General features: G+C 69.4%; 52 protein-coding genes and 1 pseudogene (1 of these 53 running past the window's edge). 21 read left to right on the top strand and 32 right to left on the bottom strand.

Translation table 11 applies throughout. The features are described 5' to 3' along the window. Together H5411_RS30690 and H5411_RS30685 are read left to right on the top strand one after the other, a co-directional pair. Positions 1-98 carry the 3' end of a hypothetical protein gene (locus tag H5411_RS30690; protein ID WP_183125857.1) on the top strand. The gene continues 100 nt to the left of window position 1, outside the view, so the window shows 98 of its 198 coding nt (coding positions 101-198); its start codon lies beyond the left edge, outside the window; it ends in the stop codon at positions 96-98. 1074 nt (positions 99-1172) lie between these two features. Continuing rightward, positions 1173-2183, top strand: coding sequence for an esterase-like activity of phytase family protein (locus tag H5411_RS30685; protein ID WP_246369451.1), 1011 nt, complete (start codon positions 1173-1175; stop codon positions 2181-2183). 62 nt (positions 2184-2245) lie between these two features. On the opposite strand, the gene H5411_RS30680 is transcribed toward H5411_RS30685, so the two are convergent. The 3 genes from H5411_RS30680 to H5411_RS30670 form a co-directional block, all read right to left on the bottom strand. Beyond that, positions 2246-3517, bottom strand: coding sequence for an aminotransferase family protein (locus H5411_RS30680; RefSeq protein ID WP_183125855.1), 1272 nt, complete (start codon positions 3515-3517; stop codon positions 2246-2248). A gap of 69 nt (positions 3518-3586) precedes the next feature. Further along, a complete protein-coding gene (locus tag H5411_RS30675) occupies positions 3587-3862 on the bottom strand; it encodes a hypothetical protein (protein ID WP_183125854.1) in 276 nt (91 codons plus the stop codon). Between the two features lie 13 nt (positions 3863-3875). Further along, positions 3876-5204 (bottom strand): MFS transporter, encoded by a 1329-nt coding sequence (locus H5411_RS30670; RefSeq protein ID WP_183125853.1) that lies wholly within the window; start codon positions 5202-5204, stop codon positions 3876-3878. 246 nt (positions 5205-5450) lie between these two features. Here H5411_RS30670 and H5411_RS30665 point away from each other — a divergent pair, with 246 nt between their 5' ends. Then, entirely contained in the window at positions 5451-6131 is a 681-nt protein-coding gene (locus H5411_RS30665) for a GntR family transcriptional regulator (RefSeq protein ID WP_183125852.1), read from the top strand. A gap of 43 nt (positions 6132-6174) precedes the next feature. On the opposite strand, the gene H5411_RS30660 is transcribed toward H5411_RS30665, so the two are convergent. Next, entirely contained in the window at positions 6175-6609 is a 435-nt protein-coding gene (locus H5411_RS30660; protein WP_183125851.1) for an EVE domain-containing protein, read from the bottom strand. Between the two features lie 116 nt (positions 6610-6725). Next, complete coding sequence (locus H5411_RS30655; RefSeq protein WP_183125864.1) at positions 6726-7094, bottom strand: VOC family protein; 369 nt, start codon at positions 7092-7094, stop codon at positions 6726-6728. A gap of 63 nt (positions 7095-7157) precedes the next feature. On the opposite strand from H5411_RS30655, the gene H5411_RS30650 reads away from it, so the two are divergent. Then, complete coding sequence (locus tag H5411_RS30650) at positions 7158-7607, top strand: MarR family winged helix-turn-helix transcriptional regulator (protein ID WP_183125850.1); 450 nt, start codon at positions 7158-7160, stop codon at positions 7605-7607. A 1-nt stretch (position 7608) separates the two neighbouring features. On the opposite strand, the gene H5411_RS30645 is transcribed toward H5411_RS30650, so the two are convergent. Beyond that, positions 7609-9255, bottom strand: coding sequence for a thiamine pyrophosphate-binding protein (locus H5411_RS30645; protein ID WP_183125849.1), 1647 nt, complete (start codon positions 9253-9255; stop codon positions 7609-7611). Positions 9256-9438: 183 nt separating this feature from the next. Here H5411_RS30645 and H5411_RS30640 point away from each other — a divergent pair, with 183 nt between their 5' ends. After that, positions 9439-10806: a WS/DGAT/MGAT family O-acyltransferase gene (locus tag H5411_RS30640; RefSeq protein WP_183125848.1), complete on the top strand. Its 1368-nt coding sequence runs from the start codon at positions 9439-9441 to the stop codon at positions 10804-10806. A 267-nt stretch (positions 10807-11073) separates the two neighbouring features. Here H5411_RS30640 and H5411_RS30635 read toward each other — a convergent pair whose 3' ends face one another. Genes H5411_RS30635 through H5411_RS30625 form a run of 3 tightly spaced genes read right to left on the bottom strand, consistent with a single transcriptional unit; the run spans position 11074 to position 13926 of the window. Continuing rightward, a complete protein-coding gene (locus H5411_RS30635; protein ID WP_183125847.1) occupies positions 11074-11559 on the bottom strand; it encodes a MaoC family dehydratase in 486 nt (161 codons plus the stop codon). A 55-nt stretch (positions 11560-11614) separates the two neighbouring features. Then, positions 11615-12997, bottom strand: coding sequence for an amidase (locus tag H5411_RS30630; RefSeq protein WP_183125846.1), 1383 nt, complete (start codon positions 12995-12997; stop codon positions 11615-11617). Next, a complete protein-coding gene (locus tag H5411_RS30625) occupies positions 12979-13926 on the bottom strand; it encodes a D-2-hydroxyacid dehydrogenase (RefSeq protein ID WP_220817721.1) in 948 nt (315 codons plus the stop codon). The genes H5411_RS30630 and H5411_RS30625 overlap by 19 nt, the downstream gene beginning before the upstream one ends. A gap of 163 nt (positions 13927-14089) precedes the next feature. Between H5411_RS30625 and H5411_RS30620 the strand changes: the two genes are divergently transcribed. From H5411_RS30620 to H5411_RS30610, 3 genes are read left to right on the top strand one after another with little or no spacing between them, the layout of a single operon-like run. Further along, on the top strand, positions 14090-14830 hold the full coding sequence (locus H5411_RS30620; protein WP_101437905.1) for a maleate cis-trans isomerase family protein: 741 nt from the start codon (positions 14090-14092) through the stop codon (positions 14828-14830). Between the two features lie 46 nt (positions 14831-14876). Further along, complete coding sequence (locus H5411_RS30615) at positions 14877-15602, top strand: maleate cis-trans isomerase family protein (protein ID WP_101437904.1); 726 nt, start codon at positions 14877-14879, stop codon at positions 15600-15602. 2 nt (positions 15603-15604) lie between these two features. Continuing rightward, a complete protein-coding gene (locus H5411_RS30610) occupies positions 15605-16291 on the top strand; it encodes a GntR family transcriptional regulator (protein WP_183125845.1) in 687 nt (228 codons plus the stop codon). Between the two features lie 1025 nt (positions 16292-17316). On the opposite strand, the gene H5411_RS30605 is transcribed toward H5411_RS30610, so the two are convergent. Beyond that, positions 17317-18090, bottom strand: coding sequence for an amidohydrolase family protein (locus tag H5411_RS30605; RefSeq protein WP_183125844.1), 774 nt, complete (start codon positions 18088-18090; stop codon positions 17317-17319). Positions 18091-18186: 96 nt separating this feature from the next. On the opposite strand from H5411_RS30605, the gene H5411_RS30600 reads away from it, so the two are divergent. After that, complete coding sequence (locus H5411_RS30600; RefSeq protein WP_183125843.1) at positions 18187-18549, top strand: MerR family transcriptional regulator; 363 nt, start codon at positions 18187-18189, stop codon at positions 18547-18549. Positions 18550-18554: 5 nt separating this feature from the next. On the opposite strand, the gene H5411_RS30595 is transcribed toward H5411_RS30600, so the two are convergent. The 4 genes from H5411_RS30595 to H5411_RS30580 form a co-directional block, all read right to left on the bottom strand. Next, complete coding sequence (locus H5411_RS30595; RefSeq protein ID WP_183125842.1) at positions 18555-19055, bottom strand: GNAT family N-acetyltransferase; 501 nt, start codon at positions 19053-19055, stop codon at positions 18555-18557. 53 nt (positions 19056-19108) lie between these two features. After that, the gene (locus H5411_RS30590) at positions 19109-19579 is read right to left on the bottom strand and encodes a DUF4262 domain-containing protein (protein ID WP_101437901.1); all 471 of its coding nucleotides are present in this window, start codon (positions 19577-19579) and stop codon (positions 19109-19111) included. Between the two features lie 71 nt (positions 19580-19650). After that, positions 19651-20706, bottom strand: coding sequence for a tartrate dehydrogenase (locus tag H5411_RS30585; protein WP_183125841.1), 1056 nt, complete (start codon positions 20704-20706; stop codon positions 19651-19653). Next, entirely contained in the window at positions 20703-22166 is a 1464-nt protein-coding gene (locus H5411_RS30580; protein ID WP_101437899.1) for an NAD-dependent succinate-semialdehyde dehydrogenase, read from the bottom strand. The genes H5411_RS30585 and H5411_RS30580 overlap by 4 nt, the downstream gene beginning before the upstream one ends. Positions 22167-22260: 94 nt before the next feature. On the opposite strand from H5411_RS30580, the gene H5411_RS30575 reads away from it, so the two are divergent. The 4 genes from H5411_RS30575 (at position 22261) to H5411_RS30560 (ending at position 27761) form a co-directional block, all read left to right on the top strand. Further along, positions 22261-23517 carry an aspartate aminotransferase family protein gene (locus H5411_RS30575; protein WP_183125840.1) on the top strand — a complete coding sequence of 419 codons (1257 nt, stop codon included), beginning with the start codon at positions 22261-22263 and terminating at the stop codon, positions 23515-23517. Between the two features lie 3 nt (positions 23518-23520). Further along, positions 23521-24021: a DUF3830 family protein gene (locus H5411_RS30570; protein WP_009082826.1), complete on the top strand. Its 501-nt coding sequence runs from the start codon at positions 23521-23523 to the stop codon at positions 24019-24021. A 786-nt stretch (positions 24022-24807) separates the two neighbouring features. Then, a complete protein-coding gene (locus tag H5411_RS30565) occupies positions 24808-26193 on the top strand; it encodes an FAD-binding oxidoreductase (RefSeq protein ID WP_183125839.1) in 1386 nt (461 codons plus the stop codon). 5 nt (positions 26194-26198) lie between these two features. Next, a complete protein-coding gene (locus H5411_RS30560) occupies positions 26199-27761 on the top strand; it encodes an acetolactate synthase large subunit (protein WP_183125838.1) in 1563 nt (520 codons plus the stop codon). 49 nt (positions 27762-27810) lie between these two features. On the opposite strand, the gene H5411_RS30555 is transcribed toward H5411_RS30560, so the two are convergent. From H5411_RS30555 to H5411_RS30535, 5 genes are all read right to left on the bottom strand, one after another. Next, on the bottom strand, positions 27811-29217 hold the full coding sequence (locus tag H5411_RS30555) for an MFS transporter (RefSeq protein ID WP_416333209.1): 1407 nt from the start codon (positions 29215-29217) through the stop codon (positions 27811-27813). A gap of 116 nt (positions 29218-29333) precedes the next feature. Continuing rightward, positions 29334-29789 carry a DUF3761 domain-containing protein gene (locus H5411_RS30550; protein ID WP_183125837.1) on the bottom strand — a complete coding sequence of 152 codons (456 nt, stop codon included), beginning with the start codon at positions 29787-29789 and terminating at the stop codon, positions 29334-29336. 474 nt (positions 29790-30263) lie between these two features. Further along, positions 30264-30713: an SRPBCC family protein gene (locus tag H5411_RS30545; protein WP_101437893.1), complete on the bottom strand. Its 450-nt coding sequence runs from the start codon at positions 30711-30713 to the stop codon at positions 30264-30266. Between the two features lie 75 nt (positions 30714-30788). Further along, entirely contained in the window at positions 30789-32960 is a 2172-nt protein-coding gene (locus H5411_RS30540) for a 3-hydroxyacyl-CoA dehydrogenase NAD-binding domain-containing protein (protein ID WP_101437892.1), read from the bottom strand. An 8-nt stretch (positions 32961-32968) separates the two neighbouring features. Then, positions 32969-34180, bottom strand: a complete 1212-nt coding sequence (locus tag H5411_RS30535) for an acetyl-CoA C-acetyltransferase (RefSeq protein WP_101437891.1) — start codon at positions 34178-34180, stop codon at positions 32969-32971. Positions 34181-34339: 159 nt separating this feature from the next. Between H5411_RS30535 and H5411_RS30530 the strand changes: the two genes are divergently transcribed. The 4 genes from H5411_RS30530 to H5411_RS30515 all read left to right on the top strand — a co-directional run bounded on the left by H5411_RS30530 (position 34340) and on the right by H5411_RS30515 (position 39405). Beyond that, positions 34340-35521, top strand: a complete 1182-nt coding sequence (locus H5411_RS30530; RefSeq protein WP_183125836.1) for a TetR/AcrR family transcriptional regulator — start codon at positions 34340-34342, stop codon at positions 35519-35521. Positions 35522-35575: 54 nt separating this feature from the next. Beyond that, positions 35576-36766 (top strand): low temperature requirement protein A, encoded by a 1191-nt coding sequence (locus tag H5411_RS30525; protein WP_183125835.1) that lies wholly within the window; start codon positions 35576-35578, stop codon positions 36764-36766. Between the two features lie 101 nt (positions 36767-36867). Further along, on the top strand, positions 36868-38163 hold the full coding sequence (locus H5411_RS30520) for an acyl-CoA dehydrogenase family protein (RefSeq protein ID WP_101437888.1): 1296 nt from the start codon (positions 36868-36870) through the stop codon (positions 38161-38163). Between the two features lie 27 nt (positions 38164-38190). Next, a complete protein-coding gene (locus H5411_RS30515) occupies positions 38191-39405 on the top strand; it encodes an acyl-CoA dehydrogenase family protein (RefSeq protein WP_183125834.1) in 1215 nt (404 codons plus the stop codon). A gap of 106 nt (positions 39406-39511) precedes the next feature. Here the strand turns inward: H5411_RS30515 and H5411_RS30510 are convergent, their stop codons facing one another. Continuing rightward, positions 39512-39928 (bottom strand): winged helix-turn-helix transcriptional regulator, encoded by a 417-nt coding sequence (locus H5411_RS30510; protein ID WP_183125833.1) that lies wholly within the window; start codon positions 39926-39928, stop codon positions 39512-39514. Between the two features lie 75 nt (positions 39929-40003). Here H5411_RS30510 and H5411_RS30505 point away from each other — a divergent pair, with 75 nt between their 5' ends. After that, complete coding sequence (locus H5411_RS30505; RefSeq protein WP_183125832.1) at positions 40004-40930, top strand: NADP-dependent oxidoreductase; 927 nt, start codon at positions 40004-40006, stop codon at positions 40928-40930. Between the two features lie 7 nt (positions 40931-40937). Here the strand turns inward: H5411_RS30505 and H5411_RS30500 are convergent, their stop codons facing one another. The 9 genes and pseudogenes from H5411_RS30500 to H5411_RS30460 all read right to left on the bottom strand — a co-directional run bounded on the left by H5411_RS30500 (position 40938) and on the right by H5411_RS30460 (position 50484). Beyond that, positions 40938-41885, bottom strand: coding sequence for an NADPH:quinone reductase (locus H5411_RS30500; protein WP_183125831.1), 948 nt, complete (start codon positions 41883-41885; stop codon positions 40938-40940). A 63-nt stretch (positions 41886-41948) separates the two neighbouring features. Beyond that, a complete protein-coding gene (locus H5411_RS30495; RefSeq protein WP_183125830.1) occupies positions 41949-43004 on the bottom strand; it encodes an alpha/beta fold hydrolase in 1056 nt (351 codons plus the stop codon). Between the two features lie 103 nt (positions 43005-43107). Then, a complete protein-coding gene (locus H5411_RS30490) occupies positions 43108-43974 on the bottom strand; it encodes an SDR family oxidoreductase (RefSeq protein ID WP_183125829.1) in 867 nt (288 codons plus the stop codon). A gap of 61 nt (positions 43975-44035) precedes the next feature. Beyond that, positions 44036-44230 (bottom strand): annotated as a pseudogene (locus tag H5411_RS30485) (GNAT family N-acetyltransferase); the annotation flags it as partial. Positions 44231-44465: 235 nt separating this feature from the next. After that, positions 44466-45623, bottom strand: a complete 1158-nt coding sequence (locus H5411_RS30480) for an acyl-CoA dehydrogenase family protein (protein WP_183125828.1) — start codon at positions 45621-45623, stop codon at positions 44466-44468. Beyond that, on the bottom strand, positions 45620-47605 hold the full coding sequence (locus H5411_RS30475; protein ID WP_183125827.1) for an acetyl/propionyl/methylcrotonyl-CoA carboxylase subunit alpha: 1986 nt from the start codon (positions 47603-47605) through the stop codon (positions 45620-45622). Before H5411_RS30475 ends, H5411_RS30480 begins: the two co-directional genes overlap by 4 nt. Positions 47606-47610: 5 nt before the next feature. Beyond that, on the bottom strand, positions 47611-49224 hold the full coding sequence (locus tag H5411_RS30470) for a carboxyl transferase domain-containing protein (RefSeq protein WP_183125826.1): 1614 nt from the start codon (positions 49222-49224) through the stop codon (positions 47611-47613). A gap of 119 nt (positions 49225-49343) precedes the next feature. After that, the gene (locus tag H5411_RS30465) at positions 49344-49841 is read right to left on the bottom strand and encodes a hypothetical protein (RefSeq protein WP_183125825.1); all 498 of its coding nucleotides are present in this window, start codon (positions 49839-49841) and stop codon (positions 49344-49346) included. Positions 49842-49893: 52 nt separating this feature from the next. After that, a complete protein-coding gene (locus H5411_RS30460; RefSeq protein ID WP_167442011.1) occupies positions 49894-50484 on the bottom strand; it encodes an SACE_7040 family transcriptional regulator in 591 nt (196 codons plus the stop codon). 195 nt (positions 50485-50679) lie between these two features. On the opposite strand from H5411_RS30460, the gene H5411_RS30455 reads away from it, so the two are divergent. After that, positions 50680-51450 (top strand): SGNH/GDSL hydrolase family protein, encoded by a 771-nt coding sequence (locus tag H5411_RS30455; protein WP_183125862.1) that lies wholly within the window; start codon positions 50680-50682, stop codon positions 51448-51450. 93 nt (positions 51451-51543) lie between these two features. On the opposite strand, the gene metX is transcribed toward H5411_RS30455, so the two are convergent. Beyond that, on the bottom strand, positions 51544-52671 hold the full coding sequence (gene metX / locus H5411_RS30450) for a homoserine O-acetyltransferase MetX (protein WP_101437876.1): 1128 nt from the start codon (positions 52669-52671) through the stop codon (positions 51544-51546). Next, positions 52668-53975, bottom strand: coding sequence for a bifunctional o-acetylhomoserine/o-acetylserine sulfhydrylase (locus H5411_RS30445; protein ID WP_101437875.1), 1308 nt, complete (start codon positions 53973-53975; stop codon positions 52668-52670). Before H5411_RS30445 ends, metX begins: the two co-directional genes overlap by 4 nt. Positions 53976-54146: 171 nt before the next feature. Between H5411_RS30445 and H5411_RS30440 the strand changes: the two genes are divergently transcribed. After that, positions 54147-54668, top strand: a complete 522-nt coding sequence (locus tag H5411_RS30440) for a hypothetical protein (protein WP_183125824.1) — start codon at positions 54147-54149, stop codon at positions 54666-54668. Here H5411_RS30440 and H5411_RS30435 read toward each other — a convergent pair. After that, complete coding sequence (locus tag H5411_RS30435) at positions 54622-55002, bottom strand: VOC family protein (protein WP_183125823.1); 381 nt, start codon at positions 55000-55002, stop codon at positions 54622-54624. The two genes, H5411_RS30440 and H5411_RS30435, sit on opposite strands and share 47 nt — an antisense overlap. 107 nt (positions 55003-55109) lie before the next feature. On the opposite strand from H5411_RS30435, the gene H5411_RS30430 reads away from it, so the two are divergent. Beyond that, positions 55110-56678, top strand: a complete 1569-nt coding sequence (locus H5411_RS30430; protein WP_183125822.1) for a PucR family transcriptional regulator — start codon at positions 55110-55112, stop codon at positions 56676-56678. Positions 56679-56849 lie beyond the last annotated feature (171 nt).

Here is a 56849-nt window from a genome sequence, read left to right as displayed (position 1 = left end):
ACAAATGGCGCTTCACGATCGTCCCCGGCGACACCGGGACCCCCGGAATGCCAGCGGCGGTCGTCAACGTGCCGGTGTGGCGGACCACCGCCCGGTGACTGCCGCTCTGCACCCGGTGACGCCGCCCGGCGTGGCGGAACCACAAGCCAGGTGACCGCCGCTCGGTGACTGCCATACGGTGACTGTCACCCGGCACTCGGTGACGCCGCCCGGCGTGGCGGAACCACAAGCCCGGTGACCGCCGCACGGTGACTGTCGCCCGGCGTGGGTGCCCGCCGCCTGGTGACCGCCGCCGGGTTTGGCGGAACTGCAAGCCCGACGACTGCCGCCCGGTGGCCGGTGACCGCCGTCGGGGTGGCGGACCGCCGCCCGGCGATAGGTGATCACCGCCCGGCGTGGCAGACCGCAAGCCCGACGACTCTCGCCCAACACCCGGTGACCGCCGCCCGGCGTGGCAGCCCGGTGGCCGATGACCGCCGCCCGGCGTAGTGGAACCACAAGCCCGACGACTGCCGCCCGGTGACCGGTGACCGCCGCCCGGCGTGACTGCCGCCGCCTGGTGACCGCCGCCGGGTTTGGCGCAACCGCAAGCCCGGCGACTGCCGCCCGGTGACCGGTGACCGCCGTCGGCGTGGCGGAACCGCAGCCCGCCGACCGCCGCCCGGCGTGGTCGAACCACAAGCCCGACGACTCTCCCCCAGCACCCGGCAACCGCCGCCCGGCGTGGCAGCCGGCCACCCGGGTGGCCGACGACCGCCGCCCGGCGCGATCGAACCACAAGCCCAACGACTCTCCCCCAGCACCCAGTGACCGCCGCCCGGCGTGGCAGCCTGGCACCCGGGTGGCCGCCGCTCAGTGATTGTCGCTCGGCGTCCGGGCGCTGTCGCCGGATGGCCGTTTGCCGTTGACAGCACGGTGATCGGCCCAGCGCGGAACCGCCGTGCCGGTCATCGGGACAACATCACCTGCTGTTTGTTGCTTACTGGCCACGCGTTGTGCTCCACTGTCGATCATCCACTGCTGTAAGTCCCGTGAAGCGGGACCGCCGCTTGTCAGCAGCGACCACCTCGGCACGGCCCTGCACCCGTGCCCGACGGACAGAAGGAGCGGCTCCTTTGCTTGCGCACCAGCGTGCCCTACCTCGGCGTGGAAAAATCCGGGTCACTGTCGCGTTGTCGGTCCTCGCACTCGCGGCCGGGGCCGGGGCGGCCCACGCGGCACCGACAGCTGCCCCGGCGGCAGCTACCCCCGCAGCAGCCATCCCGAAAGCCACGGCGTGGCCCGGCGGGTCGAAGGTCTCCATCGCCGATGACGCCGGGGTTTTCGGCAGCAACCTCAGCGGCGTGTCGTACGAATCGCCCACCGTGTTGTGGGCAGTAAAAAACGGCCCGAGCACCCTGTACCGGCTAGTCCCGGACGGAAGCAAATGGCGGCCCGACACCGCCAACGGCTGGTCCGAGGGCAAGGCCCTGCACTACCCCGACGGCAGCGGCGACCCGGACGCCGAAGGAGTCGTCGTCACCCCGGACGGGGTCTTCACCTCCACCGAGCGCGACAACGACAACGGCGACACGAGCAAGCCCGCCGTGCTCCGCTACGCCGTCTCCGGGTCGGGCAAGGCGCTGAACGCAACCGGGGAATGGGACCTCACGTCGGATCTGCCGTCGGTCGAGCCCAACAAGGGCCTCGAGGCCATCGCCTGGGTGCCCGACTCGGCGCTCACCGCGCACAAATTCCGGGACGAGCACACGAAAGCCGCCTACAACCCGGCGAGCTACCCGAACCATGGGACCGGCCTGTACTTCGTCGGCCTGGAGGCCAACGGCAAGGTCTACGCGTACGCGCTCGACCAGTCCGGGAGCAAGTACACGCGCGTCGCCACCATCGACAGCGGGTTCCCGGCGGTGATGGACCTCGAATACGAACCGGCGACCGGCCATCTGTGGGCCGAATGCGACAACACGTGCAAGGGCCGCACCACGACGCTCGACGTCAACGCGACGGGCGCGTTCGCGGTCACCGCGCAATACGACCGCCCGTCCGGGATGGCGAATTACAACAACGAGGGTTTCGCGATCGCGCCGCAGTCGACGTGCGCGAACGGGACCAAGCAGGTCGTGTGGTCCGACGACGACAACGACGACAACCACGCCCTGCGCACCGGGACGCTCGCCTGTAAGTAGTCCTTTGTAGACATACGACTGCGGCGGCGCCGGAAATCCCGGTGCCGCCGCAGTAAAAAACGTCAGTTCTTCAGCAACCGGTCCAGCGCCCGCGGAACGGCCGCGGCCAGCAGGTCCAGCTCCGCTTCCTCGGCCACCAGCGGCGGCGACACCGCCATTCCCTTGCCGAGCGAGCGCACGATCACGCCCTCCTCGAGCAGGAACTTGTGCAGCCGGCCGGGCGCACCCGGGTCCGCGGCAAGCAGGTCCGGCGCAAGTTCCACCGCGGCCAGGAACCCCAGCCCGGCCCGGACTTCCGCCACCGCCGGATGCCCGACGGCCCCGGAAAGCGCGTCCGCGAGCGGCTTCTCCAGCGCCTTGCCGCGCGGGATGATGTCGTCGCGCTCGTAGATGTCCAGCGTCGCGTTCGCCGCGGCGCAAGCGACCGGGTGCCCGGCGTACGTCGCGCCGTGGCGCAGGATCGGCGCGCCCGGGCGGCCGGTGAAGAACGGCTCCGCCACGTGCGGTGCCACCAGCAGCACGCCCAGCGGGATAGTCCCGCTCGTCACGCCCTTCGCTGTGGTCACCAAGTCCGGCTGCACCGACCACCGGTCGATGCCGTACCAGGTGCCGAGCCGGCCCCACGCGCAGATCACGCAGTCGGCGACGAACAGCACCTCGTGCTTGCGGCAGATCGCCGCCACTTCCTCGATGTACCCGTCCGGCGGCAGCAGCACGCCGCCCGCACCGATGACTGGTTCGCAGAAGAACGCGGCGACCCGCTCCGGCCCCACCCGGAGGATTTCCTCCTCCAGCGCCGCCGCGTTGTCGTACGGCACCTGCGAGAAATCCGCGGCCGGCGGACCCCAGCCCTCCGCGTTCGCCGGGATCCCGGCCGCGGCGGTCCCGAATCCGTGGGTGCCGTGGTAACCCTGGGTCCGGCTGATGACGTGGGTCTTGTCCGGGCGTCCAGTGTGGACGAAATAGGAGCGCGCGATCTTCACCGCGGTGTCCACCATGTCGCCGCCGCCCGAGCCGAGGAACACCTTCGACCCCGGCACCGGAGCCAGCTCGGACAGCCGCGACGCCAGCTTCAGCGCCGGTTCGTTCGCGACCCCGCCGAACAGGTTGTACGCGTCGAGCTTCTCCAGCTGCTCGGTGACCGCGCGGGTGATCTCGGGACGGCCGTGGCCGAGGTTCGAGTACCACAGCGACGCGGAGGCGTCGAAGTAGCGTCGGCCGGCGTCGTCCCACACATAGGACCCCTCGCCGCGGGTCACCACGAACCGGTTTCCGTCGACCGCGCCCATGTCCGCGAACGGGTGCCACAGCGGGTTCGGCTGCTGGTCCGGCATTGCTCCTCCTCGGGGTCGGCTCAACCGGCCGGCGCCGCGGGAAGCGGCGACCGGCCGCCGCCGCCCTTTCTACCCGCCCGGCCGGGGATCGGCGAACCGCGGCCCCTCGACGCGCGCCGTCGCGGAACTCCGCAGGCCGGCGTCCCGATGGCGATGTCCCCGGCCGGGCAGACCGGGCGCGTGCCGCCGCACCGGACGGCGGCACGCCAGCTCGCCCTGGTAGAGCTCGGCGGCGCGGACCAAATCGGCGTAGGCGTCGACGTGGATCCGGTTGATCGCGTCGTGCGCGTCCCGGGCGGCCGCTTCGAGCCACGCGCAGTAGTCCTTCCGGCTCTGGGTCCGCATCGCGCGCCCCCGCTCAGACGTTTTCGACTGTTGCCGCCGGTGCGTCCGCGGGCGCGGAACTGAGCGACGCGCCCTTCCGGTCCTTGACGAAGAAGCTCGTGACCAGGCCGATCACGGTCATCACGGCGAGGTAGCCGCCGACTGCGTAGACCGTTCCGGTGCTGGTCTGCAGTGCCTCGGCGATAGTCGGCGCGAACGCTCCGCCGAGCACTGCGCCGATCGCGTACGAGATCGCCGCGCCGCTGTAGCGGACCGTCGTCGGGTACATCTCCGCGTACAGCGCCGACTGCGGTCCGTAGGTCAACCCGAGCCCGACCGAGAACAGCACCAGCGCGAGCACGAGCATCCCGACGCTTCCCGTGTTGACCAGCTCGAAGAACGGGAACATCCAGACCAGCTGCAGCACGAACCCGATCTGATAGGTGCGCACTCGGCCGACGCGGTCGGCGAGCCAGCCACCGGCGAGCGTGCTCACCAGCCAGGCGACGGCGGAGATCATCACCGCGATGAGCACCGTCGACCGGTCCAGGTGCAGCGACTTGGTCGCGTACGACTGCACGTATCCGCCGGTGGTCATGTAGCCGACGGCGTTGTTGGCCGCGAACAGCAGTGCACCCGCGACGACCAGCTTCCAGTGGTGCCGGAACAACTGCACCAGCGGCATGCTCGACCGCGCCTTCTTCTCGCGGACCTCCTCGAACACCGGGCTTTCCGCGACCCGGGACCGGATCATCAGGCCGGCGACGATCAGCACCACGCTCAGCAGGAACGGGATCCGCCAGCCCCACGCGAGAAACTGCTCCGGCGTCGTCACCGCGGTGACCAGCGCGAGGACGCCATTGGCCAGCAGCAGCCCGATCGGCACGCCGATCTGCGGGAACGCGCCGTACAGCCCGCGCCGTTCCGCGGGAGCGTGCTCGACCGCGAGCAGGGCCGCGCCGCCCCATTCGCCGCCAGCCGACAGCCCCTGCACGATGCGCAGCAGCACCAGGATGATCGGTGCCCACACCCCGATCGACGCGGTGTTCGGCACCAGGCCGATCAGCACCGTCGAGATGCCCATCAGCAGCAGGGTGAGGATCAGCATCGCGCGCCTGCCCAGCCGGTCGCCGAGATGCCCGGCGATCACCGCGCCGATCGGGCGGAAGAAGAAACTGATGCCGACCGTCGCGAAGGACAGGATCAGCGCGTCCTTGCCGAGCACCGCGAAGTACTGCGTCGCGAAGACGAGACCGGCGCAGATCGCGTAGATGAAGAAGTCGAACCATTCGATGGTCGTGCCGACCATGGCCGCCAGCACGACACGGCGGTGCTCTCTGCTGATCCCGGTGGTGCGCGGCATTGCGCCTCCCTGCTGACGGTGCTCCCAGACTGGAGCAGATCGTATATAATCAGCCACCATTCCGACAAGCCTCACCACGGCGACTGAGCAGGAGCTTTGTCTACATCAGGCGAAACCACTGCGTGCGCGGCGATTTCAGTCAGCAGCCACGACGACTGGATAGTATATTATTTAGCGCCAGCAACCGACCGGTTACCGTGACCTGGACACCCCGCCCCGGCGGGTTGCGAAGGGGAGGCGTCAGGGATGTCCACAACGCACGAGCAGGCCGGCGGGCTCAGCAAGAGCCAGCACACGTATCAGGTGCTGAAATCCCGGATCACCGCCGGCGCGTACCCGGCCGGGCACCGGCTGGTGCTCGGTTCGCTGGCCAAGGAATTCGACGTGAGCACGGTTCCGGTGCGGGAAGCGGTGCGGCTGTTGCAGGCCGAGGGTCTGGTGCACTTCGAGCGCAACGTCGGCGCGACCGTCGCGGCGATCGACCCGGTCGGCTACGAGCACACGATGCAGATGCTCGCGATCGTGGAAAGCGCGGCCACCGCGCTCGCCGCGCCGCATCTGACGGCCGACGACCTCGCCGAGGCCGCTGAGCTCAACGACCGCCTGCGCGCCGGTCTCGACCAGCTCGAACCGGTCGAGTTCACCCGGCTCAACCACGAGTTCCACGAGGTGCTCTACACCCGCTGCCCCAACCCCAGCCTGGTCGACCTGGTCAACAAGGGCTGGGCCCAGCTCGCCGCGATCCGCGATTCGACGTTCTCGTTCGTGCCCGCCCGCGCGCTCGCCTCGGTCGCCGAACACGACCAGCTGCTGGACCTGATCCGCTCCGGTTCCGGAGCCGAATGGATCGAGCACTGCGCGCGGGCACACCGGTCCGCGACGCTGGACGCGTTCCTCAGCTGGCAAGCGGACACGCACCACAGCTGAGGCGAGACGGGCGCAGGTCCCCCGAGAGAGAACCGCGGCGCCGTCACGCGGTCATGTGCGTGAGGATCGTCGCGAAATCCTGCTGCGGAATGGCAAACAAGCCGCGGCGGAACGGCAAACCCCAATGCGCCGGGTCGGTGACGAAGGACAACTGGGCGACCAGCGGCTTGGCGTCCACTCGCGTGCAGGCGTGGAAGGAAGCCGCGAGCCGCCATGGTCGGAAGTCGTCACTGACGTAGGCCTGGTAAGGCTTTTCGCCGGTAATGGTGGCCCATGCGGTGAACTGCCGGACGGGTGCGCCTCCCCGCAAACTCGTGCGCGGCGAGTAGAAAATCATCTCGTCGCCTGGACTTGGCTGGCGAAGACGGGTGCCCGCACCGTGGTCCGCTTGCGTGAAGCCGCCCTCGATGGCCGCTTCGACGTGGTCCAGGCTGACGGTGTTGATCCAGAATCGCTGACCGGAGGGGACGTCGTTCATTTCGCCGTCAACTTCTCCACGAGACCGGTTGATATGCGACTTCCCGCCCCACTACGACCGACCTCGCTTCGCGCTGACCGAGTGCTCCGGTCGCTCCGAAATCCAGGCTGCTCGTCTCAGCCACGGTCGTGAAGGGTGACGTGGTAGCCGTCGGGGTCGGCGAAGGTGAACGTCCGGCCGAAGGGACCGTCGATCGGCGCGGAGACGATGGGGTGCCCGTCGGCGACGAGCGCGTCGTGAATGGCCTGGACGTCGGTGGCGAGCAGCCAGATCGCGGCGCCGATGCCCGGGCGGGCGGCGGAGGCGAGATCGGTGCCGGGCACGACCTCGCGGAGGGCGAACGCGATCGGCTTCGTTGCGAAGACGACGGCGTGCGGCGGTCCGGCCGGCGAGCGGACCAGGCCGAGGTAGCGCTCGTAGAACGCCTGTGAAGCTTCCAGGTCACGCGCCTGGAGCGAGAGGAAATCGGGGCCGATGGCGGGCACGGTGCTGCTCCTTTTCGTCATGTCAGGTTCCTGACATGATCGACTGTATGTCAGAATCCTGACATGAGTCAAGACCGCGGCGGTGTCGACCTGGACAAGTCACTGGGCTATCTGCTGAAAGAAACCTCGAGCGCGCTGCGGGCAGCCATGGAGGAAGTGCTGCGTCCGCTCGGGATGACGGTGACGCACTACTCCTGCCTGGAACTGCTGGCTCAGCGGCCAGGCCTGTCGAATTCCGAGCTCGCGCGGGGCGCGTTCGTGACCCGGCAATCGATGAACGTGCTGCTCCAAGCCCTGGAACGGGACGGTTACGTGACCAGGCCCGCGGAGGCGCCGGTCGGCAAGGCTCTTCCCACCCGGCTCACGCCTCGCGGACGGCGAAGCCTGGAGAAGGCGAGCGCCGCGGTGCGGGCCGTCGAGGTCAGGATGCTGTCCGGGCTGACCGAGGCCGAGCAGGCGGACGCGTTCCGGATCCTGCGGAGCATGGCCCGTTCCCTGCGGGACGGCGCCTAGCTCAGCCGCGCGATTTCCGGTACCACCGCGGCGAAGTGTTCAGCGGCGGCTTGAGCTTCGCCCGCACCACCAGCACGTTCGGCTCGTCCGATTCGACGAATTCGCTCAGCAGGCGGCGAAACGCGCGGCCGAAGCCGGACACCCGGTCCGCGTGCACGCCGAACGAACGGGCCAGTCCGACGAAATCCGGGCTGTCCCAGTCGACTCCGCGATGCGGCAGGCCCTCCTGGTCCTGGTCGAAGCGCAGCATGCCGTAGCCGCCGTCGTCCACAACCACGACCGTCACCGGCAGCTGCTCCTCGGCGAGCGTCGCCAAATCCCCTACTGCGTAAAGGAAACCGCCGTCACCGGTCACGCACAGGACGCGCCCGCCACCAGCAGCCTCGGCCGCCGCGCCCGCGCCGAGCGACGCCGGGAAGCCATAGCCGAGCGTGCCCCAGCCCATCGGATACGCCAGCCGCCGCGGCGCGCGGATCCGGTGGAAGCCGCCGATCCAGTACCCGGCGACGCACATGTCGGCGACGATCGTCCCGTCCGCCGGGAGCACTTCCTCCAAAGTGGACAGAAAGTCGGCGGCCTGCGGTTCCTCGTCGCGGATGCGCCCGCGCACCCGGCGGCCGATGCCGGCCAGCCGCGCGGCCAGTTCGTCCAGGCCGGGCCGCTGTTCCGGATGCAGGGATTCGACGACGCGGCGGGCGTCGCCGACCAGGGTGACGTCCGGCCGGTAGTTCTTCGCCGCGTCGCCCGCGTCGACGTTGACCGCGATCAGCTTCGGCGGCGCGGGCATCAGCCAGTTCTGCGTCATCAGGCCGTCGAAATCGGTGCCGATCGCGAGCACCACGTCGGCCTCGTCCCACAGCTGCCCGACCTCCGGCGCGTGCACCGGATTCGGGGCCAGGCAAGGATGATCGAGCGGAAGCAGGCCGCGCGCGCCGAACGTGGTGAGCACCGGCGCGGCCAGCCGTTCAGCGAGCTTCCCGATCGCTTCCCCCGCTTCGGAGCGCAACGCACCGCCGCCCGCCCAGATCAGCGGACGGCGCGCGGACGCCAGCAGTTCCGCCGCGCGAGGCAGGTCCGGCAGGTCGAGCACGCGTTCCGCGGGCGGCGCGGGCGGTTCGCGCGGCGGCGTGGTTTCGCGGAGGAAATCGGTCGGAATGCCCAAATACACCGGGCCGCTTTGCGGCATCAGCGCGAGCCGGGCGGCGCGGTGCAGCGTCGCGGCGATCTGGTCCGCGCGGTGCACGGTGAAGCCCGCCTTGGTCACCGGCGCGAACATCGCCTGCTGGTCGGAAGTTTCGTGCAGTACCCCGCGCACGACACCCGGACGGCGCAACGTCGACGGAATGTCCGTGGCGATCACGAGCACCGGAGCCGCGGACGCCATCGCTTCGCCGACCGCGCCGAGCGTGTTCGCCGCGCCGGGGCCGGTGGTCACGAGCGCGACGCCGAGTTTTCCCGTCCTGCGGGCATAACCGTCGGCGGCGTACCCCGCGGTCTGTTCGTGCCGGACGTTGACGAGCCGGATCCCGGTGTCCGCCAACGCCTCCCACAGCGGCAGGTTGTGGACGCCAGGCAGGCCGAACACCACCTCGGTCCCGAGAGCCGTGAGCGCGTCCCCCAGCTGCTGAGCTCCAGTCCGTCCTGCCACGACCGCGATGGTATCCGCCTCGCGTAAGCAGCTGCAGACACGTCACCGGACAGGGTTTGTCATCGCCGCGCGGGCCGGTTGTCCCCCACCTGGCCGCGCGATCTGAATCACCGCCTTTTTCGTGCGTACACTCCGGGTGCCGGGGACGCCGAGGTTCCCGGCGCGGCGGAAAGGGGTGGCGCAATGCCGTTGATGCCGGTGACCGACTCGATGTTCCTGATGGTCGAGACCCGCGAGCACCCGATGCACGTCGGCGGGCTTCAGCTGTTCCGCAAACCCGAGGGCGCGGGCGAGGACTATCTCCGCGACCTGCGCCGCTCGCTGCTGGAATCGGACAACATGCGCAGTGTGTTCCGGATGCGGCCGAGCCGTCCGGTGAACACCGTCGGGCACGTGCGCTGGTCGCGGGACACCGATCTCGAACTCGACTACCACTTCCGGCATTCCGCGCTGCCGCAGCCGGGCCGGATCCGCGAACTGCTCGAACTCACCTCGCGCTGGCACAGCACGCTGCTCGACCGGCACCGGCCGCTGTGGGAAACGCACCTCATCGAAGGACTGCGCGACGGCCGGTTCGCGGTGTACTCGAAGATCCACCACGCGCTGATGGACGGCGTTTCGGCGCTGCGGCATCTGCAGGGCACGCTGTCGGACGACCCGGCCGACCTGGACTGCCCGCCGCCGTGGGGTTCGCGCGAGAAGCCGGCCACGAACCGCAACGGCCGCGCCTCGGCGTCGCCGTTCGCCCTGGTGGGCAAGACGTTCGAGCAGGTCGCGGGGATCGCGCCGGCCGCGGCCAAGGTGGCGCGCGAGGCGTTCCGCGAGCATCGACTCACGCTGCCGATGCAGGCGCCGAAGACGATGCTGAACGTGCCGATCGGCGGCGCGCGCCGGTTCGCCGCGCAGTCCTGGCCGCTCGACCGGGTGCGCGAGGTCGCGACCGCCGCGGGCGTGTCCCGCAACGACGTCGTGCTCGCCATGTGCTCCGGCGCGCTGCGGGATTACCTGATCGAACAGAGCGCGCTGCCGGACGCGCCGCTGGTCGCGATGGTCCCGGTGTCGCTGCGCCGCCGCGACTCCGGCGACGCGACCGGCAACAACATCGGCGCGCTGCTGTGCAATTTGGCCACCGATCTGACCGACCCGGCGGCGCGGCTGGCCGCGATCTCCGAATCGATGTCGAACGGCAAGAAGCTGTTCTCGCAGCTGTCGCCGTTGCAGACGCTGCTGCTGTCCGGGATCAACGTGGCCCAGCTCGGCGCGTCGCCGATCCCCGGTTTCGTCGGCAACACGCGGCCGCCGTTCAACCTGGTGATCTCGAACGTCCCCGGACCGCGCAAGCAGATGTACTGGAACGGCGCGGCGCTCGACGGCATCTACCCGGCGTCGGTGCTCCTCGACGGGCAGGCCCTGAACATCACGCTGACCAGCAACGGAGACAATCTCGACTTCGGCGTCACCGGGTGCCGGCGCAGTGTGCCGCACCTGCAGCGGATCCTGACGCACCTGGACACGGCACTCGCCGAGCTGGAATTCGCGACTCGGGTGTAGCCGGTCGATCGAGGTCTTCCGGACTGGCCCCGCGGACGTTCTCCTGGCACGGTGCTCACCACCGGGTTGCGGGCACCGCAGTTTCCGCGCCACGAGTGTCCTTTGTGGACTCTCATCGCTGTTCTTCTGGCGGTCTGGCTGGGGCCTGGCGCTCGGGGTGCAGACCGCGGGCGCGCTGACTGGCGGCCATCGCTGGTCCCGGTGCTGATCGCGATGCTGGTCGCCGGGCTGGCGATGGAGCAGTTCAGCGTCGCGTGGTCCGGAAACTCACGACCCGGCAGGCCGCACCGGCCGTACCGACAGGAAGTTGACCGCGCTCGCGCTGAACACCAGCTCGTCGTCGCCGTTGAACAGTTCCATCCGGGTGCGCACGAGGCCGCGGTCGGGCTTCGACTTCGACAGCCGCGCTTCGGTCACGGTCGCCCGCATCCGCAGCCGGTCCCCCGGCCGCACCGGACGCGGCCAGCGCAGCTCGTCGACGCCCGGGCTGCCGAGGCTCGCGACCGATGACAGGTAGTGGTCGGCGAACATCCGCATCATCAGGCTGGAGGTGTGCCAGCCGCTCGCGACCAGGCCGCCGAACGGGCCCTCCTTCGCCGCCACCGGGTCGACGTGGAAGCTCTGCGGGTCGTACTTCTCCGCGAACTCGACGATCTCCGCCTCGCTGACGGTCGTGTCGCCGAACTCGTATACCGCTCCCTCGGGGTAGTCCTCGAACCAGCGGTCGTCGATGGGCGCGGTGAACTCGGTCATGCGTGCCAGCCTGCCACAGCCGGCCGCGCCGGAACCGCGCCGAGGTCCGCCGGGTTTACGGCGCGGCCCAGGGCCGGACCTCCTCCAGCAGCTTCGCCACCGCCAGCACCAGATCGTCCGAATGCCGAGGGCCGACGATCTGCAGGCCCACCGGAAGGCCCGTTTCGGTACGCCCGGCCGGGACGCTGATCGCCGGCTGCTGCGTCATGTTGAACGGGTAGGTGAACGGCGTCCACTCCGGCCATTCGGTCATCCCGCTGCCCGGCGGCACGTCGTGGCCCGCCTCGAACGGCGGGATCGGGACGGTCGGCGTGAGCAGCACGTCGTAGCGGGTGTGGAACTCGCCCATCAGGATGCCGAGCGCGGCGCGTTCCGCGGTGGCATCGAGGTAATCGCTCGCGGAATAGGTGCGCCCCTTTTCCCACACGCGGCGCAGGCCCGGATCGACTCGCTGTTCGCTGCCCGGCGGGAACGCTTCGAGCGACTTCGCCGCACCGGCCGACCACAGCACGTCGAAGGCGGGCTTCGGGTCGGCGAATCCGGGGTCGGCCTGCTCCACCTGCAGTCCGGCGTCGGCGAGCGATTGCACCGCCGAGGAGACGATCGCCGCGACTTCCGGGTCCACGTCGACGAAACCGAGCGTCGGCGAGAAGGCGGCGATCAGCCCGCGGACGTCGCGCCGCACTGCTTCGCGGTACGCGCTGATCGGCGGCTCGAGCCCGGTCGGGTCGCGGTGGTCCGGCAGCGCGAGGACGTCCAGCAGGAGCGCCGTGTCGTCCACGCTGCGCGCCATCGGCCCGGCGTGCGCGAGCGGGCCGAACGGGCTCGCCGGGAACAGCGGGACCCGGCCGTGCGTCGGCTTCATGCCGACGATTCCGCAGAACGACGCGGGAATCCGGATCGAGCCGCCGCCGTCGGTGCCGACGGACAGCTCGCCCATCGCCGCCGCGACCGCGGCCGCGCTGCCGCCGCTGGACCCGCCCGCCGTCATCCGCGGGTTCACCGGATTGCGCGTGATGCCCGAGAGCGCGCTGTCGGTGACGCCCTTCCACGCGATCTCCGGCGTGGTCGTCTTGCCCAGCACGACCATGCCCGCTTCACGCATCCGCGCCATCACCGGGCTGTCGACGTCCCACGGCTGGTCCGCCGGAATGCTCGTGGAACCACGCAGCGTCGGCCAGCCCTGGGTGAGGAAGATGTCCTTGATCGAGGCCGGGACGCCGTCGAGCGCGCCGATCGGATTCCCGTCGCGCCAGCGGGCCTCGGCCGCTTTCGCCTGGTCGAGCGCACGCTCGGCGTCGACGAGGCAGTACGCGTTGACCTCGCCGTCGCGGTCCTCGATGTTCTGCAGGGCGTTCTTCGTCGCTTCGACCGGCGACAGCTCGCCGGTGGCGTAGGCGGCGACGAGTTCGCTGGCGGTCAATTCCCGGTCGCCCATCCGGCGCCTCCCTGCGATTCGGACGGCACGTAGCCGAGCCGTTTGTCCACGACGTTCCACAGCGGTTCCCCGGCGAGCCAGCGCCGGAAATTGCCCGCGAACACCTCGACCAGCGTCCGCCGCCAGCCGTGGAAGTCACCCGACATGTGCGGGGACAGCAGCACGTCCGGCATGGTCCACAGTGGACTCTCGGCGGGCAGCGGCTCGGTTTCGAAGACGTCGAGCGCGGCGCCGGCGATCTCCCCCGCCTTCAGCGCCGCGATCAGATCGGAGGTGACCACCAGTTCGCCGCGGCCCACGTTCACGAACCGCGCGGACGGTTTCATCGCGGCGAACGCGGCGGCGTCGAACAGGCCCTTGGTCTGGTCGGTGAGCGGTGCGACCGCGACCACGTAGTCGAATTCGGGCAGATACCGCGTCAGCTCGGCGGATTCGTGCACGACGCCGAAATCCGGATCCCCCACCCGAGCCCGCCGGCCCGCCCCGGACACGCGCATCCCGGCCGCGCGCAGCATCCGCGCGATGGCCCTTCCGATCGGCCCGGTGCCCACCACCAGCGCTTCCCGCCCGGCGATCCGCTCGGTCTCGCGGTGCTTCCACGTGCCGGCGCGCTGCAGGTCGAGCGAGCGCGCGAAGTCCTTGGCGAACGACAGCACGACGCCGAGCACGTACTCCGCGATGGCGTCGTCGAACACCCCGCGCGAGTTCGTGAGCACGACGTCGCTGTCGCGCAGCCCCGGGAACAGCACCGGGTCGACGCCCGCGCTCGCGATGTGCAGCCACTGCAACCGGTCCGCAGCGTGCCAGGCCCCGGGGACCGCACCGGAAAGGAAATCGTAGACAAACAGGGCGTCAGCACCGGACAGCGCACCGGCGAGCCCGCGCTCGTCGGTGTAACGAACTACCGCCGCGTCTTCGATAGCGGCCATGTCCGGTGGTTGGTCTGCCCCGCAGAGCACTGCCAGTACGGGGGTTTCCGGGGCGATCACGATTGACACGGTAAAAGTGGCTCGTATGATTGTCAACAATCCGAGGACTACCCCCGGAGCACCGGACGGGGCATCTGCACAGGCGTATTCCGGAGGCTGAACCTTGGATCTGGACTTTCTCGCGTTCGAGGGCCCGCTAGCCCAGCGCGGCATCGGCGTGATCGCGCCGTTCGACCTCGCGCTCGAGCGCGAACTGTGGCGCTGGGTGCCGATGGAGGTGTCCCTGCATCTCGCCCGCACCCCCTACGAACCGGTCCCGGTCAGCATGGAGATGGCCCAGCTGGTGAGCGACAGCCGGCACCTCGCCACGGCCACGCGCGACGTGCTGCACGTGGAGCCCGAGGTGGTCGCGTACCTGTGCACGTCGGGCAGTTTCGTGAACGGCATCGACTACGAACGCTCCCTCACCAAGGCGATCTGCGAAGCGGGCGCGCCGGACGCGGTCACCACGTCCGGCGCCCTCGTCGAGGTGCTGCACCAGCTCGACCTGCACCGGGTCTCGGTGCTCACGCCGTACGACGCCGATCTCACCGGCAAACTCCACGACTTCCTCGCCGAGGTCGGCGTGGACACCGTGTCCAGCGACCATCTCGGGCTGGGCGGCGGCATCTGGAAGGTCAGCTACCGCACCATCGCCGAGCGGATCCTGGCCGCGGACCACCGCGAGGCCGAGGCGATCTTCGTCAGCTGCACCAACCTCCCCACGTTCGACCTGATCGAACCGCTGGAGAAGGCGCTCGGCAAACCCGTGCTGACCGCCAACCAGCTGACCATGTGGGCCTGCCTGCGCCGGATGCGGCTGCCCATCGTGGGTCCCGGCCAGTGGCTGCGGGAGGTCTCTTGACCCGTCCCGCTAATATTGTCGACAATTTGCGCATCCCGGAGGTTTCGTGACCACGATCGGCTTCATCTACCCCGACCACGCGGCCGAGGACGACTACCCGCTCGCGGAACAGCTTCTCGGCGGCTCTGACGGCGACATCGGCCTGCCGGTCGCGCACATCTACGGCACCGACCTGCACGCCGTGCCGGAACTGCTCGACCTCGGCAGCGAAGCCCGGCTCGCCGAAGGAGCCCGGCTGCTCGCGAAGCACCAGCCGGAAGCGGTGGTGTGGGCCTGCACGTCCGGCAGCTTCGTGTACGGCTGGGACGGCGCGCGCAACCAGGCCGACCAGCTCGCCAAGGTCGCCGGAGTGCCGGCTTCGAGCACGTCGTTCGCCTTCGTGAACGCAGCGAAAGCCCTTGGCGTGAAACGAGTCGCGGTGGCCGCGAGCTACCCCGACGACGTCGCGCGGCTGTTCGTGGACTTCCTCGCCGCGGGAGGCGTCGAGGTGCTCTCGATGTCGAGCGCGGACATCGACACGGCCGCCGAGGTAGGCCAGCTCGCGCCCGAGGCAGTAGTCGATCTGGCGGTGAGCCACGACCACCCGGACGCCGACGCGGTGCTGGTGCCCGACACCGCGATGCGCACGCTCGGCGAGATCACCGCGATCGAGGAGAAGCTCGGCAAGCCGGTGCTGACCGCCAACCAGGTGACCGTGTGGGAAGGCCTGCGACTGACCGGCACGACGCGGCTGGTGCGTTCGCTGGGCGCGTTGTTCCGGACGAGGGGCTGACCGTGGTCGCACTGCCTGACATAGAGCCGGTCAGCCGGGAATCGACCGCCGCCGTGATCGCCCGCCAGCTGCGCGACGCGATCATGACCGGCGCGCTGCCGCCCGGCACGCAGCTCGGCGAAACCGATCTGGCCGCCCGCTTCCAGGTCTCGCGAGGCCCGCTGCGCGAGGCGATGCAGCATCTCGTGTCCGAAGGCCTGCTGCGCAGCGAACGCCACCGAGGCCTGTTCGTAATCGACCTCGAACCGGCGGACGTGTTCGACATTTACCTCGCCCGCTCGGCCGTGGAAAGAGCTGCGCTGCTGTGCGCGTTCCGCGGTGATCGGGAGGCGGTGGCCGCGGCACTGGAACAGAACGTGGCCGATATGGCAGCCGCCGCCGACGACCCGGCCGCCCTGTCGGAGGCGGACCTGCGGTTCCACGAGGCGCTGATCAACGCGTCGGGCAGCAAACGGCTGGTGCGCATGGCCCGGACGCTGCTGATCGAGACGCGGATGTGCCTGACGCTGCTGCAGAGCACGTATCAGGGCGTGGAGGACCGGCTGGAGGAGCACACGCGGATCATCGAAGCCCTGCGCTCGGGTGACGAGGAGACTGCGCTGCACCTGCTGGACGCGCACATGGAGGACGCGATCAGCCGGTTGCTTCCGGGGCGGAGCTTGAGAAACGGGGCCGCGGCTGGGGAGTGACGGCTTGGCTTCCGCAGCCGCCGAGTGGCGCGGCAGGTTCCGAGTGGGAGTCGCGGTCGCGGTGTGGAGGATGGGGCGGGCCGCGCGCCGAGGCATGGCGAGTGAGGCACGGCTGTTACCTGTGCGGCGCTGAGTAGCGACGCCAGTCTCTCCACCGGACTCGCAGTCGCCTTGCCGAGCATCCCCGATCGCGCACCGACGACTGCCGAGCGAGGTCGGCGGCTTCTTAGCCACCGCGCCACCGAGCAGCGACGCCAGCCTCGCCACAGGACTGGGATCGCCACGCCGAGCACGGCAACCAACCCACCCCACGCGGCTCGCGCGCGGGCTTCGCCGCCAACCGCGTCCCCGGGCAGCGACGCCAGCCTCCTCGCCGGGCCTGCAATCGCCATGCCAAGCATGGCAACCAACCACCCGGCCCCATTCGCGCACCGACGACTGCCGAGCAGGCGGACGGCTCCTCAACCCCGCGCCACCGAGCAGCGACGCCAGCCTCCCCCGCAGGGCTAGCGATCCCATGCCGAGCAGGTGATCGAGCACCGTAGTCGGCTCGGGTGCCACGACCGCCGAGTGAAGCGGACGGCTCCTTCACCGCCGCTGCCGCGCGGGGGCACCAGCCCCTGCGGGGGCTCCGCGATCGTCTCCCGGCCGGGCCGCACGCCGACGCTCGCCGACTGACGCGGGTTGACCTCAGCGCAGGCGAGTGGTGAAGCTGGCCTCCTTACGGGTAAGGCGATTTCGGTGTGGAGCACGGCGATCGAACTGCCTGTCAAGGACGCGTCCAGGCTTTCTGGGTGAGGCGGTTCCCCTACCCGCCGAGCGGCGACGCCGACCTCCGCACCGGACTCGCGTTTGCGCTGCAAGGGCACTGGAGTCATTCTCCGGCCTAGCTGGCGGTTCGATGCCTGCCGGGCGAGGCGCGTGGCTTGTCGACCCCCGCGTCACCGAGCGACGCCGGACTCGTGAGCGCGCCGTGGGGCTCGGCAATCAGCCTCCTCTGCCCAGCTTGCGCTCGGATGCGAAGTTCACAGCCCCAGCACCTCCGCCAGCGTGCCGCCCAGGACGCGGGCTCGTAGTTCTCCGGGTGGGGTTACGCGTTCGATCGTCGTGCGGGACAGGAATGGGTCGCCGTAAGGGGCGTCTGAGCCGAACATGGTGCGGTCTGGGAGTTCGGCGATGGCCAGCCGGACCGCGAAGACGAGGCTGGCTGTGGACAGTTCCAGGTAGATGTTCGGCGTTTCGCGGGCCAGGTCGATCGCGGTGAGCCAGTGTGCGCCGCCCAGTTGGCTGATCACCAGCGGCACGGCCGGGTAGCCGCGGGCCAGTGCGGCCAGGGTGGACAGGTCTCCTTCGGTCGTCGGGGCGGAGCCGTGCACGACGACCGGGAGTCCATTGTGGTCGGTGGCGGCCCGCAGGACTGGCTCGATCCGCGCGGCCGCGCCTGGAGGCGGGGTCAGCTCGCCGATTCCGTGGAAAACCTGGGCGGCGTGGTCGACTTCGGTGGCGATCTGGTCCGCAGGAAGGTCCAGGCGGACTGAGCGGAAGCCCAGGAAACGGTCGGGGTGCGCGGCCAGGGCGGCCTCCAGTTCTTGCCAGGCGGACTCATAGCCGTCGTCGGACTGGCCGTTCAGTGCGGCGTCTAGCACGCTCATTTCCCGGCGGAACGAAGCCAGATCGGTGGCTCGTTCGGGATGCGGCCTGGTCGCGAACAGTACGGCGCGGTCAACGCCGGCTTCGTCCAGCAGGGCGAGGTGCTGGTGCACTGGGTCGTGGACGTGGCTGTGGGCATCGATGATCAACGCGAGCTCCCGGTCAGGTTGGGCGCGCGGAATGCGGCCGCCGGGCCCAGTGTTGAACGTTGACACCATGCCAAGGTCAAGCTGAGCGGAGGGGCGATGCGGATCGGGCAGCTGGCCGAGCGCACCGGGACCAGCGAACGGCTTCTGCGGTACTACGAACGCGTCGGGCTGCTGACCGCGGACCGGCTGCCCAACGGCTACCGCGACTACGCCCCGGCCGCCGAGCAGACGGTGCGGCAGATTCGCGCGTTGCTGGCGGCGGGACTGCCGACCAGCTTGATCAAGCACATGCTGCCGTGCGCCGAAGCGGATGGCTCGTTGCGGCCGTGCCCGGGAGTGCTGGGGGCGCTGCGCACTCAGCTCACCGAACTCGACCGCCGGGCGGAGGACATCGCGCAGGCGCGGCGGACGCTCCGCGCGGCGATCGCGGCGATCGCGGCGACGGAGCGCGCCAGCTGAACAGGTCAGCTCGGCAACGGTTCCAGCGCGATCCAGTACCGCCGCACCGGGCCGTGGCCGGTCTGGTGAAGTCCCTCCAGCACGCCGCCCGCGCGTTCGATCGTCTTGGCGGACGCCAGGTTTTCCTCCGCGCACACCAAGAGCACGCGAGACAGGTCCAGCCGCCGGGCCTCGGCCAGTATCTGGATCAGGGCCCAGGAAGCGAGACCACGGCCGCGCGCTGACGGACGGATGCCGAAGCCGAGATGTCCGGCGAATCGTACGTACTCGGCCGGCCCAGTGCGCAGGGCGATTCCGCCGAGTACCTGCCCGTCCTCGACTAGCCAGCGGTATACCGCACGGTCCCGCGGCAAAGAGGCGATCCAGGCGGCGAAACCAGTTGGGGAAACGACTTCGTCCGACGGGGAGAGGCCGAAGCCGTCCTCGTGCGAGCCCGGACCCCATTCGGTGTGTGCTTCCAGCCAGGCACGGTGCAGGCGGACGGTCGGGGCCAGCAGTTCGGGCATGACGAGACTCTACCGGCCAAAGGCACCGAAAAGCCCGGCGCAGCAAGGAAAACTCAGGCATGCCGCACCCCCAGCACGGGCTGTCCGCCGCGGCCGGAGTTGTACTGCGGCGACCACGGGAACCGGCCCGCGGAGTCGGCGTAGACCAGCTGCCTGGCTTCGATTCCCGCGCCATAGCAGCACACCGCGATGTGCAGGTGTGCCGCGGGCGCGCTGAGCTGGACGATCTCCAGCTTCGGCAACCGGGGCAGCAACCACTGTTCGCCGGGCACCGGCGGGCCGGTGTGCAGCGTCTGTTCGGCCGCGGCGTTGAGCAGCCGCGCCGCGTGATGCGGCAGCAATCCGGTGACGACCAGCTCCGGCAAGCCCTGCGCGGTCAGGCCCGCGGTGTACGCCCAGGACGGCCGGGAACCCGTTCCCAGCACGCCCTGGACGCACCAGCCGTTCTCCCTGATCTGGTCCAGCACCTCGATCAGGTACCGCTCTTCCTCCGGTCTTTCCGGTTCCTCGCACCTCTGGCACATCGGCGCCCTCCTCCCCTCGGGGACCCGTCGGCGGGTCGGGGAAGAGTCAACCGCGCGGCACCGACGAAAAATCAGCGGAGCGAAGCGGCCACCGCGGCGCCGAGCGCGGTTGTGGTAGAGGTTCCGCCGAGGTCGGGGGTGAGCGTTTCGCCCGCGGTCAGCACCTCGTCGACCGAGGCGCGGATCGCTTGTGCGGCAACGGTTTCCCCGAGGTGGTCGAGCAGCATCGCCCCGGCGAGGATCTGGGCGACCGGGTTCGCGATGCCCTGTCCGGCGATGTCCGGAGCACTCCCGTGGACCGCCTCGAACATCGACGGAAACTCACCTGATGGGTTGATGTTTCCCGACGGGGCCATGCCCAGTCCGCCGGTGATCGCGGCCGCGAGGTCGCTCAGGATGTCGCCGAACAGGTTCGACGCCACCACCACGTCGAGCCGGTCCGGGGCCTGCACCATCCGCGCGGCGAGAGCGTCCACATGGCACTGTTCCGCCCGGACGTCCGGGTACCGCGCCGCGACCTCGGCGAAAATCTCGTCCCAGTACGGCATCGAGTGGATCAGCCCGTTGGACTTCGTCGCCGACGTGACGTGCTTCGTCCGCGTGCGCGCGAGATCGAAGGCGTACCGGATGATCCGTTCCACCCCGACCCGCGTGAACACCGACTCCTGCAGCACGAACTCGTCCGGCCGCCCGGCGTTGTGCCGTCCGCCGATCGCCGAGTACTCGCCCTCGGAATTCTCCCGGACGATCACCATTTCCAGCTCGTCGGCCTTCCGCCCGGCCAGCACCGAAGTGGTCCCCGGGAGCAACCGGACCGGCCGCAGGTTGACGTACTGCTGGAACGCCCTCCGCAACGGGATCAGCAGGCCCCACAACGAAACATGGTCGGCGACGCCGGGGAAACCGACCGCGCCGAGCAGGATTCCGTCGAACCCCGACAGCTGCTCGACACCGTCCTCCGGCATCATCGCGCCGGTCTTCGCGTATCGCTCGCAGCTCCAGTCGAATTCGGTCCACTCCAAGGAGAAGCCGTACTTCTCCGCGGCCGCGTCGAGGACCCGGCGCGCCTCGATCGTGACGTCGACCCCGATGCCGTCGCCCGGGATGCTCGCAATCCGGTGTGTCACAGGTTCACCGCGATGTACTTGGTCTCCAGGAACTCGTCGATGCCGACCGTGCCGCCTTCGCGGCCGAGACCGGACTGCTTGACGCCGCCGAACGGAGCCGCCGGGTTGGACACGATGCCCTGGTTGAGGCCGATCATCCCGGCCTCCAAGCGTTCCGACACCCGCAGCGCGCGCTTCAGGTCGCTGGTGAACAGGTAGGACACCAGGCCGTATTCGGTGTCGTTGGCCTTCTCGACCGCCTCGTCCTCGGTGTCGAACGGCGTGATCGGCGCGACCGGGCCGAAGATTTCCTCGCTGGCCAGCCGGGCGTCGACCGGCACGTCGGTGAGCACCGTCGCTGGGTAGAAGTGTCCCGGTCCGTCGACCCGCGAGCCGCCGGTGAGCACCCGCGCGCCCTTGTCCGTGGCGTCCTTGACCAGTTCGGTCACCTTCTTCACCGCGGCCTCGTCGATGAGCGGACCGACCACGACGCCTTCGTCCGTGCCGCGGCCCATCGGCAGCGCCTGCATCCGCTCGGTGAGCCGGCGGGAGAACTCCTCGGCCACGCCGCGCTGCACGTAGAACCGGTTGGCCGCGGTGCACGCCTCGCCGATGTTGCGCATTTTGGCCTGCATCGCGCCCTCGACCGCGGCGTCCAGGTCCGCGTCGTCGAACACGACGAACGGCGCGTTGCCGCCCAGTTCCATCGACGTGCGCAGCACCTTCTCCGCGCACTGCTCCAGCAGCTTGCGCCCGACCGCGGTCGAACCGGTGAAGGACAGCTTGCGGGCGCGTCCGTCGCGGATCAGGGGCTCCATCACGCCGCCCGCGTCCTTGGTGGTGACGACGTTCAGCACGCCTTCGGGCAGCCCGGCGTCGGCGAGGATCTGGGTGAGCGCGAGCATCGAGAGCGGCGTCTGCGCGGCGGGCTTGATCACCATCGTGCAGCCGGCGGCGACGGCCGGGCCGATCTTGCGCGTGCCCATCGCCATCGGGAAGTTCCACGGCGTGATGAGCAGCGTCGGACCGACCGGCTGGCGCGTGATCAGGAACCGGCCGGAACCGTTCGGAGCCACCGCGTAGCCGCCGTCGATCCGCACGGCCTCCTCGGCGAACCACCGGAAGAACTCGGCGGCGTACGTGATTTCCCCGGCGGCCTCGGCCAGCGGCTTGCCCATTTCCAGGGTCATCAGCAGTGCCAGCTCGTCGCGGCGCTCGATGAGCTTGTCGTAGGCGCGGCGCAGGATCTCGCCGCGCTCCCGAGGGGCGACGGCGGCCCAGTCGGCCTGTGCCGCGCACGCCGCGTCGAGCGCCGCGAGACCGTCCTCCGGCCCGGCGTCCGCGACCTGGCACAGCACCTCGCCGGTGGAGGGGTCCTGCACGTCGAAGGTCTTCCCGCTGCGCGCGGAGACCCACTTGCCGCCGATGAAGAGTTCCTTGCCGACCGCGTCGACGACGCCGTTCTCGGTGATCCCGCTCATCCAGGTTGCTCCTGTTCCTGTTGTCCCGAACCCCATGCTATGGATATTGTCAACAATCGACAACCGTCTCCACCCGCATCCAGGAGGGCGCCGCATGGCCCAGCTTTCCCCGCTGCTCAAGCAGGCAACGCCCGTCGTCGTCGACCACGGTGAAGGGGTTTACCTCTACGACGTGGACGGGAAACGTCATCTCGACTTCACCGCGGGCATCGGGGTGACCAGCACCGGGCACTGTCACCCGCGCGTGGTCGAAGCCGCGCGCGAGCAGATCGGCAAACTCGTGCACGGCCAGTACACGACGGTGATGCACCAGCCGCTGCTCGAACTGACCCGCAAGCTCGGCGAAGTGCTGCCGTCCGGGCTCGATTCGCTCTTCTACGCCAACTCCGGCAGCGAGGCCGTGGAGGCAGCGCTGCGGCTGGCCCGGCAGGCGACGAAGCGGCCGAACGTCATCGTCTTCCAGGGAGGTTTCCACGGCCGCACGGTCGCCGCGGCGTCCATGACCACCTCCGGCACGCGGTTCAGCGCGGGCATCTCGCCGCTGATGTCCGGCGTGCACGTCGCGCCGTTCCCGTACGCCTACCACTACGGCTGGGACGAGGAGACGGCGACGAAATTCGCCCTGCGCGAGCTGGACTACCTGTTCCAGACCGTCTCCGCGCCGAGCGAGACGGCCGCGTTCTTCATCGAGCCGGTGCTCGGCGAGGGCGGCTACGTCCCGGCCAACACCGAGTTCATGGCCGGGCTGCGCGAGCGCGCCGACCGGCACGGGATCCTGCTGGTGCTCGACGAGGTGCAGGCCGGGTTCGGCCGCACCGGCAAGTTCTGGGGCCACGACCACTTCGACGTCCACCCGGACGTCGTGCTGATCGCGAAGGGCCTCGCCAGCGGCTTCCCGCTCTCCGGCATCGCCGCTTCGGAAGAGCTGATGGCGAAGGCGTACCCGGGTTCGCAGGGCGGCACGTACGGCGGCAACGCGGTGTCGTGCGCGGCGGCTATCGCGACGCTCGACGTCATCAAGGACGAAGGCTTGGTCGAGAACGCCGCGGAGCGCGGCCGTCAGCTGCTGGAGGGCGCGCGCCTCATCGCGGACAAGACGCCGGCTATCGGCGACGTACGCGGTCTCGGGCTTCTCGTGGGCACCGAGTTCACCACTGCGGACGGCGAACCCGACACGGCCACGGCGCAGGCCGCGCAGCAGGCAGCCGCGAAGAGCGGGTTGCTGTTGCTCACCTGTGGCGCGTACTCGAACGTCGTGCGCATGGTGCCGCCGCTGGTCGTCAACGCGGAACAGGTCGACGACGCGCTGCGCATCTGGGGCGACGTCGTCACTTCGGTTACGGGGAGCTGAGGCATGGCGCGCTACATCACCATCAGCCTCGACAAGCGCGGCGTCACCTGCCGCGCACGGCTGCTCGACGACGAAGCACCGCGCACCTGCAAGGCAGTGTGGGACGCACTGCCGCAGAGCGGTTCGGCCTACCACGCGAAGTACGCGCGCAACGAGGTCTACACGCTCGTGCCGCCCTTCGCGGAACCCAAGCCGGGCCGCGAGAATCCGACCATCACCCCGATCCCGGGCGATGTTGTCTACTTCGGATTCGAGGCGTGGGAAATCGGCAACCCGGCGTACGGCTACGACGAGGGCAGCGAGGCGCACAGCGACCAGGGTGCCACGGATCTCGCGATTTTCTACGGCCGCAACAACCTCCTGATCAACGGCGACGCGGGCTGGGTGCCCGGCAACGTGTTCGCGACGATCGAGGAAGGCCTGTCCGAGATGGCCGCGGCCGCGCAGGATCTGTGGCTGCGCGGCGTCGAAGGCGAAACGCTGTCGTTCGCGCGCGCGGACTGACGAGTCACCCGGCAAGGGCCGGTTCCTCCGCTGCGGAGGGACCGGCCTTTTTCGCAGTCCGATCGGGCGGGATTGTCCCGCCAGAGTGAAGCCGGGTTAACCCTCCGCGATCATGAACCATCCCCCGGATTCCCTGCCAGACAAGGGATCCCCGCCTGTTGATCACCCGGCGGTGTGAACCTCGCGAACTCACCAATCGTGGCTTCGCCTTCACCGGTTCGAGAGGCGACGCCGCCCGGTTGCCGCAGTGCGCTTCTGCTACCCAGGGTGATCGAAGCCGATGCCCGCTACGAACCGTGGCGAAGAGTCCACAGTGCACCCCCGGCACCAAACACGAAAGCCTTACATGTTTAACATGGGAAGATTCCCCGGCCGCCGATCCCTTGCCAGGACAGGGAAATCCGCGTTTTGACACCGTGAGCGGGCCGGTGGAAATCTGCGTTGGCTCCTCGCGAGAGCACCAAGAAAGAACAATCCGAACAAGGAGCCCCTCAATGCAGATGTTCACCCAGCACGCGCACCACGGCCACGACCTGATCTCGGGTCTGCTCGCGCACCTGGCGCACGTGCTCGGCTGGCTCGTCTGACCGGCACCGAGGATTAACCCAGGGGCCGGCCTGTTGGCGCGGGCCGGTCCCTGCTTGGGTTCTCTCTCCCTCCTGGCCACGCGCGCGGCGTGGCCTTTTTCGTGCCCGCGTGCGCTAACGTGAAAACTATTCATGGCCAGCTCCGCGGCAGAGCGGCTAGGCTGCGGCCACGACGTACGCGCGCGCACGAGGGAGTGGCATGAGCGAGATCGCAACACAGCTGGCAGGTGCCGTCGGAGCGGGGAACCTGTTGACCGGTGACGCGATTTCCGACGACTACGCGCACGACGAGGCGCTCAGCACGCCGGGCCAGAAACCGGCGTACGTCGCGAAGCCGGCCAGCGCCGAAGAGGTCTCCGCGCTGCTGAAGATCGCCGCGGCCGAGGGCATCCCGGTGACCGCGCGCGGGTCCGGCAGCGGGCTGTCCGCCGCGGCACGGCCGGTCGAGGGCGGGCTGGTCGTCTCGTTCGAGCGGATGAATTCGGTGCTCGAGATCGACACCGGCAACCACGTCGCCGTTGTCCAGCCGGGCGTCACGCTGGCCGAACTCGACGCGAAGACCGCCGAGCACGGCCTCACCTACCCGGTTTACCCCGGCGAGCTGAGCGCGAGCGTCGGCGGCACCGTCGGCACCAACGCCGGCGGGATGCGCGCGATCCGCTACGGCATCACCCGGGGCAACGTCTCCGGCCTGCAGGCGGTGCTCGCGACCGGCGAGATCATCCGCACCGGCGGCCGGATGTCGAAGATCTCCAGCGGCTACGACCTCACCCAGCTGATCATCGGCTCCGAGGGCACGCTCGCGCTGGTGACCGAGGTGACCGTGAAGCTGCAGCCTCGGCTGCCGCACGGCGCGACCGTGCTCGCCCCGTTCGACGACTTCGAGCAGGTCATGGCGGCGGTGCCGAAGATCGCCGCGAGCGGTCTCGCCCCGCAGATCCTCGAGTACATCGACAACATGACGATGGCCGCGATGGTCTACAACGACAAGCTCGAACTGGGCGTCCCGGCGGAAATCCGGGACCGGACCCAGGCGTATCTGGCCGTGGCGCTGGAAAACCGGGTGGCCGACCGGCTCGACGAGGACGTCGAAGCGCTCGGCGAACTGCTCACCGAACTCGGCGCGGTCGACGCGTACGTGCTCGAAGGCGGGGCCGCGCGCAAGCTGATCGAAGCCCGCGAAAAAGCCTTCTGGAACGCCAAAGCCGCGGGCGCGGACGACGTGATCGACGTGGTGGTGCCGAGGACCGCGATGCCGCCCTTCCTGGCCAAAGCACGCGAGCTGGCGATGGCGACCGGCGGCGGCGCGATCGGCTGCGGGCACGCCGGCGACGGCAACGTCCACCTGGCGATCTTCTGCAAGGACCCGGACACGCGCTCCCAGTTGCTGACCGACATCTTCGGCTACGCGTACGAACTGGGCGGCGCGATCTCCGGCGAGCACGGCCTCGGCCGCACCAAGACGAAGTACTACGAAAAGCTCGAAAACCCGGCGAAGCTCGATCTGCTGCGCCGGGTCAAGGACAGCTTCGACCCGGCCGGGATCCTGAACCCCGGCGTTCTGTTCGCGCGAACCGGAAAGTGAGCACAGTGACCACGCTCAACGGCGCCCAGTCCCTCATCCGCACGCTCGTCGACAGCGGGGTCGACGTGTGCTTCTCCAACCCCGGCACGTCGGAGATGCACTTCGTCGCCGCGCTCGATTCGGTGCCGGAGATGCGCGGCGTGCTCGCACTGTTCGAGGGCGTCGTGACCGGTGCTGCGGACGGGTACGCGCGGGTCGCCGGCAAGCCCGCCGCGACGCTGCTGCACCTCGGTCCGGGTCTGGGGAACGGCCTGGCGAACCTGCACAACGCGCGCCGCGCGCACACGCCGGTGGTCAACGTGATCGGCGACCACGCCACCTATCACAAGCAGTACGACGCCCCGCTGGAGTCGGACATCGACGCCGTCGCGGGCTCGCTCGAAGGCTGGGTGCGCCGGTCCGGGCACACGAAGGACGTCGGCGCGGACGCCGCGGCAGCGGTCGCGGCGGCGCAGGACGCGCCGGGCCGGGTCGCGACGCTGATCCTTCCCGCCGACGCGTCGTGGGGCGAGGGCGGCGAAACGTGCGCGCCGATTCCGCCGCGTGTGCCGCAGACGGTCGACGCGACGACCGTGCAGAAGATCGCGGACGTGCTGCGCAGCGGCGAGTCCGTGGCGTTGCTGATCGGCGGATCCGCTTGCCGTGAAGCCGGTTTGCGCGCGACCAGCCGGATCGTCGCCGCGACCGGGGTGAAGGCGTTCGCCGAAACGTTCCCGGCGCGGCTCGAACGCGGGGCCGGCCTGCCGAACATCGAACGGCTGGGGTATCTCGCCGAACAGGCCAAGTACCAGCTGGACGGGATCAAGCACCTGATCGTCGCGGGCACGAAGGCGCCGGTCTCGTTCTTCGCCTACCCCGGCATGCCGAGCGAGCTGACCCCGGAAGGCGCGGACGTCCACGTCCTCGCGACGGTCGGCCAGGACGTCCCGGCCGCGCTGGAAGCGGTCGCCGCCTTGGTCGCCGCGGACACCGAACCGGTCCTGCAGGGGCCCGGACGGCCGGAGCTGCCGAGCGGTCCGCTCACCGTGCAGAACTGGGTCGACGTGATCGGCGCGCTGCTGCCGGAGAACGCGATCATCGTGGACGAGGCGAACACGTCCGGGCTCATGCTCCCCGCCGCGACGGCAGGCGCGCCGCGGCACGACGTGCTGACCCTGACCGGCGGCGCGATCGGCTACGGGATGCCGGTGGCGGTCGGCGCGGCGATCGCGGCACCGAAGCGGCCGGTGATCAACCTCGAATCCGACGGCAGCGCGATGTACACGATCTCGGCGCTGTGGACGCAGGCGCGCGAGAACCTCGACGTGACCACGGTGGTGCTCAACAACAACGCGTACGCGATCCTGCGGATGGAGTTGCAGCGCGTCGGTGCGTCCGGGGACGGACCGCGAGCGAAGGACCTGCTGGACATCGGCCGTCCGGACCTGGACTTCGTGAAGATCGCCGAGGGCATGGGCGTTCCGGCGACCCGGGCGACGACCGCGGAGGAACTGGCCGAGCAGTTCCGGCGGGCAGTCGCCGAGCCGGGACCGCATTTGATCGACGCGGCTGTTCCGCCGCTGCTCTGACTCGTGAGTGGCAATCCCGGTTAGAACCGCGATTGCCACTCACGAAGCTCTAGACGCGGGCGAGGTCCGGGCTGGCGGCACGGAATCGCGGCACCGCCGCGGTCAACGCCAGCCCGGCCACCGCCGCGACCGCGGCGACCGCGAACGTCGCGCGGAAACCGGCGAGCGACGGCACGGTGAACGAGCCGACGGTGATCGTCAGATGGGCGAGCATCGTGGCCATCACCGCGCTGGAGGTCGAGGTGCCGACGGAACGCATGAGCGAGTTGAGCCCGTTCGCCGACGCCGTTTCGGTGACCGGCACCGCGCTCATGATCAGCGCGGGCATTGCCGCGTAAGCGATTCCGACGCCCGCCCCGATGATCACCGACGCGATGATCAGCTCGACCGCGTTGGCCATCAGGAAAATCGCGAAGAGGTACCCGACCGCGATCACGGTCGCCCCGGTCATGAGCGTGACGCGGGCGCCGTAGCGGTTGGTCAGCCGTGCGGACACCGGGGACAGCGCCATCATCACCAGCCCGTTCGGCGCGAGGCACAGCCCGGCTTGCACCATGCTGAGCCCGAGGCCGTAGCCGGTAACCGAAGGCGCCTGCAGCAACTGCGGGAACGACAACGACATCGCGTACATCGCGAAACCGACCAGGACCGACGCGAGGTTCGTGAACAGCACCGGCCGCCGCGCCGAAACGCGCAGATCGACCAGCGGATCGCGGCGGCGCAGCTGATGCCAGCCCCAGGCAGCGAGAACGACCACTGCCGTCGCGGCGAACCCGAGCGTCGCCGGGCTGCCCCAGCCCCACTCGCCGCCCTTGACGATCGGCAGCAACAGGCTGGTGAGGCCGACGATCAACCCGAGCGTGCCGAGGAAATCGAAGGGGGCGGGCGTGCGGACCGGCGATTCCGGAACGAACCGCAGGATCAGCAGCGCACAACCGAGCCCGAGCCCGGCCGCACCCCAGAACAGGACGTGCCAGTCCGCGTGCTCGGCCACGATCGCCGCGACCGGCAGGCCGATCGCGCCTCCGACGCCGAGCGTCGCGCTCATCAGCGAAATCGCGCCGCTGACACGTTCCGGCGGCAGTTCGTCGCGCATGATGCTGATCCCGAGCGGGATGACGCCCATCGCGCACCCTTGCAGCCCGCGACCGACGATCATCAGCGCGAGCGAGCTGGTAAGCGCCGAGACGATGGATCCGGCAATCAGCACCGTCAGGCTCACCAGCAGCACGCGGCGCTTGCCGTAAAGATCGCCGAGCCGCCCGGCGACCGGGGTGCACACCGCCGCCGCGAGCAGCGTGACGGTGACGACCCACGACGCGTCCGTCGGCATGGTGTTCAGCAGTCTCGGGAACGCCGGAATCAACGGGATGACCAGCGTCTGCATGAACGACGCGACCAGCCCGCACGAGGCGAGCACCACGATGATCGGCCCCGAACCCGCCCGCGCCACCACGTCCCCCGCTCCGTATGCCGTACCGGATTCGCACGCTACCGGTCGGGTCGGACGGAACGGGCGGTTCGTGATCGATCCGACTTACCGGACTGGTCCGTTTGGCCCAACGCTCGGCTTCAGAGCCATTGTTTGACGCCGCCGTGGCGCGAGCAGGTGCCGGAACGGTGCTGGCTGTAGCTGTAACTGCCGTCGTTGCACTGGGCGGTCGCGCCGGAGGGGCTCGAGTCCGGGCGGTGGACGCAGTTTCCGGAGGAGTTGCGGTAGTAGTCGGAACCGCAGTCGGCGGGGCCCGGATCCGGCGCGGCCTGATCCGATGCGTCGGCCTGGGACGTCGTGGTCCGCGGGGCGGCCTGGGTCTTGGGCTTGGCCACCGTGGTCGGCGGGTCGGTCACCGGTGCCGCGATCGACGTTGCCGGTGTCGTTGGCGTCGCCGACGTTTCGGGCGCGCTGGAGGTCGTCGGCGGCGGCGAATACTCGCTCGTGACAGCCGACGGGGCGTTTCCGGCCGGTGCCGCTCCGCATCCGGCGACCAGAACGCCGGCAGCCAAAGCCATCCCCAGTTTCCGCAGCATGCGGCACCTCCTCGCGGTCCAATGCGAGGAGTCGACAAAGCGCGGAAAACTGTTACAACGGCTCAGCCGTCCGCCGGGCACCACGGGTCTGACGCGCGGGCGACCGCCTTTCCGCAGAAGCCCTGCAGTTGCGGATCGACCTCGCCGCCCTGAACGCGCAGTACCGCGAGTGGTTTGTCTTGGGCGTAGAAGTCGCGTGCGAGGCCTTTCGCGTGCGAGGCAGGGGCGCTCGCGAGCGCGAGCTAGTAGTGCGGCAGTGCGCGATTACGTTCCCGCGCAACGGAATCCGCGACCTAGCGGGAGACGTCGTCGTCACCGATGATCGTCGCGGGAGCAGGTGTCCCCTCCCGCAGCGCCTGCGTTGCCCACAGTCCGGTCGCCGTATCGCAGATGCGCGGGCTGCCCGGCTGCCACGAATGGAGCAAGAAGCCATTGCCGCGAAAAACGTAGAATCAGCGCTTCAGAAATAGGGAATCAACCGTTCGCGAGGCGCGCGATCGTTCCCAGCATCCTCCGCATGCTGAAGACATGCCCGCCGCTTCCCACGACGAGCAAGCGGTAGCCAGCCCCGAGCACCCCGGGAAACCGGGCTCGGCTCTCGGCTCGGATCAATGTCTGCCCTTCAGCACCGGGTTCGAGCCGGAAGGTGAGACGGTACTCGGAGAACCGATGACGTCCGGCGAGCGCGAGCAACCTGGGCGGTTCAGCGGCGACGACCCGGAACCCCGGAACAGTCGAGCCCTCGGCGAGGGGACGAGGACCGGTCGCCTTCCAGTCGGCGGCGCCCACCGCCCAGGCGTATCCGGTGGCCACTCGGCCGGAAACCCGGTCGGCGACCTCGTTGACCGCACGCCAGGCGGTCTCGGCGTCAGCGTCCACGACGATCCGATGTTCGTCCAAGACCGGCAGTTGCGGTTCCGTCATCGTCCCCTCCCAACACGGAAACGGGGCCGCCCCGGGGAAATCCCCGGAGCGGCCCCGCCGTCACAAGAGCATGCTCTATTCGTAGATCTCGCCCTTGGCGGCCTTCTCCACCAGCGACTGCGGCGGCTCGAAGTGGCTGCCGTAGCGCGCTGCCAGTTCGCGGGCGCGGTCCACGAAGCCCTGCAGGCCGCCCTCGTACTGGTTGATGTACTGGATCACGCCACCGGTCCAGGCCGGGAAGCCGATGCCGAAGATGGACCCGATGTTGGCGTCCGCGATCGAGGTCAGGACGCCCTCGTCGAAGCACTTCACCGTTTCCAGCGCCTCGGCGAAGAGCATGCGCTCCTTGAGGTCCTCGAACGGCACGTCCGCCGAACCCGAGTTGAACGCCTCGCGCAGGCCCGGCCACAGACCGGTGCGCTTGCCGTTCTCGTCGTACTCGTAGAAGCCCGCCCCGCTGCTGCGGCCCTTGCGGTCGTACTTGTCGAGCATCGTGTCGATGACGGCCTCGGACGCGTGCGGCGTCCAGGTGCCGCCCGCGGCCTCGATCGCGGCGCGGGTCTCCTGCCGGATCTTGCGCGGCAGCGTCAGGGTCAGCTCGTCCATCAGCTGCAGCGGCGGCGCCGGGTAACCGGCCTGCGAACCCGCCTGCTCGATCGACGCCGGCTCGACACCCTCGCCCAGCGCGGCGACCGCCTCGTTGATGAAGGTGCCGATGACCCGCGAGGTGAAGAAGCCGCGGCTGTCGTTGACGACGATCGGGGTCTTGCGGATCTGCAGCGTGTAGTCGAAGACCTTGGCCAGCGTGGCCGGCGAAGTCTTCTCGCCGCAGATGATCTCGACCAGCGGCATCTTGTCCACCGGCGAGAAGAAGTGGATCCCGATGAAGTCCTCGGTCCGCTGCACGCCCTCGGCGAGGGTGGTGATCGGCAGCGTCGAGGTGTTGGAACCCAGCACCGCGTCCGCGTTGACGATGTTCTCGATCTCGCCGAACACCTTGTGCTTCAGCTCGACGCTCTCGAACACGGCCTCGATGACGAAGTCGACGCCCGCGAAGTCGGCCGGGTCGGCGGTCGGCTTGATCCGCGCCAGCAGCGCGTCCGACTTCTCCTGCGTGGTCTTGCCGCGCGAGAGCGCCTTCTCCTCGAGCTTGACCGCGTAGCCCTTGCCCTTCTCGGCCGCCTCCTGCGAGACGTCCTTGAGGACCACGTCGATGCCCGCCTTCGCGGACACGTAGGCGATCGCGGCGCCCATCATCCCGGCGCCGAGCACGCCGACCTTCTTGGCGGTGAACTTCTCGAACCCGTCCGGACGCGAACCGCCGGAGTTGATCGTCTGCAGGTCGAAGAAGAACGCCTTGGTCATGTTCTTCGAGACCTGCCCGATGGCCAGGTTCACGAAGTACCGGGTCTCGATCTGGATCGCGGTGTCGAAGTCGACCTGCGAACCCTCGATCGCGGCGGCGAGGATCGCGCGCGGCGCGGGCATCGGCGCGCCCTTGAGCTGCTTGCGCAGGTTCGCCGGGAACGCGGGCAGGTTCGCCGCGAAGCTCGGGTTCGACGGGGTGCCGCCCGGGATCTTGTAGCCCTTGACGTCCCACGGCTGCACGCCGCCCTCGGGGTTGGCCTTGATCCACGCCTTCGCCGCGGGCACCAGCTCGTCGACGGTGTCCACGACCTCGTGCACCAGGCCCAGCTCCAGCGCCTTGCGCGGCTTCATCCGCTGGCCCTGCAGCAGCACGTTCAGCAGCGCGCTCTGGATGCCGAGCAGCCGCACGGTGCGGACCACGCCGCCACCGCCGGGCAGCAGGCCCAGGGTGACCTCGGGCAGGCCGATCTGACTGCCCTTGACGTCGGCCGCGATGCGGTGGTGCGTCGCGAGCGCGAGTTCGAGGCCGCCGCCGAGCGCCGCGCCGTTGATGGCCGCGACGACCGGCTTGCCGAGCTGCTCGAGCCGGCGCATCTGGCCCTTCATCGCGGTGCTGGACGCGGTGATCTCGGCCGCGTGCTCCGGCTTGGCCTGGATCAGGTCGCGCAGGTCGCCGCCGGCGAAGAAGGTCTTCTTCGCCGAGGTCAGCACGACACCGGCGATGTCGTCCTTCTCCGCCTCCAGCCGGTCCACGGTCGCGGCGAGCGACTCGCGGAAGGCCTGGTTCATCGTGTTCGCCGACTGGTCCGGGTCGTCCAGGGTCAGCGTGACGATGCCGTCGGAGTCCTTGTCCCAACGGATGGTCTTGCTCTCGGTCATCTCGATCCTCACACCCGCTCGATGATGGTCGCGACACCCATGCCGCCGCCGATGCACAAGGTCACCAGCGCCCGGCGCGCCTGACGGCGTTCCAGCTCGTCGACCACGGTGCCGACCAGCATCGCGCCGGTGGCGCCGAGCGGGTGGCCCATGGCGATCGCGCCGCCGTTGACGTTGACCTTCTCGTCCGGAAGGTTCAGGTCCTTCTGCCACTTGAGCACGACGGACGCGAACGCCTCGTTGAGCTCCCACAGGTCGATGTCGTCCGGGGTCAGGCCCGCGGTCTTGAGCACCTTCTCGGTGGCCGGCGTGGGACCGGTCAGCATGATCGTGGGCTCCGAGCCGATCGAGGCGGTGGCGACGATGCGCGCCCGCGGCGTGAGGCCGAAGGTCTTGCCCGCCTGCTCGGAACCGACCAGGACGATGGCCGACCCGTCGACGATGCCGGACGAGTTGCCGCCGGTGTGCACGTGGTCGATCTTCTCGACCTGGTGGTACTTCTGGAGCGCGACGGCGTCGAACCCGCCCATCTCGCCGATCGTGGTGAAGGCCGGCTTGAGCTTCGCCAGACCCTCCAGGGTGGTCCCCGGACGGCGGTGCTCGTCGTGGTCGAGGATCGTGACGCCGTTGATGTCCTTCACCGGCACTACGGACTTCGCGAAGTAGCCGCCGGACCAGGCCGCCTCGGCCTTCTCCTGCGAGCGGACGGCGAAGGCGTCGACGTCCTCGCGGGAGAAGCCCTCCATCGTCGCGATCAGGTCCGCGCCGATGCCCTGCGGGGTGATGTAGTGGTCGTAGGCGGTGGCCGGGTCCATGAACAGCGCGCCGCCGTCGGAACCCATCGGCACGCGCGACATCGACTCCACGCCGCCCGCGATGATCAGCTGGTCCCAGCCGGAGCGGACCTTCTGCGCCGCGACGTTCGTGGCCTCGAGGCCGGACGCGCAGAACCGGTTGAGCTGCACGCCCGCGACCGTCTGCGGCAGGCCCGCGACGAGCGCGGCGGTGCGCGCGATGTCCGCGCCCTGCTCGCCCACCGGGGACACGACGCCGAGCACGATGTCGTCGATCGCCTGCGGATCGAGGTTCGGGTGGCGGACCTTCAGCTCCTGGATGAGGCCGACCACCAGGTCGACCGGCTTGGTGCCGTGCAGGGCACCGCCCTTGTTCTTGCCCCGGGGCGTGCGCAACGCCTCGTAGATGTAGGCCTCGCTACTCACTGAACACTCCTCCGCGAAGCGGCATGGTTGGACACTGCGGTGTATCTCGCGGCCGACTATACCGGCCGGTAGGTGCTAATGGCCATTAACATAAGCCCGAAGAACCCCATGGTGTCAATGGGTTGCTCTAGTTCCGATAAGCGCTATGGTCAGTTCACCATGAGTACGTCTTCCGCCCGCGGCTCGCGGCCTCGCGACCGCAAGGCCCAGCTCGCCGCCGTCGCGGCCGAGCTGTTCCGCGCGCGGGGGTTCCACGGCGTCGGGATCAACGACATCGCCGCTTCGGCGGGCGTCACCGGCCCCGCGCTGTACCGGCATTTCGCCGACAAGCAGGCGATCCTCGCCTACGTCGTGCTCGCCGGGATCGACGACATGGAGTCGGCCACCGCGGCCGCCCTCGCCGATTCCGCACCGCCTCCGGAGCAGCTGAACGCCCTGCTCACCGGCCTCGCGACACAGGCGGTCGAGCGCCGGGAGATCGCCGCGCTGTGGCGCTGGGAAGGTCCGCATCTGCCGCGCGAGCAGCGCCGGGAGATCCGCCGCAGGTCCGGCGCGGCGCTCGACGCGTGGACGAAAGCCCTGCTCACGCTGCGTCCGGAACTGTCCGCGGATGACGCCGAGCTGTTGTGCTGGGCCGCGCTGTCGGTGTTCGGGAGCGTCGCGGTGCACCACACGACGGTGGCGCGCAAGCGCTTCGTGCCGCTGCTGGTCGAACTGGCCCGGACTGTGCTCGACGTCTCGCTCCCGGTTCCGGAAGAGCCCGCGCCGCCGGTCGCGAGCAGCCTCGGCACGCCGTCCCGCCGCGAACAGGTGCTGACCGCCGCGACCGGCCTGTTCGCCGAACGCGGCTTCCACACAGTGAGCATGGAGGACATCGGCGCGGCGGCGGGCATCGCCGGACCCAGCGTGTACCGGCACTTCCCCAGCAAGGCCGCGCTGATGGTCGCGATCGGACACCGTGCGGCCGACCGGCTCGCGCTGGCCGCAGAGCAGGCGCTGCAGGCTCCCGACGAACGGTCCGCGCTCGGCCGGCTCGCCGCGTCGTACGTGCATGTTTTGCTGCGCACGCCGGAGCTGCTGGTGTCCTTCACCGCGGATCGCGCGACCATGCCGGAGCGCGACAAGGCCGATCTGCGCCGCGTCCAGCGCGATTACGTCGACCAGTGGGTTTCCTTGCTGTGCGCGGTGTTTCCGGAGCTTCCGGCGCGCGAGGCGAAGATCCGGGTGCATGCCGCGCTGACTATCGCGAACGATCTCAGCCGGACTGGGCGGATCAAGAACAGGCCGCATCTGCAGGCGGAGCTGACGACGGTGCTGCACGCGGTTCTCGGGCTCGACTGAACGCTCTCCGCGAAACTTGCCCCACCGATCCCCTCGGCCGGGTAAACATCTGCCGTGCCCACGAGACGGTTGCATCTGGTTCGCGCGGACGAAGGCCACCGCGTCACGACCATCGAGCTGTTTTTCGACCTGGTCTTCGTCTACGCCATCACCCAGACCACCGAACTGATGTCCGGACGCCTGAGCCTGCTCGGTCTGGGCGAGGGACTGCTGGTGCTGATGGTGCTGTGGTGGTGCTGGTGCAGTTACGCGTGGCTCGGCACGATGATCCATGTCGACCACGGCATCGCGCGGCTGGCGATGTTCGGCGCGATGGCGGTGATGTTCCTCGTCGCGCTCGCGGTGCCGCAGGCGCTCACCAACCAACCCGGCGGGCTTGACGGGCCGTTGCTGTTCGTCGCGTGTTACGGCGTCGTGCGGATACTGCATCTCGTCGCCTACCTCGGGGCCGCGCGGCACGACGCCGAATTGCGCCTGGTGCTGCTGAAGATGCTGCGCGGGCTGGTCCCGAGCCTGGCGCTGCTGGTGATCGCCGACGTCGTGGGCGGACCGTGGCAGCCCGCGCTCTGGGTGGTCGCGCTGGCGGTGGACTACCTCAACGTCTACCTGACCGGCCCCGCCGGCTGGCGGCTGCACTCGCCGGCGCATTTCGCCGAACGGTTCGGGCTGATCGTGATCATCGCGCTGGGCGAATCGATCGTGGCGATCGGCATCGGGATCGGGCACGTGCCGATCACGTGGCTCGTCGCCGGGTCGGCGATCTGCGGGATCGCGCTGTCGGCCGGGATGTGGTGGACGTACTTCGACCTGGTCGCGCACGTCGCCGAGAGCCGGCTGGCCCGCGCCGAAGGCGTCGCGCGCACCAAGATCGCCACTGATTCCTACACCTATCTGCACCTGCCGCTCATCGCTGGCATCGTCCTCGTCGCGCTCGGCTTGAAGAAGACGTTCGTCACGCTGTCCGGCAGCGTGAACCACAGCCCAGTGGACGCACTGCACGGCGTCGCGCTGTGGGCGCTGACCGGCGGGCTCGCGCTGTACCTGGTCGCGCTCAGTTCGCTGCGGCGGCGCAACCTCGGCAGCTGGAACCGGCAACGGCTCGTGCTCGCGGCGGTGCTGCTCGCGCTCACGCCGCTCCTCGGACACGTGCCCGCGGCCCTGTTGCTGCTGATCGTCACGGCCTCGGTCCTGCTGCTCATCGCGTTCGAACGCACGTCGCTGGCCCGGCGGCCGGTCGCGGAGTGAGGCGGGCCGCACTGGCGGATCGGCCGATGCCGCGCTAACCTACTCGTGAGTAGGTAACGCGAGGGAGATGCTGCATGGCTGCGCCAAGGAAACGAGACGCGATGGGCCTCGGCCTGGCCGCGCTCACCCGGTTGGCCGGGAGCAAGGCGATCGACCGGGTCGGGCTGCGCGGGCCGGTGCAGAACCTGGTCAAGACGGGGACCCGCAACGGTTTCCGCGCGGCGGGGGCGGCGACCCGGTCGTTCACCTCGGTCCAGCGGCTGGGCAAACCGGCACGGCTGGCGAAACCGGACGACCGCGGGCTGTTCGACCTGACGCCGGACGAGGACCAGAAGCTCATCGTCGAGACGGTCAGCGAATTCGCCGCCGAACAGCTGCGTCCGGCCGCCGCGGACGCCGACGAGAAGCTCGCCGCGCCGGAGGGCCTGCTGACCCGCGCGGCCGAGCTGGGCGTCAGCCTCGTCGGCATTCCGGAGGAACTGGGCGGCGCGGGCACTGAGCGTTCGGTCGTCACGAACGCGCTGGTCGCGGAGGCGCTCGCGCACGGCGACCTGGGACTCGCGGTGGCCGTGCTGGCCCCGTCGGCGGTGAGCACCGCGCTGGTCGCGTGGGGCGACGAGCAGCAGCAGGCCGACTACGTGCCCGCGTTCACCGGCGAGCAGGTGCCCGCCGCCGCGCTCGCGCTGCTGGAGCGGACGCCGTTGTTCGACCCGTTCAAGCCCGCCACCAAGGCGAAGCGGACCCCGAAGGGCTACCAGCTCGACGGCGTGAAGTCGCTCGTCCCGCGCGCGGCGGAGGCCGAGCTGTTCCTGGTCTCGGCTGATCTGGAAGGCCGCGGCCCGGCGCTGTTCCTGGTGGAATCGTCCAACGCGGGCGTGACGATCGAGTCCGAACCCGCGATGGGCCTGCGCGGCGCGGCCACCGGAAAGCTGCACCTGGAGAAGGTCTCGCTGCCCGCGGGCGCGCTGCTCGGCGGCGGCAAGGCGGACGTTTTCACCGAGGTGGTCCGGCTTTCCCGGCTCGGCTGGGCGGCGCTCGCCGCCGGCGTCGGCAAGGCCGTGCTGGACTACGTCGTGCCTTACGTGAACGAGCGCACCGCGTTCGGCGAGCCGATCAGCCACCGGCAGGCAGTCGCTTTCTCGGTGGCGGACATCGCGATCGAGCTGGAGGGCCTGCGCCTGGTCACGCTGCGCGCGGCGGCCCGAGCCGAGCAGGGCAAGGAATACGCACGGGAAGCGGCGCTCGCCCGGAAGCTCGCGACGGACAAGGGCATGCAGATCGGCAACGCCGGCGTGCAGCTCCTGGGCGGGCACGGGTTCGTGAAGGAGCACCCGGTGGAGCGCTGGTACCGCGACCTGCGGGCGATCGGCGTGATGGAAGGCGCCGTCCTCCTCTGATCTTTTCCTCGCGGTGAAAGGCAACTCATGATCAACCTGGAAGCTCCGAAGAAGGCCGGCGCGCTGATCAACCAGGCGTACCAGGCCGCGGCCGAGGTGTTCCGGCCGATCTCGCGCAAGTACGACCGCGCCGAGCACACCTATCCGTCCGAATTGGACATGTTCGCCGCGCTGCTGGACGGCCTGAACTCCTCCGGCGAAGGCGGCGCGGGCGCGGCCGGCGTGCGCCGGTCCGAAAAGGACGACGGCGGCCCCAAGGGGAACCGCAACGGCGCCAACCTGAACGTGGTGCTCGGCACGATCGAAATGTGCTGGGGCGACGTCGGCCTGCTGCTGTCCATGCCGCGCCAGGGCCTCGGCAACGCCGCGATCAGCTCCGTGGCGACCGACGAGCAGCTCGAGCGCTTCAAGGGCCTGTGGGCCGCGATGGCGATCACCGAACCCGGCTGCGGTTCGGACTCGGCCGCCATCACCACGACGGCCACCAAGGACGGCGACGACTACATCCTGAACGGCGAAAAAATCTTCGTGACGTCCGGCCAGCGCGCCGACGCCGTCGTGGTCTGGGCGACGCTGGACCGCACGAAGGGCCGCGCCGCGATCAAGTCGTTTGTGGTGGAGAAGGGCACGCCGGGTTTCGAGGTCGTGCGCGTGGAGCACAAACTGGGCATCCGCGCGTCCGACACCGCCGTGCTGCGCTTCGAGAACTGCCGCGTCCCCAAGGAAAACCTCTTGGGCACGCCGGACATCGACACGGCCAAGGGCTTCGCCGGGGTCATGCAGACCTTCGACAACACCCGCCCGCTGGTGGCCGCGATGGCGATCGGCGTCGCCCGCGCGGCACTGGACGAAACCCGCCGCATCCTGACCGAAGCCGGCGTCGTCATCGACTACGACCGCCCAGCGCTGACCCAGCACGCCGCGGCCGCGACCTTCCTGCAGCTGGAAGCGGATTACGAGGCGGCCTATCTGCTGACGCTGGAGTCGGCGTGGATGGCGGACAACCGTCAGCCGAACTCGCTGCAGGCCTCCATGGCGAAAGCCAAGGCAGGCCGGACGGTGGTCGATGTGACGCTGAAGTGCGTCGAACTCGCTGGCGCGTATGGGTACACGGAGGAATCGCTGCTGGAGAAGTGGTCCCGGGATGCCAAGATCCTCGACATCTTCGAGGGCACGCAGCAGATTCAGCAGCTGATCGTGGCCCGGCGGGTGCTGGGGAAGACTTCTGCTCAGCTGAAGTAGTCCAGCCGCTCGGCCCGCTTCACCGAGGCGGGCCGAGCGGTCTTGTCAGTCCAGTTGCTTCTCGAATTTCCGCGCCTCGACCTCAGTGATCTTCCGGCCGGTGGAATTACTCCTTCGTTCCAGCGTGCTCGACCACCCGCCGCTGCAGTTTGTCATCACCGTTTTGGGCGGCTGAATCCAGCGCGTCCAAAACTGCGCCCCCATTTGCCCGCGCCCACTCCGTCAAGGTGTGGATCGGCTCGATCAGCGTCGCCCCCAGCGGCGTCAGCTCGTACTCGACCCGCGGCGGTGCCTCGGCATACGCCTGACGACGGACCAGCCCGTGCGCCTCCAGCCGGCGCAGCGTCTGGGTGAGCACCTTCCGGGAAATCCCGCCGATCATCTCGACCAGTTCGCCGTGGCGGACCGGGCCCTCGCTGAGGCCGGCGAGCACGACCACCGTCCATTTGTCGGCAATCAGCTCGACTGCCAGGCGCGCCGGGCAATCGGCGAGAAAGACCCCGCCGGGGCCGTAATCGCTCATGGAGTCAAAGGTACCTGCTGGTACCTATCGGAATCCTAGCCTGGTTCTCGTTCCCCTCCAGAAACCAGGAGAGTCATGCGAGTCATCACCCAGCACAAGCTCGGCGGTCCCGAAGTGCTCACGATCGTGGACGCGCCCGAGCCCCGCGCAGTGCCGACCGAGGTCCTCGTCCGCGTCAAGGCGATCGGGCTCAATCCGTTGGAGGCACGGCTGCGCGAAGGCGAGTTTCCGTTGCTCGGCCAGCCGCCGTTCGTGCTCGGCTGGGATGTCAGCGGCGTGGTCGAAGAGGCGCTGACCTGGCGGTTCCGGCCTGGCGACGAAGTGTTCGGGATGCCGCTGTTTCCCCGCGCGGCCAACGCGTACGCCGAAGTCGTGGCGGCACCGGCGTTGCATTTGGTGCGCAAGCCGAAGGAGCTTTCGCACGTCGAGGCCGCGGCGTTGCCAGTGGTCGGGCTGACGGCGTGGCAAGGGCTGGTCTACCTCGGCGACGTGACGGCGGGCGATCGCGTGCTGATCCACGGCGGTGGAGGCGGGGTCGGGCACGTCGCGATCCAGATCGCGAAAGCCCTTGGCGCGCACGTGATTACGACCGCCAGCGGGAGCAAGCGGGAGTTTGCCGAGACGCTCGGCGCTGACGAAGTAATCGACTACCAGACGACCGACTTCGCCGAGGTGGTCCGCGAGATCGACGTTGTGCTCGACACTCTCGGCGGCGACGCCGTCGAACGGTCGCTCGGCGTGCTCCGTCCCGGCGGGCATCTGGTGACGGCGGTCGCGGAAGAGGACACCGAGCTCATCGCGAAGTTCGAGGCGGCCGGGATGCGGTTCAGCGGCATCGCGGTCGACCCGGATCCGGCCGGGCTGCGTGAGCTGGTCGCCCTCGTCGAGCAGGGCAAGCTGCGGGTCCACGTGCAGGAGACGTTCCCGTTCGAGCGCATTGCCGACGCGCACCGGCTGCTTGACCGCGGTCATCTCCAGGGCAAGCTCGTGCTCACCGTCTGACCGCGGCTCAGACCTCCAGCACGATCCGGCCGCGCGCCTCGCCTGATTCCTGCAATCGGTGCGCCTCGGCGGCCGACGCCAGGGGCAGGCGAGTGCCGATCCGGGGGCGAAGGATTCCGGTGGACAGGGCCCGGTTGATCACTCGGGCAGCGGACCCCAAGGCGGAGACACCGGCGTTGCTGATGGCGAAACCGCGGATGCTGGCGTCGCGCGTGTACAGCTCGCCGATCGGCAGCGTCGGTGTCGACTGCATTCCGGACATCGCCACGATACGGCCGCCGCGAGACAACAGCGGCACCGCGGATACCAGGTCGTGGCGGCCCGCGTTGTCCCACAACAGATCCACAGCGGGAAGTTTGCGGTAGAGGTCGGGATCGGAATAGTCGAAAACCTCGTCGGCACCGCATTCCCGGCACCATTCCGCGTCCTCGGCGCGGGCGGTCGCGATGACCCGCAGGCCAGCGGTCGAAGCAAGTTGGACGACCGCGCTGCCGACGCCGCCGGCCGCGCCGAGCACTGCGATCGTTTCGCCGTAACCGGCGTCGGCGTGCTCGAAGAGGCCCAGGTACGCGGTGGCGGCGGTGTGCAGGACAGCGACCGCGTCGTCGGAAACCCCGTCCGGCAAGCGATAAAGCCGGTCTTCGGGCACCGCGCAGTACTCGGAGAAGGAACCCTGCCGGCCGTCGTGGCCGAGGCTGTTGCACCACACGCGGTCGCCGGGAGCGAAGCGGTTCACTGGCGAGGAGACAACAGTGCCCACCAGATCCCGGCCGATGACGAACGGGAACGAAACCGCGGTGGGATACGCGCCGGAGCGGACAAAGGTGTCGACGTGGTTCACCGCCACCGCGGAGACCTTCACCAGCACCTCGCGCGGACCCGGCGCGGGGTCCGGAAGCTGACCGATCTTGATCTCGGAACTGTCGCCGAGCGACGTCACGTATGCAGCGATCACGAGCCCACGGTACCGCCGGTTTTTTACCGACTTCGCGGCGGATGTCGGAGTGCTCTCCGCCGGTCAGCCGACCAGATCGTCCAGGAACTCGTCGAGGTAACGCCAGGTCGTGCCCCGCGCGCGGCGGCCGGTCAGGACGCCGAGATGCCCGCCGGGCGCGGTGCGGAACCGGACCTCCGGCGCGTTTTCCAGCAGGTGCACCACGCGTTCCACCGACGCCCGCGGCGCGATGGTGTCGTTTTCGCCCGCCACCACCAGCATCGGCTTCTTCACGTCGGACAGGCTGATCTTGCGCCCGTTCAGGTCGACGGTCCCCTCGGCGAGGTCGTTGGTGCGGAACAACCGGTGGTACAGCTGGCCGAACGTCCGCCCGGGGTAGGCGTACATGTTGTCCATGAAGTGGTCCACCGCCTCGATCTGCGCGAGGTAGTCGCGGTCGTCGAGGTTTTTCAGGATCGCCAGCGGTTTCGTGATCTCCTTGGAGATCCCGGTGGCCCGGAACACGCGGGTGACCAAATAGGACGGTGCGCCGCCGAACACCCGGTACACCGGGGTGAGCAGATGTCCGCCGGTGAGGTCCACGAGCGGGCGGAACGGCGCGACGATCGGGATCGCGGTGAAATCGACCGGCGAGCCGACCGCGGTGATCGATTCGATCGGCAGGTCCGGCTGATCGGCGCTGACCAGCATGGAGAAGATCCCGCCGAGCGACCACGACACCAGGTGCACGCGCTGTCCGCCGGCGTCCTGGCTGACCTTCCGGATCGCCCTCGGCAGCACCTCGTCGATCCAGTGCTCGATGCCGAGGCGGCGGTCGGAGAAGGCGACCATGCCGTAGTCCACGAGGTAGGTCGGCCGTCCGCCCTCGACCAGGTGCTCGATGAGGCTGCAGCCGCGGCGCAGGTCGAAGCACAGCGCGGGCGCGGCCAGCGGCGGCACCAGCAGCACCGGCGGGCCCGACGTCTCGCTCACTCCGTGCGTCATCCGGTACACCGACCGGTTGGGCCCCTGGTCGATCAGCACCCTCGGCATCGGCCGCAGATCGGCGACCCCACCCTGGAACACCTTGCCCACGACATTGGCCGCCGCGGCAGCCAACCGGGCCGGTGGGGAAACCATCTAGTGCCTCCTGGAGCTCGTCATCTGCCGGGCATCTTGCCTTGCGCGCGGGCGCGGCATCAACACGCCACTCCCGCAAGCACCCGGCAAGCGCACGTCCACATCAGACGCTCCCACCAGGCGGGACGGACGACGGCGCGCTCCGGGCGGCCCGGCCCTCGTACTCGGCGCGCTCGGGCGAATGCGCGGCCGACGCCAGCAGCTGGTCGCCGCCGAGCGCGCGCACCAGCCATTCGCCGAACGCGCGCGGGAACAGCCGGGTGATCCGGCCGGTCAGATCGAGCGATTTCGGGACGAAGACGTCAAACTTCGGCCGCTCCAGCGCGTCGACGATCGCCGCCGCGACATCGTCCGGCCCCACCGATTTGATGAACCGCGCTTCGCCCAGCCCGGACGCGAGTTCCGTGCGCACCACCGCGGGCATCACGCACGACACTTCGACGCCGGTGCCGCGCAGCTCCAGCCGCACCGCCTCGGACAGCCCGACCACGGCGTGTTTCGTAGCGCAGTACGTGGCCGCCCCGGGGAATCCGGACTTTCCGGCCATCGACGCCACGTTCACGATGTGCCCGCGACCGCGCGGCTTCATCCGTTTGACGGCCTCGCGCGTGCCGTGCACGACCGCGTGCACGTTGATCTCCAGCAGCCGCCGCGTGGCCGCGTCGTCCTCCTCGTCCAGCGGCGCGAGAGGCATGATGCCGGCGTTGTTGATCAGGACGTCGATCGGCCCGATGGTGCGTTCGACGTCGTCCAGGAACGCGGTGAAAGCGGCCGTGTCGGTGACGTCCAGCGGCGACGCGACCACGTCCGGACCCAGCTCGCCCGCGGTCTTTTCCGCGCGGATCCGGTCGAGGTCGCCAAGCACGAGGCGGCAGCCGCGCCGGTGCAGCGCGGCGGCGGTGGCCGCCCCGATGCCCTGCGCGCCGCCCGTGACGACAACGACCTTTCCGGAGAGCGACTGCCTGGCCATGGAGGACTCCTCGGCTCTATTGACACTTAGCCAATATCGTCCTCCGGATCAGGACGTGCCGCTATCCCCCAACCCGCTGTTCCAGGACCTGGCCGAGCCAGCCGTCGACGGTGAACTGTTCGGTCGGCTTGAAGCCCTGGCTCTCGTAGTAGCGCGGCAGATCGCCGTCGCCGCCCGCCCAGCAGTCGACGCGCACGAGGTCGATCCCGCGCCGCTTCGCCTCGTCCATCGAGTACTCAAGCAGCCGCGACTCGACGGCGTCGTCAAAGAACCCCAGCAACACGTCTGCGTCTCCGGCGACCCCAGGCCGGACCGTGAACGCCATAAGCCCGCAATAAGGACTTCTCGGTGGTGGGTGCCGTGGCGACCGCGCGGCGAAGTTGTCCCTGGTCGATGGGCGCGGCCCAGCCGACGCGAACGGGAAACCACCACTGGGACGAATGAAGCAGCGCCGCCGGGACTCCGCCCGGACGCCCCGGCGACGCTGGGTCTCAGGCGCCGACCCCGAGGTGGCGCGCGATGAGCATCCGCTGGACCTCGCTGGTGCCCTCGCCGATTTCCAGGATCTTCGCGTCGCGGTAGAAACGGCTGACCGGGAATTCGTTCATGAAGCCGTATCCGCCGAAGATCTGCGTCGCGTCGCGGGCGTTGTCCATCGCCGCGTTCGACGCCACCAGTTTCGCGATCGACGCTTCCTTCTTGAACGGTTCGCCGCGCAGCATCTTCGACGCCGCCTGGTAATACGCCAGCCGGGCGGTGTGCGCGCGGACCTCCATGTCCGCGATCTTGAACTGGATCGCCTGGTACTCGCCGATCCGGTGGCCGAACGCGACGCGGTCCTTCGCGTACTTGAGGCATTCGTCCACGCAGCCCTGCGCGAGACCGACGCTCAGCGCGGCGATCGCCACCCGGCCCTCGTCCAAAATGGACAGGAACTGCGCGTAGCCGCGGCCCCGCTTGCCGACCAGGTTCTCCGCAGGGACCCGGACGTCCGAAAAGGACAGTTCGTGGGTGTCCGAGCAGTTCCAGCCGACCTTCGAGTACTTCGGGGCCACCGTGAAGCCCGGCGTGCCGGACGGGACGATGATCGCCGAGATCTCCTTGCGGCCGTTCTCCATCACGTCGGTGACCGCGGTGACGGTGACCAGCTTCGTGATGTCGGTGCCGGAGTTGGTGATGAACGCCTTGCTGCCGTTGATGACCCACTCGTCGCCGTCGAGCCGGGCGCGCGTGCGCGTGGCCCCGGCGTCGGAACCGCCGCCGGGCTCGGTGAGACCGAAGCCGCCGAGCGCCTCGGCCGTGGTCAGCATGGGCAGCCAGGTTTCCTTCTGCTCCTGGGTGCCGAAGCGGTAGATCGGCATCGCGCCGAGCGAAACCCCCGCCTCCAGCGTGATCGCGACCGAGGAATCGACCCGCGCGAGTTCCTCCAGCGCCAGGCACAGCGCGAAGTAATCCCCGCCCATGCCGCCGAATTCCTCCGGGAACGGCAGGCCGAACAGGCCCATCTCGCCCATCTTGGCGACCAGCTCGTACGGGAATTCTTCCCTCTCGTACAGCGGGCCGATCACCGGCGCGACCTCCGCCTGCGCGAAGTCCTCGACCGTTTTGCGAAGCGCTTCGTATTCCTCGTCCAGCCGGAAGTCGATCACTGCTTCTCCTCTGCTGCGCTCACCACGGCCAGCGTCTCGTCGAGCGCGACCTGCTGGCCGACCCGCACCGAAAGCTCAGTCACCACACCGTCGATCGGCGCGGTCACGGTGTGCTCCATCTTCATCGCCTCGACGACCAGCAGCGGAGTCCCCGCGCTCACCACGTCGCCTTCCGAGGCCTTCACCACCAGCACCGTTCCCGGCATCGGGCTCTTCACCGGACCGGCGCCCGCCGCCTCGCCGCGCGAGGACAGCGTCACCTCCTGGTCGGCGAACGCGAACGACCGGCCTTCGCGGGCCAGCCACACTGTCCGTTGTGGACCGTCGGCGCAGCGGTACCGCTCCACGCCGTTCGCCCGGCGGACTTCCAGCAGATCGCCTTCCCGGCGGGCGGAAACGCGCACCGGTTCGGCGTCGTCCACCCGCACCGAAGCGTCCGCCGGGGTGCCCTCGACCCGCACCACGGCCTGGGTTTCCCCAGTCCGCAGGCGGAAAGTGACCCCGCCAGGGCCGCTGAGCCGCCACCCGCTCGGGATGTCCCACGGGTCCACGATCGCGCTGGTGGGCTGCAGCGAGAGCAGCCGATCCATTGCCGCGGCGACGAAAAACTCCGGCGGGACGTCCGAGGAGACCAAGGCGGACAGTCGCCGGTCCACCAGTTCGGTGTCCAGCCGTCCGGCGCGGACGTCCTCGTCGGCGAGCAGGCCGCGCAGGAACGCGATGTTCGTGCCGAGGCCGAGCAACGCGGTGTCGGCGAGTGCGCGATCCAGCTTTTGCAGCGCCGACGCCCGGTCCGGGCCGTACGCGATGATCTTGGCCAGCATCGGGTCGTAGTTGGAACCGACCACCGCGCCGACCGACATCCACGAGTCGACTCGCACCCCGTCTCCGGAAGGCTCGTGCACGGCCAGCACCGTGCCGCCGGTCGGGATGAACCCGCGCGCCGGGTCCTCCGCGTAGACCCTGGCTTCGACCGCGTGCCCGTCGAGACGCACGTCGTCCTGCGTCAGCCCGAGCGGCTCCCCCGCCGCCACCCGCACCTGCCAGGACACCAGGTCGAGGCCGGTCACCATTTCCGTGACCGGGTGCTCCACCTGCAGCCGGGTGTTCATCTCCATGAAGAAGAACTCGTCCGGGTTGTGCGCGGACATGATGAACTCGACCGTGCCGGCTCCGACGTACCCGACCGACCGCGCGGCTTCGGCGGCCGCCGCGCCCATTTTCGCCCGCGTCGCCTCGTCCAGCAGCACCGACGGCGCTTCCTCGATGATCTTCTGGTGCCGCCGCTGCAGACTGCATTCGCGTTCGCCGAGGTGCAGCACGGTGCCGTGGGTGTCGGCCAGCACCTGGATCTCGATGTGCCGCGGCGTGGTGACGAACCGCTCCATGAGCAGCGTGTCGTCGCCGAACGAACTCTTCGCCTCCCGGCGAGCGGACTCGACCGCAGCGTCCAATTCGGACTCTTGGTGCACCAGGCGCATGCCCTTGCCGCCACCACCGGCGGACGGCTTCAGCAGCAGCGGATAACCGACCTTCGCCGCCGCTTCGGCGAACCCGCCCTCCGGAATGTCCATATCGGACGCACCGGGCACCACCGGAACACCGGCCGCGGACACCGTGGCCTTCGCCCGGATCTTGTCGCCCATCTTGTCGATCGCTTCCGGCGGCGGGCCGATGAACACCAGCCCCGCCTCCGCGCAGGCCCGCGCGAACGCGGTGTTTTCCGCGAGGAAGCCGTATCCGGGATGCACCGCCTGCGCGCCGGTTTCCTTTGCCGCCGCGACAATCGCCGGGATCGACAGGTAGCTCTTCGCCGCTTCGGCCGGGCCGAGGCGCACCGCGGTGTCCGCCTCGCGCACGTGCCGGGCGTCGGCGTCCGCGTCGCTGTACACCGCGACCGAACGGATTCCGAGCGCCCGCAGCGACCGGATTACGCGAACCGCGATCTCCCCGCGGTTGGCGACCAAAACAGTGTCGAACACGCTCATCACATCCGGAAGACGCCGTAGTTGACCTCAGGCAAAGGCGCGTTGGCCGCGGCCGACAGCGCGAGCCCGAGCACCGTGCGGGTGTCCGCCGGGTCGATCACGCCGTCGTCCCACAGCCGCGCAGTGGAGTAGTACGGGCTGCCTTGTTCCTCGTACTGCTCGCGGATCGGGTCCTTGAAGGCTTCTTCGTCCTCTGTGGACCATTCGCCGCCGCGACCCTCGATCGCGTCGCGGCGCACCGTCGACAGCACCGAAGCCGCCTGCTCGCCGCCCATCACGGAAATCCGCGCGTTCGGCCACATCCACAGGAACCGCGGCGAATACGCGCGGCCGCACATGGAGTAGTTGCCCGCGCCGAACGAGCCGCCGATGATCACGGTGAACTTCGGCACCCGCGCGCAGGCCACCGCGGTGACCATTTTCGCGCCGTGCTTGGCGATGCCGCCCGCCTCGTACGCGCGCCCGACCATGAAGCCGGTGATGTTCTGCAGGAACACCAGCGGGATCGAACGCCGGTCGCACAGTTCGATGAAGTGCGCGCCCTTCATCGCGGACTCGGCGAACAGCACGCCGTTGTTCGCGATGATGCCGACCGGGTGGCCGTGGATGTGCGCGAACCCGGTGACGAGCGTCGAGCCGTATTCCTTCTTGAACTCCGCGAACCGGCTGCCGTCGACGACGCGGGCGATAACCTCGCGCACGTCGTACGGGGTGCGCGAATCCGTCGGCACGACGCCGTACAGCTCGCGTTCGTCCACCGCGGGCGGTTCGACCGCTTTGACGTCCCACGGCCGCGGCGTCCGCGGGCCGAGGGTGGAAACGATGTCGCGGACGATGCGCAAGGCGTGCGCGTCGTCGTCCGCGAGGTGGTCGGTGACGCCGGACTGGCGCGCGTGCACATCGCCGCCGCCCAGTTCCTCGGCCGTGACGACCTCGCCGGTCGCGGCCTTCACCAGCGGCGGGCCGCCGAGGAAAATCGTGCCCTGATTGCGCACGATAACCGCTTCGTCGCTCATCGCCGGGACATACGCGCCGCCCGCGGTGCACGAGCCGAGCACGGCGGCGATCTGCGGGATCCCGCGCGCGGACATAGTGGCCTGGTTGTAGAAAATCCGGCCGAAGTGCTCGCGGTCCGGGAAGACCTCGTCCTGCCGCGGCAGGAACGCGCCGCCCGAGTCGACCAGGTAAATGCACGGCAAGTTGTTGTGCAGTGCGACTTCCTGCGCCCGCAGGTGCTTCTTCACCGTCATCGGGTAGTACGTGCCGCCCTTGACCGTGGCGTCGTTGGCCACGATCACGCATTCGCGGCCGGACACCCGCCCGATCCCGGTGATGATGCCCGCCGACGGGGCTTCGTCGTCGTACAGCCCGGTGGCCGCGAGCGGGGAAAGCTCGAGGAACGGGGATCCCGGGTCGAGCAGCGTGTCCACCCGGTCACGGGGCAGCAGCTTGCCGCGTTCCACATGGCGGGCGCGCGACTTCTCCGGCCCGCCGAGCCGGGCGGCGGCGAGCCGCTTGTGCAGATCCTCGACCAATTCTCCGTGCGAGGTGACGCTGCGGGCGAAGGTGTCGCTGTTCGGATCCGCGGAACTGCGCAGTACCGGCGTGTCCATGGCTCTCCGTCGAGACGTTAGCGGTCGTTAACTCCGCCGGAGATGTTAGTGCTCGTTAACGCGGCTGTCCAGCCCAGCACGAAGCACCCGGCCACGCGACCGGGTGAAAGAGGGAACAGTCAGCCCGCGACGGCGTCGGAGATCCAGCCGGCCACCGGCAGATCCCGTTCGAGGCATTCGACCGACAGCCGGATCGTCCAGCGCAGCGCCTGCAGCAGAAGGCTGTCCACCTCGTTCGGGGCGGCGCTGGCCAACGCGATCTCGACCTGCTCGCGCGCGGCGGCGGTGTTGCCGTGCACCTCGGCGAGCAGCGTGCGGACCGCGGTGCGGACCGGCGGGTCGGCCTGGTCGATCGAAACCTCTTCGCCCGCCTCGTCGAAAACCTGCACCTTGACCGGGGCGGTGCCGCCGTCGCCGAGGGTGGACACCATCGCGCTGCACTCGCCGAAGAGCAGCAGCATCAGCTCTTTGGTTTCCTCGTCGCGTTCGGCGGGCTCCCCGGACGAGGGCGTGACCTCTTCCAGCGCCTCCGTGTCCTCGCCAAGGCTGATGGCGACGAGCGCGCGCTGCGCCTTCTCGACGAGCCGCTGCTCGCCTTCGCTCCGGTCCGCGGTCACGTGCCTATCAAACACCAGACCGGCGGCCGGCGGGATACCCCGGATCGCGGCCTCAGCCCGCCGCGGACAGCGCACCCAGCGCGAGACGGCACAGCAGATCGGCGAGCGCGCCGTCACCGAGATGGCGGTTGTAGGGCGTCGAGTTGATCAAGCCGAACACGGCGTGTGCCGCCGACCGCGCCTGGCGTTCGCCGAGACCGGGCACAGCTTCGCGAATCGCCCGCACCCACACCTCGACGTACTGGCGCTGAAGCGCGCGCACCTGTTTCCGGTCACCGTCGGTGAGGTTCGCGAGATTGCGCTCCTGCACGGTGATGAGCGCCGGATGCTCGAGCGCGAAGTCGACGTGGAACCGCACGAGCGCGGCCAGCAGCTCGTCCGGAGTGCCGCCCGCCTCGGCGCGCGCGGTGCCGCCTTCGAGCAGGTAGTGGCTGATCGAGTTGAGCATTTCCCCGAGGATCGCGTCCTTGCTGCGGAAATGCCGGTACAGCGCGGGGCCCGAGATGCCGACGGCCGCGCCGATGTCGTCGATGCCGACGCCGTGGAAACCGTGATGGGCGAACAGCTCGGCGGCGGCGGAGAGAATCTGTTCCCGCCTGTTCGGCTTCGCGCCGTTCACCAGTGGGAGGGAATTCGCCGACATCCGCACATAGTAGGTCCCTCGGTTAGCGAACGCTAACTTACCGTCCTACTTCCTGCTTGAGCCAAGTGGACGCACCCGGATTTCAGGGGTGTCTCGTGGGGATTGCACCTGGTAAAGCTTTACCGCGTCAAGCTGTCACGACAGGAGTGACCTATGGCTGCAAACACCCGTCAACCATCACGACGCGTCCTTCGGATGTGCGCGGCCCTGGGGGTCGCTCTCGCTGCCTCGCTCGGCTTCGCCACCGGTGCGAGCGCTGCGTCGCAAAACTACGTCGCGCTCGGCGACTCCTACTCCTCCGGAGTGGGCGCCGGGAGCTACGGCGATTCCGGCAGCTGCAAACGCAGTGCCAACGCGTACGGCCAGCTGTGGGCCAACGCCCACTCCGGCACCACCTTCAGCTTCCTCGCCTGCTCGGGCGCGAAGACCAGCGACGTGCTGACCCAGATCAGCTCGATGCCGTCCAACGCCACCTTGATCACGCTCACCGTGGGCGGCAACGACGCCGGGTTCACCGACGTGATCAAGACCTGCACGCTGGGAACCGACCAGACCTGTGTGGACCGGGTCAACACCGCCAAGACCTACGTCCAGAACACCCTGCCCGGGCTGCTGGACAAGGTGTACTCGGCGGCCAAGAGCAAGGCCCCCGCAGCCCAGCTGGTCGTGCTGTCCTATCCGCGGTTCTACACCGTGCCCGGATCGTGCAACGTCGGGCTGAGCGACACCAAGCGGTCGGCGATCAACTCCGGCGCGGACACGCTCGCTTCGGTGATTTCGTCCCGGGTTTCCGCCGCCGGCGGGAAGTTCGTGGACGTCCGGCCGGCGTTCGACGGGCACAACATCTGCTCGGCGGCCAGCGACTACCTGCACAGCTTGACCTGGCCGGTGGACGAGTCGTACCACCCGACCGCCGCCGGGCAGCGGGGCGGGTATTACTCGCCGTTGACCTCGGCTATCGGCTGACCATTCGCAGGGCCGGATCGAAGTCCGTGAAGGGCTCCTTGAGGGAATCTGATTCCCTCAAGGAGTCCTTCACGGAACGTCCGGCGGGCGAGGTCAGCCCAGCAGGGACTTGACCAGCGCCGCGATCTGCTCGGTCTCGATGAGGAACGAGTCGTGGCCGTACGGCGAAGCCAGCACCGTGGCCTCGGCGCCGACACCCGCCGCGATCTCGTGCGATTGGTATGGCGGGTAAAGCCGGTCGCTGTCCACCGCGGCGACCACGGTGCGCGCGGTGACCCGGCTCAAGGCGGCAGCTACCCCGCCCCGGCCGCGTCCGACGTCGTGGGTGTTCATGGATTCGGTGAGCACCACGTAGGAACCCGCGTCGAAGCGGTGGGCGAGCTTGTCCGCGTGATGGTCCAGATAGGACTCGACCGCGAACCGGCCGCCGGCCAGCGGATCCTCGTCTTGCTGCGGACGGTTCCCGAAACGCGTCTCCAGTTCGGGTTCGCAGCGGTAAGTCACGTGCGCGATCCGCCGGGCCACGCCCAGTCCTCGGTAAGGGCCTTCGGCTGCGGCGTAGTAGTCGCCGCCGCGCCAGGCCAGGTCGCCTCGGATCGCGTGCAGTTGCGGTGCGGCCCAGGCGATTTGCTCGGCGGACGCGCGGGCGGTCGAAGCGAGAACGAGCGCGGAGGCCACCCGTTCGGGTTGACTTACTGCCCATTCGAGGGCGCGCATCCCACCCATCGAACCGCCGGCGACCGCGGCCCAGCGTTCGATGCCGAGTGCGTCCGCGAGTGCAGCTTCGGCGTTGACCTGGTCTCGGACGGTCAGGGTCGGGAATCGGCTGCCCCACGCCTCGCCGTCCGGCGCGGGCGAGGACGGTCCGGTCGAGCCCTGACAGCCGCCTAGGACGTTAGGGGCAACGACGAACAGTTCGTCGGTGTCGAAAGCCTTGCCGGGGCCGATCAGGCCGTCCCACCATCCGGGACTCGGATGCCCGGGTTCCGCGGGGCCGGCGGCGTGGCTGTCGCCGGTGAGAGCGTGCTCGACGAGGACGGCGTTGGACCCGTCGGAGTTGAGCGTTCCCCACGTTTCGTACGCGAGGGTGTAGCTGGGCAGGGTCGCACCGGCCTCCAGCGCGAGTGCGCCGGGGCCGGTGGACCAGTGCCGTCTGCCGGGTGGGTCCCCTGCCCGCCACGCGCCGGTGACGGGCGGGGGACTCGCGCCGGGATCCGTCACAGCGCCGCCTTGGCGGCCCGGAAGCCCGCCTCGAGGTCGGCCTTCAGGTCCTCGATTCCTTCCAGTCCGACGGCGAGCCGCACGAGGCCCGGCGTGACGCCGGCGGCGACCTGTTCCTCGGGGCCGAGCTGGCTGTGCGTGGTCGAGGCCGGGTGCACGATCAGGCTGCGGACGTCGCCGAGGTTCACCAGCTGGCTGTGCAGTTCGGTGCCGTCGACGAACTTCCGTCCCGCCTCGACGCCGCCGCGCAGCTCGAACGACAGCACCGCGCCGACGCCGCGCGGCAGGTATTTCTGCGCCGCCGCGTGGTACGGGCTCGACGGCAGACCGGCGTAGTAGACCTTCTCGACCTCGTCGCGCTCTTCCAGCCATTCCGCGAGAGCCTGCGCGTTGGCGGTGTGCCGCTCCAGCCGCAGCGAGAGCGTCTCGATGCCCTGCAGGATGAGGAAGGTGTTCAGCGGGGCGATCGCCGCGCCGGTGTCGCGCAGGATCTGCACGCGCGCCTTGGCCGCGAACGCGCCCGGGCCGAGCGCCTCCCAGTACTTGAGACCGTGGTAGCTCGGGTCGGGCTCGTTGAAGCCCGGGAAGCGGGCCGGGTCCTTGCCGAAGTCGAAGGTGCCGCCGTCGACCAGCACACCGGCGACCGCCGTTCCGTGACCGCCGAGGTACTTGGTCGCCGAGTGCACGACGATGTCCGCGCCGTGCTCGATCGGGCGAACCAGGTACGGCGTCGGCACCGTGTTGTCCACGACCAGCGGGACCCCGGCTTCGTGCGCGACGTCGGCGACCTTGCGGATGTCGAGGACGGCGCTGCTCGGGTTGGCCAGCGTCTCGGCGAAGAACAGCTTGGTGTTCGGCCGGACCGCGGCCCGCCACTGCTCCGCGTCGTCCTGGTCGTCGATGAAGGTGACCTCGATGCCGAGCTTCGGCAGCGTGTAGTGGAACAGGTTGTAAGTGCCGCCGTACAGCGACGGGCTGGTGACGAAGTGGTCGCCCGCGCTGGCCAGGGTCAGGATCGCCGCGGTGACCGCCGCCGAGCCGGAAGCGAACGCGAGCCCGGCGACGCCGCCTTCGAGAGTGGCGACGCGCTGCTCCAGCACGTCCTGAGTCGGGTTGTTGATGCGCGTGTAGATGTGGCCGGGCTCGGCGAGGCTGAACAGATCCGCCCCGTGCTGCGTGTCGCGGAAGACGTACGAGGTCGTCTGGTAGATCGGCGTCGCGCGGGCGCCGGTGGTCGGGTCGGGCGCCGCCCCCGCGTGGATCTGCTTGGTCTCGAAGGACCAGCTCGTGGCGTCTTCCGGCATGTGCTCGCTCCTAGCGGTCGTGAACGGGTCGGCTGGGCGCCGACGCTAACCAGGCCGGACGAAACGCCCAACAGGTCTCACGGGATGAGAGCCCTACGCACCCGGACGTAGGAACAAATGCCGAGCACTGACGGACGACGCGACCCCGCTCCGCGGCGCACGCTCAGGCCTATGGACTGGAGAATGCGGCCGGCGACCCGGAAGTGGTTCTTGTTCGGCCACGTCGTCACGTCGGTCGGCTGGATCGGAGCCGAACTCGCGGTGCTGGTGTGCAGCATTCTCGCGATCGCCGACTTCGACCCGGTGACCACGCGCAGCGCGAACGTCATCGCCGGGGTGCTCGCCGGGACGCTCTATTTCCCGGCCAGCCTGCTCGCCCTGGCCACCGGGGTCGTGCTCGGGCTCGGCACGAAGTGGAAGCTGGTGCGCTACCACTGGGTGCTGTGGAAGCTGCTGGCGACGCTTGCCCTGTTCGCCGGCGGAAACCTGCTGGTGGTCCCGTCTTTCGTCGAGCACGGCGAGCAGGCGTCGCGCGGCGAGATCGTCGGTGCGAGCGCGGTGTCGGGCACGGGGGCGATGAGTGTCGGGCTGACGCTGCTTTTGCTGGCGACACTGGTGTCGTACTTCAAGCCGTGGTCCACGGTGTTCACTCGCGCTGCTGCAGAGCGAACCGGTTCCCTTCCGAGTCGGTGAACATCGCCCACCAGCCCCATGGCTGCTTCTCCGGTTTCGCCGGGAAATCCACTCCTTTGGCGGACAACTCGCGGTAGGTGCGCTCCACGTCGTCGGCGTAGAAGAAATAACCGGCGGTCGGCAGCTCCGGACGGCTTCCGCGGCCGACCTCCGGCACCACGTTCAGCACGAAGATCGTCCCGTCCGGCGAGGTCAGTTCGACCCAGCGGTTGCCCTGGTCGTCGTAGGGCACGTCGGTGGTCACTTCGAACCCCGCGATCTCGCTCCAGAACGTCTTCGCGCGCTGCAGGTCGGTCACCTCGACCAGGATCTTGTGCACGCCTTGAATGCCCATCCGGTCCTCCGCTCCGTCCCGATCGCCCTAATCTAGTGCCGCGGGTGGCGAAACCGGCGCAGTCTTCTACCGTTCCAGCAAGAACGTCAGAAGCGCTGGAGGTAGCTGTGGTTTCGGTGCGCAGCGTGGTGGACCGGGTCGGTCCCACGCTGCTCCACGCGCTTCTGGTGCCGGAGGACTGTCCGGCGGTCGGCGACGTGGTGATCGCCGAGCCGGGCGCGGAGTCGGCCATCGCGGCCGGTGACCTGGTGCTGGGCGTCGCCACGATCGAGTCGGCCGATGCCGCTGCGCTCATCCGGGTGAGCGCCGGGCAAGGTGCGGCAGCGGTGTTGCTGAAACCGCCGTTGGCCGCGAAACAGTCGGTGCGGCGCGCGGCGAAGTCGGCTGGGATCGCGTTGATCCAAGTGCACGCGGCGACATCGTGGGCTCAGCTGGTCTGGCTGTTGCGCACGGTCCTGGACGCGCTCGCCGACGAATCCGAAGCACTCGAAGAAGGCGGCGACCCTGGTTCCGGCGATCTTTTCCGGCTCGCCGACGCCGTGGCCGCGGTGGTCGACGCGTCGGTGACGATCGAGGACACCAACTCGCGCGTCCTCGCCTACTCCGCGCGCCAGGACCTCACCGACCCGGCGCGCGTGGCGACGATCATGGGCCGCCGCATCCCGGACGACGTCCTGGCCCGGTTCCGTTCGCGCGGCGTTTTCCGCGAGCTTTCCCGCGGCAGGCAAACGATCTTCGTCCCAGCCCAGCGCGACGGCACCCTGCCGCGGTTGATCGTGCCCATCCGGATGGGCGGCGAACTGCTGGGCTCGATGTGGGCCGTCGTCCCGGGCCCGGTCTCGGAGGAACGCGCGGCGGCTTTCGCGGACGCGGCCCCGGTGGTCGCACTGCATCTGCTGCGGCGGCGCGCGCACACCGACGCCCAGCGCCGGGCTTCCGCCGAACTGTTGCGCGCGGTCTTGGAAGGACAGGTCCCGCCGCGCCGGGTGGTCGCCGAACTGGACCTGTCCGACGAGCCGCACCGAGTCGTAGTCGTCGACGTCAGCGGTGGTGACAGCCGGGACGCGGAGGGGTTGTTGCTGGCGTTGCTGGAACGGATTTCGCAAGGTTTCGGACGGCGTCCGGTCGCGGCTGACTTGGGCGGGCTGCTGTACGTCGTGGTGCCGGATCGTCCCGGCGAGGGCGGCTGGCCGGAACTGCGGGAGGCGCTGCTCGCCCAACCCGCGTCTCGCCGGGGCGGGCTGCCGCGCGCGGCAGCGGGTGCGCCGGGCGATCCGACTGCGCTGGCCGCGTCGCGAGCCCAAGCTGACGAAGCGCTGGGACTGCTGCGGGCGGGACTGGTCGACGGTCGCGTGGTGGCTTACGACGAGGCTTGGACCGCGCTGGTTTTGCACCGTGCCGCAGCTGGGGCAGCGGCGGCACGGGTGTCCGAACTCGGCCCGCTCGGCGTGCTGCGGGCGCACGACGAAGCGAGCAACGCCGGGTACGTCGACACTCTGTACGAATGGCTCCGCCACCCCGGCGACCCCCGCGCCGCCGCGGAACGGCTGCGGATTCACCCGAACACGTTGCGGTACCGAATGAAACGACTGCTGGAACTGGTCCCGCTGAACCTCGACGACCCCGACGTCCGGCTCGCCCTGCTCACCCAGCTGATCGCGCTCCGGTGGAGCTGACCTGGTAGCTGAGATCGTTGGCGCGCAACGCTTCCCTATGAGTCCCCGCCGCAACCGCAGCCGACGCAACCAACTCACCAAGCACCCACACCACCCCCGCGCCGTAGTCACACTCAGCTTCGGGGTGCCCCCACCGCACACGAGCTCAGGACAGGGGGACGGGGAGAAACG

This window comes from Amycolatopsis echigonensis, from assembly GCF_014174495.1.
Taxonomy (GTDB): domain Bacteria; phylum Actinomycetota; class Actinomycetes; order Mycobacteriales; family Pseudonocardiaceae; genus Amycolatopsis; species Amycolatopsis echigonensis.
Note: the sequence above shows the minus strand (reverse complement) of the source record. Positions and strands in the feature narration are given on the sequence as shown.

Bases quoted from the DNA above. Each gene is read 5' to 3' on its own strand.
- H5411_RS30680 (WP_183125855.1), bottom strand. From the start codon at position 3,517: ATGCCGGACCAGCAGCCGAACCCGCTGTGGCACCCGTTCGCGGACATG.
- H5411_RS30675 (WP_183125854.1), bottom strand. From the start codon at position 3,862: ATGCGGACCCAGAGCCGGAAGGACTACTGCGCGTGGCTCGAAGCGGCC.
- H5411_RS30670 (WP_183125853.1), bottom strand. From the start codon at position 5,204: ATGCCGCGCACCACCGGGATCAGCAGAGAGCACCGCCGTGTCGTGCTG.
- H5411_RS30665 (WP_183125852.1), top strand. From the start codon at position 5,451: ATGTCCACAACGCACGAGCAGGCCGGCGGGCTCAGCAAGAGCCAGCAC.
- H5411_RS30660 (WP_183125851.1), bottom strand. From the start codon at position 6,609: ATGAACGACGTCCCCTCCGGTCAGCGATTCTGGATCAACACCGTCAGC.
- H5411_RS30650 (WP_183125850.1), top strand. From the start codon at position 7,158: ATGAGTCAAGACCGCGGCGGTGTCGACCTGGACAAGTCACTGGGCTAT.
- H5411_RS30640 (WP_183125848.1), top strand. From the start codon at position 9,439: ATGCCGTTGATGCCGGTGACCGACTCGATGTTCCTGATGGTCGAGACC.
- H5411_RS30635 (WP_183125847.1), bottom strand. From the start codon at position 11,559: ATGACCGAGTTCACCGCGCCCATCGACGACCGCTGGTTCGAGGACTAC.
- H5411_RS30630 (WP_183125846.1), bottom strand. From the start codon at position 12,997: ATGGGCGACCGGGAATTGACCGCCAGCGAACTCGTCGCCGCCTACGCC.
- H5411_RS30625 (WP_220817721.1), bottom strand. From the start codon at position 13,926: ATGGCCGCTATCGAAGACGCGGCGGTAGTTCGTTACACCGACGAGCGC.
- H5411_RS30600 (WP_183125843.1), top strand. From the start codon at position 18,187: ATGCGGATCGGGCAGCTGGCCGAGCGCACCGGGACCAGCGAACGGCTT.
- H5411_RS30595 (WP_183125842.1), bottom strand. From the start codon at position 19,055: ATGCCCGAACTGCTGGCCCCGACCGTCCGCCTGCACCGTGCCTGGCTG.
- H5411_RS30590 (WP_101437901.1), bottom strand. From the start codon at position 19,579: ATGTGCCAGAGGTGCGAGGAACCGGAAAGACCGGAGGAAGAGCGGTAC.
- H5411_RS30580 (WP_101437899.1), bottom strand. From the start codon at position 22,166: ATGAGCGGGATCACCGAGAACGGCGTCGTCGACGCGGTCGGCAAGGAA.
- H5411_RS30575 (WP_183125840.1), top strand. From the start codon at position 22,261: ATGGCCCAGCTTTCCCCGCTGCTCAAGCAGGCAACGCCCGTCGTCGTC.
- H5411_RS30570 (WP_009082826.1), top strand. From the start codon at position 23,521: ATGGCGCGCTACATCACCATCAGCCTCGACAAGCGCGGCGTCACCTGC.
- H5411_RS30565 (WP_183125839.1), top strand. From the start codon at position 24,808: ATGAGCGAGATCGCAACACAGCTGGCAGGTGCCGTCGGAGCGGGGAAC.
- H5411_RS30550 (WP_183125837.1), bottom strand. From the start codon at position 29,789: ATGCTGCGGAAACTGGGGATGGCTTTGGCTGCCGGCGTTCTGGTCGCC.
- H5411_RS30545 (WP_101437893.1), bottom strand. From the start codon at position 30,713: ATGACGGAACCGCAACTGCCGGTCTTGGACGAACATCGGATCGTCGTG.
- H5411_RS30540 (WP_101437892.1), bottom strand. From the start codon at position 32,960: ATGACCGAGAGCAAGACCATCCGTTGGGACAAGGACTCCGACGGCATC.
- H5411_RS30530 (WP_183125836.1), top strand. From the start codon at position 34,340: ATGAGTACGTCTTCCGCCCGCGGCTCGCGGCCTCGCGACCGCAAGGCC.
- H5411_RS30520 (WP_101437888.1), top strand. From the start codon at position 36,868: ATGGGCCTCGGCCTGGCCGCGCTCACCCGGTTGGCCGGGAGCAAGGCG.
- H5411_RS30515 (WP_183125834.1), top strand. From the start codon at position 38,191: ATGATCAACCTGGAAGCTCCGAAGAAGGCCGGCGCGCTGATCAACCAG.
- H5411_RS30510 (WP_183125833.1), bottom strand. From the start codon at position 39,928: ATGAGCGATTACGGCCCCGGCGGGGTCTTTCTCGCCGATTGCCCGGCG.
- H5411_RS30505 (WP_183125832.1), top strand. From the start codon at position 40,004: ATGCGAGTCATCACCCAGCACAAGCTCGGCGGTCCCGAAGTGCTCACG.
- H5411_RS30495 (WP_183125830.1), bottom strand. From the start codon at position 43,004: ATGGTTTCCCCACCGGCCCGGTTGGCTGCCGCGGCGGCCAATGTCGTG.
- H5411_RS30490 (WP_183125829.1), bottom strand. From the start codon at position 43,974: ATGGCCAGGCAGTCGCTCTCCGGAAAGGTCGTTGTCGTCACGGGCGGC.
- H5411_RS30470 (WP_183125826.1), bottom strand. From the start codon at position 49,224: ATGGACACGCCGGTACTGCGCAGTTCCGCGGATCCGAACAGCGACACC.
- H5411_RS30460 (WP_167442011.1), bottom strand. From the start codon at position 50,484: ATGTCGGCGAATTCCCTCCCACTGGTGAACGGCGCGAAGCCGAACAGG.
- H5411_RS30455 (WP_183125862.1), top strand. From the start codon at position 50,680: ATGTGCGCGGCCCTGGGGGTCGCTCTCGCTGCCTCGCTCGGCTTCGCC.
- H5411_RS30445 (WP_101437875.1), bottom strand. From the start codon at position 53,975: ATGCCGGAAGACGCCACGAGCTGGTCCTTCGAGACCAAGCAGATCCAC.
- H5411_RS30440 (WP_183125824.1), top strand. From the start codon at position 54,147: ATGGACTGGAGAATGCGGCCGGCGACCCGGAAGTGGTTCTTGTTCGGC.
- H5411_RS30435 (WP_183125823.1), bottom strand. From the start codon at position 55,002: ATGGGCATTCAAGGCGTGCACAAGATCCTGGTCGAGGTGACCGACCTG.